The 57671-nt window shown below is 71.6% G+C and carries 49 protein-coding genes (1 of these 49 running past the window's edge); 34 read left to right on the forward strand and 15 right to left on the reverse strand.

Going from position 1 to position 57671, the window contains the following annotated elements:
- Positions 1-182 precede the first annotated feature (182 nt).
- The 5 genes from WMF34_RS47095 to WMF34_RS47115 form a co-directional block, all read right to left on the reverse strand.
- The gene (locus WMF34_RS47095) at positions 183-1589 is read right to left on the reverse strand and encodes a sigma-54-dependent transcriptional regulator (RefSeq protein WP_012241830.1); all 1407 of its coding nucleotides are present in this window, start codon (positions 1587-1589) and stop codon (positions 183-185) included.
- Between the two features lie 131 nt (positions 1590-1720).
- Positions 1721-2287: an isochorismatase family protein gene (locus tag WMF34_RS47100; RefSeq protein ID WP_437991920.1), complete on the reverse strand. Its 567-nt coding sequence runs from the start codon at positions 2285-2287 to the stop codon at positions 1721-1723.
- A gap of 5 nt (positions 2288-2292) precedes the next feature.
- On the reverse strand, positions 2293-2736 hold the full coding sequence (locus WMF34_RS47105) for a hypothetical protein (RefSeq protein ID WP_012241832.1): 444 nt from the start codon (positions 2734-2736) through the stop codon (positions 2293-2295).
- A 14-nt stretch (positions 2737-2750) separates the two neighbouring features.
- Positions 2751-3134 (reverse strand): (2Fe-2S) ferredoxin domain-containing protein, encoded by a 384-nt coding sequence (locus WMF34_RS47110; protein WP_012241833.1) that lies wholly within the window; start codon positions 3132-3134, stop codon positions 2751-2753.
- 636 nt (positions 3135-3770) lie between these two features.
- Positions 3771-4406 (reverse strand): hypothetical protein, encoded by a 636-nt coding sequence (locus WMF34_RS47115; protein WP_437991921.1) that lies wholly within the window; start codon positions 4404-4406, stop codon positions 3771-3773.
- A gap of 129 nt (positions 4407-4535) precedes the next feature.
- Between WMF34_RS47115 and WMF34_RS47120 the strand changes: the two genes are divergently transcribed.
- Positions 4536-5231 carry a TetR/AcrR family transcriptional regulator gene (locus WMF34_RS47120; protein ID WP_157907403.1) on the forward strand — a complete coding sequence of 232 codons (696 nt, stop codon included), beginning with the start codon at positions 4536-4538 and terminating at the stop codon, positions 5229-5231.
- 28 nt (positions 5232-5259) lie between these two features.
- On the opposite strand, the gene hisN is transcribed toward WMF34_RS47120, so the two are convergent.
- The 3 genes from hisN to WMF34_RS47135 form a co-directional block, all read right to left on the reverse strand.
- Positions 5260-6057 carry a histidinol-phosphatase gene (gene hisN / locus WMF34_RS47125; RefSeq protein WP_012241836.1) on the reverse strand — a complete coding sequence of 266 codons (798 nt, stop codon included), beginning with the start codon at positions 6055-6057 and terminating at the stop codon, positions 5260-5262.
- A gap of 107 nt (positions 6058-6164) precedes the next feature.
- The gene (locus tag WMF34_RS47130; protein WP_437991922.1) at positions 6165-7163 is read right to left on the reverse strand and encodes an alpha/beta hydrolase; all 999 of its coding nucleotides are present in this window, start codon (positions 7161-7163) and stop codon (positions 6165-6167) included.
- 123 nt (positions 7164-7286) lie between these two features.
- Complete coding sequence (locus WMF34_RS47135; RefSeq protein WP_231864619.1) at positions 7287-8309, reverse strand: hypothetical protein; 1023 nt, start codon at positions 8307-8309, stop codon at positions 7287-7289.
- A gap of 460 nt (positions 8310-8769) precedes the next feature.
- Here WMF34_RS47135 and htpG point away from each other — a divergent pair, with 460 nt between their 5' ends.
- Together htpG and WMF34_RS47145 are read left to right on the forward strand one after the other, a co-directional pair.
- On the forward strand, positions 8770-10758 hold the full coding sequence (gene htpG / locus WMF34_RS47140; RefSeq protein ID WP_437991923.1) for a molecular chaperone HtpG: 1989 nt from the start codon (positions 8770-8772) through the stop codon (positions 10756-10758).
- Positions 10759-10850: 92 nt separating this feature from the next.
- Complete coding sequence (locus tag WMF34_RS47145) at positions 10851-11873, forward strand: hypothetical protein (protein ID WP_012241840.1); 1023 nt, start codon at positions 10851-10853, stop codon at positions 11871-11873.
- A gap of 59 nt (positions 11874-11932) precedes the next feature.
- On the opposite strand, the gene WMF34_RS47150 is transcribed toward WMF34_RS47145, so the two are convergent.
- Positions 11933-12793 carry a tetratricopeptide repeat protein gene (locus WMF34_RS47150; protein ID WP_012241841.1) on the reverse strand — a complete coding sequence of 287 codons (861 nt, stop codon included), beginning with the start codon at positions 12791-12793 and terminating at the stop codon, positions 11933-11935.
- 221 nt (positions 12794-13014) lie between these two features.
- On the opposite strand from WMF34_RS47150, the gene efp reads away from it, so the two are divergent.
- A complete protein-coding gene (gene efp / locus WMF34_RS47155) occupies positions 13015-13575 on the forward strand; it encodes an elongation factor P (protein WP_012241842.1) in 561 nt (186 codons plus the stop codon).
- 38 nt (positions 13576-13613) lie between these two features.
- Here efp and WMF34_RS47160 read toward each other — a convergent pair whose 3' ends face one another.
- Complete coding sequence (locus WMF34_RS47160; RefSeq protein ID WP_437991924.1) at positions 13614-15560, reverse strand: hypothetical protein; 1947 nt, start codon at positions 15558-15560, stop codon at positions 13614-13616.
- 151 nt (positions 15561-15711) lie between these two features.
- Between WMF34_RS47160 and WMF34_RS47165 the strand changes: the two genes are divergently transcribed.
- The 3 genes from WMF34_RS47165 to chrA all read left to right on the forward strand — a co-directional run bounded on the left by WMF34_RS47165 (position 15712) and on the right by chrA (position 19496).
- Entirely contained in the window at positions 15712-15906 is a 195-nt protein-coding gene (locus tag WMF34_RS47165; RefSeq protein ID WP_080599224.1) for a DUF5522 domain-containing protein, read from the forward strand.
- 155 nt (positions 15907-16061) lie between these two features.
- Positions 16062-18230 (forward strand): VWA domain-containing protein, encoded by a 2169-nt coding sequence (locus tag WMF34_RS47170; protein WP_012241844.1) that lies wholly within the window; start codon positions 16062-16064, stop codon positions 18228-18230.
- Between the two features lie 63 nt (positions 18231-18293).
- Entirely contained in the window at positions 18294-19496 is a 1203-nt protein-coding gene (gene chrA / locus WMF34_RS47175; protein ID WP_437991925.1) for a chromate efflux transporter, read from the forward strand.
- A gap of 78 nt (positions 19497-19574) precedes the next feature.
- Here the strand turns inward: chrA and WMF34_RS47180 are convergent, their stop codons facing one another.
- Positions 19575-20765: a glycosyltransferase gene (locus WMF34_RS47180; protein ID WP_012241846.1), complete on the reverse strand. Its 1191-nt coding sequence runs from the start codon at positions 20763-20765 to the stop codon at positions 19575-19577.
- Positions 20766-20967: 202 nt separating this feature from the next.
- Positions 20968-22110: an acyl-CoA dehydrogenase family protein gene (locus tag WMF34_RS47185; RefSeq protein WP_157907405.1), complete on the reverse strand. Its 1143-nt coding sequence runs from the start codon at positions 22108-22110 to the stop codon at positions 20968-20970.
- 116 nt (positions 22111-22226) lie between these two features.
- On the opposite strand from WMF34_RS47185, the gene WMF34_RS47190 reads away from it, so the two are divergent.
- Positions 22227-22406, forward strand: coding sequence for a hypothetical protein (locus WMF34_RS47190; RefSeq protein WP_012241848.1), 180 nt, complete (start codon positions 22227-22229; stop codon positions 22404-22406).
- Here WMF34_RS47190 and WMF34_RS47195 read toward each other — a convergent pair.
- Positions 22374-25766 carry a hypothetical protein gene (locus WMF34_RS47195; protein ID WP_437991926.1) on the reverse strand — a complete coding sequence of 1131 codons (3393 nt, stop codon included), beginning with the start codon at positions 25764-25766 and terminating at the stop codon, positions 22374-22376. The two genes, WMF34_RS47190 and WMF34_RS47195, sit on opposite strands and share 33 nt — an antisense overlap.
- Positions 25767-26138: 372 nt before the next feature.
- Between WMF34_RS47195 and WMF34_RS47200 the strand changes: the two genes are divergently transcribed.
- The 6 genes from WMF34_RS47200 to WMF34_RS47225 all read left to right on the forward strand — a co-directional run bounded on the left by WMF34_RS47200 (position 26139) and on the right by WMF34_RS47225 (position 30594).
- On the forward strand, positions 26139-26603 hold the full coding sequence (locus tag WMF34_RS47200) for an alanyl-tRNA editing protein (RefSeq protein ID WP_437991927.1): 465 nt from the start codon (positions 26139-26141) through the stop codon (positions 26601-26603).
- Between the two features lie 528 nt (positions 26604-27131).
- The gene (locus WMF34_RS47205; protein ID WP_231864621.1) at positions 27132-27656 is read left to right on the forward strand and encodes a hypothetical protein; all 525 of its coding nucleotides are present in this window, start codon (positions 27132-27134) and stop codon (positions 27654-27656) included.
- A 45-nt stretch (positions 27657-27701) separates the two neighbouring features.
- The gene (locus WMF34_RS47210) at positions 27702-28097 is read left to right on the forward strand and encodes a hypothetical protein (RefSeq protein ID WP_044967497.1); all 396 of its coding nucleotides are present in this window, start codon (positions 27702-27704) and stop codon (positions 28095-28097) included.
- Positions 28098-28164: 67 nt separating this feature from the next.
- Entirely contained in the window at positions 28165-28596 is a 432-nt protein-coding gene (locus WMF34_RS47215) for a hypothetical protein (protein ID WP_437991928.1), read from the forward strand.
- Positions 28597-28636: 40 nt separating this feature from the next.
- On the forward strand, positions 28637-29266 hold the full coding sequence (locus WMF34_RS47220) for a phosphoenolpyruvate--protein phosphotransferase (RefSeq protein ID WP_437991929.1): 630 nt from the start codon (positions 28637-28639) through the stop codon (positions 29264-29266).
- 290 nt (positions 29267-29556) lie between these two features.
- The gene (locus WMF34_RS47225) at positions 29557-30594 is read left to right on the forward strand and encodes a hypothetical protein (protein WP_437991930.1); all 1038 of its coding nucleotides are present in this window, start codon (positions 29557-29559) and stop codon (positions 30592-30594) included.
- A gap of 161 nt (positions 30595-30755) precedes the next feature.
- On the opposite strand, the gene WMF34_RS47230 is transcribed toward WMF34_RS47225, so the two are convergent.
- Positions 30756-31844, reverse strand: coding sequence for a hypothetical protein (locus WMF34_RS47230; protein WP_044967505.1), 1089 nt, complete (start codon positions 31842-31844; stop codon positions 30756-30758).
- Between the two features lie 472 nt (positions 31845-32316).
- Here WMF34_RS47230 and WMF34_RS47235 point away from each other — a divergent pair, with 472 nt between their 5' ends.
- The 9 genes from WMF34_RS47235 (at position 32317) to WMF34_RS47275 (ending at position 45212) form a co-directional block, all read left to right on the forward strand.
- On the forward strand, positions 32317-32970 hold the full coding sequence (locus WMF34_RS47235; protein ID WP_437991931.1) for a sigma-70 family RNA polymerase sigma factor: 654 nt from the start codon (positions 32317-32319) through the stop codon (positions 32968-32970).
- Between the two features lie 13 nt (positions 32971-32983).
- Positions 32984-34705, forward strand: a complete 1722-nt coding sequence (locus tag WMF34_RS47240) for a sigma-70 family RNA polymerase sigma factor (RefSeq protein WP_437991932.1) — start codon at positions 32984-32986, stop codon at positions 34703-34705.
- Between the two features lie 232 nt (positions 34706-34937).
- Complete coding sequence (locus WMF34_RS47245; protein WP_437906291.1) at positions 34938-35504, forward strand: cytochrome c maturation protein CcmE; 567 nt, start codon at positions 34938-34940, stop codon at positions 35502-35504.
- 84 nt (positions 35505-35588) lie between these two features.
- Positions 35589-36821, forward strand: a complete 1233-nt coding sequence (locus tag WMF34_RS47250) for a phospholipase D-like domain-containing protein (protein ID WP_437991933.1) — start codon at positions 35589-35591, stop codon at positions 36819-36821.
- A gap of 18 nt (positions 36822-36839) precedes the next feature.
- Positions 36840-37613 (forward strand): endonuclease/exonuclease/phosphatase family protein, encoded by a 774-nt coding sequence (locus WMF34_RS47255; RefSeq protein WP_044967507.1) that lies wholly within the window; start codon positions 36840-36842, stop codon positions 37611-37613.
- 102 nt (positions 37614-37715) lie between these two features.
- Positions 37716-38357 carry an NAD(P)-dependent oxidoreductase gene (locus WMF34_RS47260; RefSeq protein ID WP_437991934.1) on the forward strand — a complete coding sequence of 214 codons (642 nt, stop codon included), beginning with the start codon at positions 37716-37718 and terminating at the stop codon, positions 38355-38357.
- Between the two features lie 159 nt (positions 38358-38516).
- Positions 38517-42059: a DVUA0089 family protein gene (locus WMF34_RS47265; RefSeq protein WP_437991935.1), complete on the forward strand. Its 3543-nt coding sequence runs from the start codon at positions 38517-38519 to the stop codon at positions 42057-42059.
- Positions 42060-42873: 814 nt separating this feature from the next.
- Complete coding sequence (locus WMF34_RS47270; RefSeq protein WP_437991936.1) at positions 42874-43377, forward strand: hypothetical protein; 504 nt, start codon at positions 42874-42876, stop codon at positions 43375-43377.
- A gap of 248 nt (positions 43378-43625) precedes the next feature.
- The gene (locus WMF34_RS47275) at positions 43626-45212 is read left to right on the forward strand and encodes an MSCRAMM family protein (RefSeq protein WP_437991937.1); all 1587 of its coding nucleotides are present in this window, start codon (positions 43626-43628) and stop codon (positions 45210-45212) included.
- Between the two features lie 74 nt (positions 45213-45286).
- On the opposite strand, the gene WMF34_RS47280 is transcribed toward WMF34_RS47275, so the two are convergent.
- Positions 45287-46729 carry a hypothetical protein gene (locus WMF34_RS47280; protein WP_437991938.1) on the reverse strand — a complete coding sequence of 481 codons (1443 nt, stop codon included), beginning with the start codon at positions 46727-46729 and terminating at the stop codon, positions 45287-45289.
- Positions 46730-47194: 465 nt separating this feature from the next.
- On the opposite strand from WMF34_RS47280, the gene WMF34_RS47285 reads away from it, so the two are divergent.
- The 11 genes from WMF34_RS47285 to WMF34_RS47335 all read left to right on the forward strand — a co-directional run.
- Entirely contained in the window at positions 47195-48460 is a 1266-nt protein-coding gene (locus WMF34_RS47285) for a YkgJ family cysteine cluster protein (protein WP_437991939.1), read from the forward strand.
- Positions 48461-48599: 139 nt separating this feature from the next.
- On the forward strand, positions 48600-49931 hold the full coding sequence (locus tag WMF34_RS47290) for an aspartate kinase (protein WP_012241869.1): 1332 nt from the start codon (positions 48600-48602) through the stop codon (positions 49929-49931).
- A 254-nt stretch (positions 49932-50185) separates the two neighbouring features.
- A complete protein-coding gene (locus tag WMF34_RS47295) occupies positions 50186-50989 on the forward strand; it encodes an HAD family hydrolase (protein WP_437991940.1) in 804 nt (267 codons plus the stop codon).
- A 9-nt stretch (positions 50990-50998) separates the two neighbouring features.
- Positions 50999-52108: an ABC transporter ATP-binding protein gene (locus WMF34_RS47300; protein WP_012241871.1), complete on the forward strand. Its 1110-nt coding sequence runs from the start codon at positions 50999-51001 to the stop codon at positions 52106-52108.
- Positions 52105-53433 (forward strand): ABC transporter substrate-binding protein, encoded by a 1329-nt coding sequence (locus tag WMF34_RS47305; RefSeq protein ID WP_437991941.1) that lies wholly within the window; start codon positions 52105-52107, stop codon positions 53431-53433. The genes WMF34_RS47300 and WMF34_RS47305 overlap by 4 nt, the downstream gene beginning before the upstream one ends.
- On the forward strand, positions 53430-54311 hold the full coding sequence (locus WMF34_RS47310) for a carbohydrate ABC transporter permease (RefSeq protein WP_437991942.1): 882 nt from the start codon (positions 53430-53432) through the stop codon (positions 54309-54311). The genes WMF34_RS47305 and WMF34_RS47310 overlap by 4 nt, the downstream gene beginning before the upstream one ends.
- Positions 54308-55174 carry a carbohydrate ABC transporter permease gene (locus WMF34_RS47315; RefSeq protein WP_437991943.1) on the forward strand — a complete coding sequence of 289 codons (867 nt, stop codon included), beginning with the start codon at positions 54308-54310 and terminating at the stop codon, positions 55172-55174. Before WMF34_RS47310 ends, WMF34_RS47315 begins: the two co-directional genes overlap by 4 nt.
- Positions 55175-55497: 323 nt before the next feature.
- Positions 55498-55773 carry a hypothetical protein gene (locus tag WMF34_RS47320; RefSeq protein ID WP_437991944.1) on the forward strand — a complete coding sequence of 92 codons (276 nt, stop codon included), beginning with the start codon at positions 55498-55500 and terminating at the stop codon, positions 55771-55773.
- 530 nt (positions 55774-56303) lie between these two features.
- A complete protein-coding gene (locus WMF34_RS47325; protein ID WP_437991945.1) occupies positions 56304-56843 on the forward strand; it encodes a hypothetical protein in 540 nt (179 codons plus the stop codon).
- Positions 56840-57550 (forward strand): hypothetical protein, encoded by a 711-nt coding sequence (locus WMF34_RS47330; RefSeq protein ID WP_437991946.1) that lies wholly within the window; start codon positions 56840-56842, stop codon positions 57548-57550. The genes WMF34_RS47325 and WMF34_RS47330 overlap by 4 nt, the downstream gene beginning before the upstream one ends.
- Positions 57547-57671 carry the 5' portion of a hypothetical protein gene (locus WMF34_RS47335; protein WP_437991947.1) on the forward strand. It continues 997 nt past the right edge of the window, so only the first 125 of its 1122 coding nucleotides appear in the window; its start codon is at positions 57547-57549; its stop codon lies off the right edge, out of view. The genes WMF34_RS47330 and WMF34_RS47335 overlap by 4 nt, the downstream gene beginning before the upstream one ends.

The following is a 57671-nucleotide window of genomic DNA, read 5'->3' on the forward strand; positions in this document are numbered from 1 at the left end:
TTTCATGCCAGCGGTCAATCGCCGGTGGTTTCCCGCGTCTTCACGAAATTTCGGGAGCTGTCCCGCCAAGGTGACGCACCCCAGCCGCGTCGGACGGCCTTCGTTGCCAAAGTGACAAATGAATTTTCGCGGGGCGCCGGCGCACGGGAGCGCGCCGTGTCCGCGGGACGGCGCGCGCGGCGTCACTCCAGCTCGCCGAGCTTTCGGTAGATGGTGCGCGTGGAGATGCCGAGCAACTGCGCGGCCACGGATTTGTCCCCGCGGGCGTGGCGGAGCGTCTCGCGGATGAGCCTGCGCTCGACCTCGTCGAGGGGCGTGCCGACCGAGAAGGTGAGCGAGCTCGGCTCGGCGGGGGCGGCCTCGCGGATGAAGTCGGGCAGGTCGTCGACGGAGAGCTGGTCGCCGCGGCAGAGGACCACGGCGCGCTCGATGACGTTCTCGAGCTCGCGGACGTTGCCCGGCCACGTGTAGTCGGTCAGGCGCGCGAGCACGTCGCGCGGCGCCTCCAGGCGGGGGCGGTTGTTCTTCGTGCAGTAGACGCCGAGGAAGTGGTCGACGAGGAGCGGGATGTCCTCGCGGCGGGTCCGGAGCGGGGGCGCCGTGATCGCGATCACGTTGAGCCGGTAGAACAGGTCCTCGCGGAAGCGGCCGGCGGCGACCTCGGCGCGCAGGTCCTTGTTGGTGGCCGCGACCAGGCGCACGTCGGCGCGCACCGTGTCGCCGCCGACGGGCTCGTACTCGCCCTCCTGCAGCACGCGGAGGAGCTTCACCTGAACGGCGGGCGAGAGCTCGCCGATCTCGTCGAGGAACAGCGTGCCGCCGGCCGCCTTGGCGAAGCGGCCGTCGCGCTTCGCGAGGGCGCCGGTGAACGCGCCGCGCTCGTGGCCGAAGAGCTCGGCCTCGAGGATGGTCTCCGGGATGGCCGCGCAGTTGACCGCGACGAACGGCCCCCGCGATCGCGCGCTGCGCTCGTGGATGAAGCGCGCGAGCAGCTCCTTGCCGGTGCCGCTCTCCCCGAGCACGAGCACCGTGGCGCTCGAGGGCGCCGCCTGGGTCGCGATGTCGAGCACGCGGCGGAGCGTCGGGCTCGATCCGACGATCTCGCGCTTCGTGAGCAGCTTGATCTCCTGCCGGAGCGAGCGGTTCTCGGCGACGAGCGACTGGCGCTCGGCCGCCTTGCGCACGCTCTTGATGATCGTCATCCGCTTGAGCGGCTTCTCCACGAAGTCGTAGGCGCCCTCGCGCATGGCCTGGACCGCGGTCTCGACGGTCCCGTAGGCGGTCATCATCACGACCTCGGTGTCGGGCGCGAGCTGCTTCAGCGCGCGGAGCAGCTCGAGGCCGCTGACGCCCGGCATCATCAGGTCGGTCAGGACGACCTCGACGCGGCGGCTGCGCACGATCTCCAGCGCCGCCTTCGCGCTGTCCGCGGTGATGACGCGCATGCCGTCGCGCTGGAAGATCTTCTCGATGGAGGCGACGTTCGACGGCTCGTCGTCGACCACGAGGACCGTCGGCGCGCCGGGCGGCGGCGCAGCGGGGCCAGCGGGCGGCGCGCTCGGGGGGACTTGTGCCAGATCGTCAGCCATGCGCCACTGTGTCACAGGCGCCAGCGGCGTGTCCAGGAGAGCACGGGTCTGACAAAGTCCGATCCGGCGCCTGACAAACTGACACGCCGACCTGGGCCGCGCGCGCCGCCCGGCGAAGACCGCGGGACCGGTCAGCGGATGAGCTTCGACAGCTGCTTGAAGTCGTCCGTCCCGGCGATCCTGAGCCAGTCGAAGACGACGGTCTCCGCGGTGGTGATGGTGGCGCCTGCGGCGCGGCAGAGATCGAGGCCGGCGAGCCGGTGGTCGTCGCGCCGGGAGGCGACGCCGTCGAGCGGCACCTGGACGAGGACGCCGCGCGCGGCGAGGTCGCGCACGGTCTGGAAGACGCAGACGTGCGCCTCCACGCCGACGACGATGGCGGCGCGGGGCGCGCGCCCGGTCGACGTGCGCAAGGCGCGCTCGAACTCGGCGGAGCCGCAGGCGGAGAACTCCATCTTGGGGAGGACGGGCGCGCCCGCCTGGGCGAGCCGCTCGGCGATGGGCGCGACGGTCGGGCCGAGGCCCGCGGGGTACTGCTCGGTGGCGATGACCGCCGCGCCGAGCCGCCGCGCCGCCTCGATCAGCACCGTGGCCGCGCGGGTGAGCGCGTCCATCTGGGGCGCCGGCATCGCGCCGGCGAGCTTCTCCTGGACGTCGACGACGATGACCGCGCTGTCTGCGGGCTCGATCCTTTGCATGGTGGCTACCTCGTGGCGCGGAAGCTCCTCAGGAACCGGAGCAGGTCGCTCCGCAGGTCGAAGCGGAGGAGCGCCTCGCCGATCAGCGCGCCGCCGTCGCCGACGAGGACGCCGGGCAAGACGGTCATCGACGTCATGAGATCGCCGGGGCGCACGGTCTTCCGGCCGGCGAACGCGCAGCGGCGGCCGTCGTTGGCGGTGAACTCGAAGGAGTAGGGCAGGGTGCCGGTGCGCACGACGTCGAGGCCGAGCCGCCCGGAGAGGTAGCGGTGGTCGGCGAAGCCCTCGGCGTCGATCTCGCCTTCGATCTCGACCTCGGGCTTGCGCAGGAAGTCGAGGAGGCCGCGCGAGCGCGCGCGGATCGTGAACGACATGGGCCGCTCGTCGGACGGCGAGTCGACCAGGTGGAAGCTCCCGGCCATGGTCTCGCAGAACTCGAAGCCGCGCATCACGCCTCCGCCCATCACGCCTGCGGGGGCGCGCCCCGGGGCGGCGCCGGCAGCGGCGGGGCGGCCGTCGCCTCCGTGAAGTCCTCGGGCGGGAGCACGAGCCGCTCGACGCGGCGGCCCGACGCGAGGGCGTCGACGATCTCCGGGACGTCGGCGGGGGTCACGCGGCCGTAGAAGTAGCCGTCCGGCTCCACGGCGATGACGGGGCCCGCCCAGCAGACGTCGAGGCAGCTCGCGGAGCAGGCGCGCGCCTCGACCTTCGCGAGGCCCCGCTCGGCGAGCGCGGCTTTGAGCTGCACGTGGATGCCCTCGGCGCCGCGCTGAGCGCAGGAGCCCTTGGGGACGCCGTCCGGGCGGCGGTTGACGCAGACGAAGAGGTAGCGCTTTCGCTGGGGCACGAGGCGGATCCTCGTGCGTCGCGGGGGCCAGGTCAAGCTGGGGGAGGGGAGGCGGGGGAGGGGCGGGGTGCGCCGGGGGGCGCGTCGAGCTTCGTCAGGGGGCGGGCCGGCGGCCGGACGGGCGCACAGAGGCTGTGCGCGAGGCATTCTTGGGCCCGGTGGCGTACCGTACTCGGAGTTGGTCGACGATGTTGGCGGTTCAGACTTCTTCGGAACCCCATTCGTAAAGGTTATCGAGACGGCGTCTCGACAGGAGTTCACCGTGCGACACCCCAGGGGTTGTGATGGCCACAGATGACTACAGCCTCATTCCAATGGTGGCAAGCCACCTTGGGTTGAGCCCAGTTTCAGCGCAGTGGAGAGGAATCGATGCGGTCCTCCCGATCTTGGAGCGCATGCGCAGCGACGGGGCGATCGTCCTCATCAAGCTTGATGGTGGCAGAGGTCCGTCCGATAACGGCCCGTATACTGTCCTTGCTTCCGGTGGGCCTCTCAAGGGCGATTTTGTTCGCGTGGATGTGTCATCGATTGAGCATGGTCTCGCAAAGGTGGTCGTGGAGTATGCGAGAAGGTGCTGGGGGTTCGTTGAGCCCTCGTGATCTGCTCGGGGGTTGAACGCCGGCAGGCTCCTCGCGCTCAGGCCCCCGCTTCCGCGGCGCCGCGCGCGCGGTGCCGGCGCAGCGCCAGGTTCACGATCCCGATCGGCGCCACGAAGAGCACGGTCGCGAACCCGAGGACGCCGACCACCATCCCCGCGAGGCTCGCGAGCGCGAGCCAGAGCACGTCGAGCGCCGCCGGCCTGGAACCGGTAGTAGAAGAGCGCTCATCGACGCGCATCTCCCTGCGCAGCTCGCCGACCTCCCGATCGAGCAGCTCCTCGAACGGGCGGCCGTACAGGCTCTCGCTGCGGCGGCCGCGGAAGAACGCGCGGACCGTCCGGCGCGGGGCCGAGAGCAGCCCCGCGAAGAGGCCGCCCAGGTTGAGCTGCCAGGCCGCCACGAAGCCCTTGCAGCCGGCGCCGAGCTCCCAGGCCGCGATCTCGAACTCGCCGATCGCGTTCGTGTCGTAGCCCGTCAGCACGTGGTGCAGGTCGTGGTAACGCACGGCGCGCACGCGCGCCCGGGTGTTCGGGAACGGGACGGGGAGCGGACCGAGCTTGAAGTCGACCCACGCGTCGCCGTACCCGCCGTCCGCGCCGAAGCGGTTCACCTCGAAGTAGAGCGCGCGCGCCTCCCGCATCGTGAGGCCTTCGTCGTAATGCACCAGAGCCATGGCACCACCCTCGTTCGATGACTTCAGTCACTGACCATGGTCATTCTTCGCGTTCGTTCTGTCAAGGAGAACGCCGCTGTAGATCGCCGCTTGACGGGGAGGCGTCCGCGGCAACAGATTGCCCGGTCGATGAGCAAGGTCATTCCAGGCGCGACGAAACGCCGGAAGCGAGCCGCGGCGCCGCGAGCTCCGGTCGCGTCCGCGCCGATCGCGCCGGCGCCCGAGCGCGGCGGGCGCGCCCAGCAGAAGCTCGATACCCGCCGGCGGATCCGGGACGCCGCGTGGGCGCTCTTCACGGAGCTCGGGTACGACGACACGACGACCAAGGCGGTGGCGGAGCGCGCGGAGGTCGCGACCGGGACGGTGTTCGTCCACGCGCGCGACAAGCCCGACCTGCTCATGATGGTGATGCACGACCGGCTCGCGGCCGCTGTCGACGCGGCGTTCGAGGCGCTGCCGCGCAAAGAGCCCCTGCTCGCTCAGCTGCTCCATGTGTTCCAGCGGCTGTTCGCGATGTACGGCGAGCAGCCGCTCGTGTCGCAGGCGTTCGTGAAGGCGTTTCCCGGCGCGTCGGGTCCGAACGGAGAGCGGCTGAACGCGCTCACGTTCGCGTTCCTGCACCGCATCGCGGGCCTCGTGCGCGACGCGCAGGCGCGCGGCGAGGTCGCGGGCGACATCGACCCGCTCGCCGCGGCGCACAACGTGTTCGCTCTCTACTTCGCGGCGCTCCTGTCCTGGCTCAGCGGCTTCGTGACGCTCGGCGCGGCGCTGGATCCCGTGCTGAAGAGCTCCCTCACCCTCCAGTTCCGAGGGCTCCGGGCGTGAGGCGCCGGCGCTCCGACGTCGGCGCGCGTCAGCGCGCGCCGTGCCGGGGATCGCCGGCGCGGAGCGCGGCGAGCACCTCGGCGTGGGTGCGCGGGTCGCCGGCGGCCACCACGTCACCGGCGCTCGCGGCGTCGAGCGGGCGCCCTTCCCAGTCCGTCATGACCCCTCCGGCGCCCGTGATCACCGGGACGAGCGCCGCGAAATCGTGGAGCTTGAGGCCGTACTCGACGACCACGTCGATGCTGCCGCTCGCCACGAGGCCATACTGGTAGCAATCCCCGCCGTAGCTCACGAGCTTGGCCCGGGACGCGACCTCCCCGAAGGCGCGGGCCTTCGCCGGCGGGAAGTACTGCGGGCCCGTCGTGGAGAGGCGCGCGAGCGGCAGCCCCGCGCACGCGCGGACGCGCGCCGGCGCGCCGTTCCAGAGCGTCGGGCGGCCCAGGACGCCGAGCCAGCGATCGCCGAGGACGGGCTGATCGATGACGCCGAGCACCGGCCGGCCCCGGTGCAGCAGCGCGATGAGCGTGCCGAAGAGCGGCTTGCCCGTGATGAACGCCTTCGTCCCGTCGATGGGATCGAGCACCCACACGAGCTCCGCCCCCTCGTTCTGGCGGCCGAACTCCTCTCCCACGATCCCATGGCCCGGGGCGTGCGCGGCGAGGAGCTCGCGTATCGCCGCCTCGGCCTCGCGGTCGGCGACCGTGACAGGGCTCGCGTCCGCCTTGTCGTCGGCCTCGATGCCCTTGCGAAAATAGCGCCGGATCACGGCGCCGCTGGCGTCCGCGAGCCGCTCTGCCAGCTCGACCAGGTCCTGGGAAGGGGTCATCGTCTCCTCCGTGGGCCCTCGAGGCGAGCCTCACGGCGCGATCCCCTACGCGCGCCGCCCGCTCACGGCAACCACCTCGCCTCGCAGCGCCCGGAGCGAGCTCCGCGTCAGGCCGCGTCGCCCACGCGGGCGCCCGGCGACAGGCTCGCTCGGAGATACGAGCCCAGCGTGTCCGCGCCCCGCGCGCCCTCCGGGTGGAAGTCGGCCAGCACCGGCCCGTTGTGGGGCATGTCCCGCAGCACGTCGAGCGTGACGTCGACGCCCGCCTCGCGGGCGCGCCGCGCGAGCTCCTGGCCCTCGTCGTGGAGGCGCTCGGCGTCGCCGACCTGGATGAACAGCGAGGCCAGCCCGGCGAGGCGCGCGTGGAGCGGTGAGAGCCGGGGATCGTCGAGCGGGGTCTCGCCCGCGAAATCGCGCGCCTGGCGCAAGAGACCCTCCCGGGTACCGTAATCGGTCGCGTCGTTCGCGCGCGCCGAGGCGCTGCTCGAGGTGAGGTCGAGCCAGGGAGAGATGAGCGCGGCGCAGCGCGCCTGCGCGCCGCGGTCGCGCAGCGCGAGCTGCGTGACGAGCGCGAGGTTGCCGCCCGCGGAGTCGCCGGCGAGCGCGATCTCCCCCGGCGCATGGCCGCGCTCGACCAGCGCGTCGACGGCCGCGAGCGCGTCCTCGAGCTGCGCGGGGTAGCGGTGCTCCGGCGCGAGCCGGTAGTCGATGCCCACGACGCGGGCGCCGCTCGCCAGCGCCAGCCGCGCCATGAGGTCCGCGTGCGTCTTCGTGGAGCCGTACAGGTACGAGCCGCCGTGGAGGTAGAGGACGACGCCGCGCGACGCCGCGCCCGGAGGCTCGAACCAGACCGCGGGGACGCCGTTCAACGTGTCGACCGTGCGCTTCACGCGCCGGACGGCCTTCTGGGAGTACGGGCGCGCGTCGAGCTCGGCCCTGACCTCCGGGTAGGGCCGGTCGAGGAGCTGGATGAAATCGCGCCGGAGAAAGCGGACCACGCACTCGAAGCCGAAGCCCCAGCTCGGGCGCGCGGGCCCCCGGCGGGCGCGTTCGGTCGTGGTCTCCACGAACGCGAGGCCGAACATCTTCATCAGGCGGAGCATCATGGCGGGCATCGTAGCGGACGCTCCCCGCGATCGCGGCGGCCTGTGCCCGCGCCGGTCCGAGCGCCGCGCCATCGCCCTCTCGGCGAGGTGCGCCGCGGCGCGCGTCAGCGCTCGCGGCGCGCGTCAGCGCTTCTTCCGAGGATCGCCCCGGAGGATGGGATACGCCATCAGCAGGCTCAGCCAGACCACCAGGAACTTCGGGTCGGTCAGGGTCTCGAACGGGATCTCGAAGCGCTCGTTCGCGGTCGCGGCCTCCACCTTGCGCTGCTGCGCCTGCGCCACCGCGGGGCTCACGACCTCGATCCGCCTCCCGCCGCTCACGGCGCCCGTGCCGCCGGCCGCGGGCATCTTCGGCAGCAGGGTCCCCTCGGCGATCGCCTTCTCCTCGGGCGTCCGCTCCGTCCTGAGATCCGGGTCGATGAGCACCGCCGCCGGCTCGAGCCCCTCGGGGTGCTCGGCGCCGCCCGGCTCCGCGGTCGCGACCCGCGCGTCGTCGTTCTCCGGTCGATCCACCGGGACGAAGCGCGGCGCGACCTCGCCGGGCTTCCGATCGCGGAGCTCGACGGTCACCAGGGTCGGGATGTACAGGCGCCGCGTCTCCTCGAGCGGGACCACGGTGTCCTTGGCGGAGGCCGGCGGCCCGCCCGCGAGCTCGGGCACCTTCGCGCGCGCCGCGTCGATCGCCGCCTGCTCCGCGGCCATCGCGGCCTTGCAGCTCGGAAGGGACGGATCGAAGTCGAGGCCCACGGCGCTGGCGCCCCCCTTCCTCCGCTCCTGGGGCGGCGTGCACTCCTCGTGGATGCGCTCCGCGGCGTCGTCGTCCTCCCGGTGCAGGAGCGCGAGCGGGAGCTCCTTGCGATCGTCGATGCCGTTCGCGACCTCCGGCCGGGCCACGAAGCGGTACCGCACGCGGAGCGCGAGGGTGCGGCGCCCCGCGGCATCGACGACGGTCACGGCCTCCTTGGCGAAGCTGTCCGTGGTCGCGCCCTGGACCTCGCGCCGGCTCACCATCACCCGGGACTTCCGCAGCCCCGTGAACACCGATCGCGTCTGCGTCCGCACGCGCTCGAGGATCTTGAAATCGCTCGTCCCGGTCGGGACGTAGACATAGCCGTCGAACTGGAGCACGGCAGGCGGACGCTTCACGTCCCGATCCGCCGTCTTGCCCCGATCGCCGCACCCCGCGAGCGCCAGCACCCCGGCCAGCACGCCGATTGCCGGGAGAACACGGAGTACTGCACGGAGAAGTGCTACCACAACAGATCTCCACGACGGCGAGGGTGCAACGCCGGTGAATCTAGCTCCGGCGACCTGATGAAGAAACCCTTACCCACTGGAAAAGCCGGGCAAGGATGCGGGGATCGCGCACAGCGACCTGAACGTGACGACCCGGCGCGCAGATCCCGACCTCGACGCAGGCTTCGCCCCGCGGCCTGGTGAGCCCCTCACCTCGGCAGGGGGCGCCGCGGCGGCGGGGCCGCGAGCTGGCCGCGGAGCGCGCCCGGAGCGAGGCGACACACCGCGGCGCGTCTTGGGGGCGCCCCGTGGCGCTCCGCGCGCGCCGGGGGATTGCCCTTTCGAAAATCGGATCCATTTGGTCGCCGACATGAACACGGAAAGCCCGAACCCCGAAACCAGCGGTTCCACGCCCTCTGCCGAGCCTTCGGGTGCGGCTCCGGGCCCGGAGACGCCCGCGTCGACCCCGTCCGAGGAGGCCAAGGCCGCCGGCGCGGTCGAGCTCCCCTTCCAGGCCGAGGTGCAGCAGGTCCTCGCGCTGGTCATCAACTCGCTCTACGCAAACCAGGAGGTCTTCCTCCGCGAGCTCATCTCGAACGCGTCGGACGCGCTCGACAAAGCCCGCTTCCTGGCCCTCACGCGCGAAGGCGTCGCTGAACAAGCCGGCGAGCCCGCGATCCTCATCACGCTCGACGACGCCGCCCGGACCCTCACCATCGAGGACAACGGCATCGGGATGACCCGGGACGAGGTGGTGCAGAACCTCGGCACCATCGCCCGCTCGGGGTCGCTGGAGTTCCTGAAGGCCAACGCCGAGGCCGCCAAGCAGAAGAAGGACGGCGGCAAGCTCCAGCTCATCGGCCAGTTCGGCGTCGGCTTCTACGCCGCGTTCATGGTCGCCTCGCGCGTCGACGTGCAGACCCGCTCCATGCTGCCGGGCGCGGAGCCCGTCCTGTGGCGCTCGTCCGGCGCGGGCTCCTTCACCGTGGCCCCCGGCGATCGCGAGCACCCGGGCACGAAGATCGTCCTCCACCTCAAGGACGACGCGCGCGAGTACACGAAGGTGTGGCGGATCAAGGAGATCATCCGCAAGTACTCGGATTTCGTTCATTTCCCCATCAAGGTGAACGACGAGGTCGCGAACCGCTCGGCCGCGCTCTGGACGCTGCCCAAGTCGCAGATCACCGAGGAGCAGCACGCGGAGTTCTTCCGGCACGTGACCGGCGGCTACGAGGGGGAGAAGCCGCTGCTCACCGTGCACCTGTCGATCGACGCGCCCGTGCAGTTCCACGCCCTGCTCTACGTGCCCGAGAAGGCGCCGGCGGACATGTTCCACAAGGACCGCAGGGGCGTGCGCCTCTACGCGAAGCGGGTCCTCATCGTCGAGGACTGCGACAAGCTGACGCCGATGTACCTGCGCTTCCTGCGCGGCGTCGTCGACTCCGAGGACCTCTCGCTGAACGTCTCTCGCGAGATGCTCCAGGAGAACCGCACGCTCTCCCAGATCGAGCAGCAGATCGTCAAGCAGGTGCTCAAGTCGCTCAGGGACCTCTCCGAGTCGGAGCCCGAGCGCTACGCGGCCTTCTGGAAGGAGTTCGGCCGGGTCATCAAGGAGGGGGTCACCAACGACTGGAAGAACAAGGACGCGATCGCCGAGCTCTGCCGGTTCGAGTCGATGAACACGGAGGCCGGCAAGGTCATCTCGCTCCGCGACTACGTGGCGAAGATGCCGGAGGCGCAGAAGGAGATCTATTACGTGACGGGGCTCGGCCGCCACGCGGTCGAGCAGAGCCCGCACCTCGAGGCGTTCCGGAAGCGCGGCTACGACGTGCTGTTCCTCGTGGATCCGGTCGACGAGTGGTTCGTGCAGTCGCTGAACGAGTTCGACAAGCGCCGCCTCAAGAGCGTGATGCACGGCGACGTCGACCTCGGCGCCGAGCCGGAGAAGAAGGACGAGCCGGAGGCGTCGGTGGACGCGGCCGTGGCGGCGGTCAAGGCGGCGCTGGGCGAGCGGGTGAAGGACGTGCGCGTCTCACGGCGCCTGACCGACAGCGCGAGCTGCCTCGTCGCCGCCGAGGGGGACCCAGGGGCGAACTTCGAGCGGATCATGAAGCTCATCGACCAGAATACCGGGGAATCCAAGCGGATCCTGGAGCTCAACCCGGGCCACCCGGTGGTGAAGAACCTCAACATCCTGGCGGGGCGCGAGCCCGGCTCGGAGCGGGTGAAGCAGTGGTCCGAGCTGCTCCTGGACCAGGCCCTCCTCGTCGAGGGCGTGGTCCAGGAGCCGGCGAAGCTCGTCCGGCGCATCCAGGACCTGCTCGCGCAGGTGAGCTCCGCCGCCGTAAGTCAAAGCTGAGCAGCGGGTGACCGCCGCTCGGCGGCGGTTCGGTGGTTCGGTTTTTTTGCCGGGGTCGAGCGCCGGTGATAGGCGCGGGACGAGGTCGCCAGATGTCCCGAATCGCAACGCCGGCGCTCGGCCGCCGGGCCTTTCTTCGTGCGCTCGGCGTGGCGGGCGGCGCCCTGGCCGCGCCGGGGCTCTGGGCGCCGGCGCCGGCGCTCGCCAGGGCGGCCTCCAGGGTGAGGGCCGTCGAGGCGTCGGACATCGGCGTGACGCTCAAGATCGAGCTGTCGAACGCGCCGTTTCCCTGCGACGGGGCGCCCTACCAGGACGCCACGGCGATGGTCTTCGTGCCGGCCCATTACCGCGCGCCGGAGAGCGATGAGCTCGACCTCGTGATCCACTTCCACGGCCACGTCACGACCGCGGAGCGGGCCATCGCGGCGCACAAGCTCCGCGAGCAGCTCCACGAGAGCAAGCAGAACGCGGTGCTCGTGGTGCCGCAGTGCGCGGTGAACGCGGCGGAGTCGCCCCCGGGCAAGCTGGGGCAGAAGGGCGGCCTCCGGCGGCTGTGCGGCGAGCTCGCGTCGGTGCTCGCGAGCCCCTCGGCGCGGCGGGCGCTCGGCGATCGCGCCATCCCGCGGAAGGCGAGGCTCGGGAGGCTCTGCCTGTCGGCGCACTCGGGCGGATACCGCGTCGCGGCCGCGTGCCTGCGCCACGGCGGCTGCGAGGTGAACGAGGTGTACCTGTTCGACGCGCTGTACGGCGAGGTCGACGCGTTCCGCGACTGGGTGCTCGAGCGGAAGGGCCGAACGGGGCGGGACAGGCACAAGCTCATCAGCCACTTCGTCGCGGGCGACGTGCGGCGGCTCAACCTCGAGCTCGAGCGCGCGCTCGAGGCGCAGGGCGTCGCCTGCCTGCACGAGCGCCGCCCGGGCGAGCTCACGCGCAAGCAGCTCCTGGACGGCCGCGCCATCTTCATCCAGGTCCCGCTCGCGCACAGCGCGGTGACCTTCGAGCAGAACGCGTTCCGCGACTGCCTGTTCGCGTCAGGCTTCCGCCGGCAGCTCCGATCCAGCTGGTTCAAGAAGAAGGACGAGCCGCGCCGGATCGACGTGCGGCGCGGGTCCTGACGTCGTCCCGCCGCCGCGGCGCCGCGTGAGGGGGCGCTGGCCGGTCGTGGCGGCGCGCGTCAGTGCCGGAGCGAGACGTCGGCCAGCGCGAGGCGCGCGTCGTTGATGTACGCGCTGTCCGGGAAGCGGCGGATGAACGACCGCAGCGTCGTCTTCGCGTCGTTCCAGGCCTGGATGTCGAGGAGGCACTCGGCGAGGAGGAAGGTCGCGTCATCCATGACCTCCCGATCGGGCGACGCCTCGGAGAGCGTCATGAGCAGCGGAATCGCGTCGCGCTGCCGGTTCAGCCTGCGGTAGGCGCGCGCCAGGTTGAGGCGGGCCGACGGGGTGTGCGACGCCGTCTCCTTCTGCCGGATGGCGTCCTCGAAGGCGACAGCGGCCTCGTGCCAGCGGCCCGTCCGCATGTGATCGAGGCCCGTCTGGTACGATTTGATCGAGAGCTCCGAGCGCGACTTGTCGACCGAGTCCGAGAAGAACGCGAGCTCGGCCCGGGTGAGCGGCGCCTTGCGCAGCGCCTCGAAGCCCTCGATCACCTCCTGTCGCCGCTCGGCACGGATGAGCTCGTAGAACGCCGCGGCGTCGCTCTCGGCCTTGGCGCGCGCGTCGCTCCGCTGCTGCATCTCCTTGAGATCCGCCTCGTGCTTCGCGATGCGGTCGCGCGCGCCCTTGGTCTCGGCCTGGACGGCGTCCACGCGTGCGTCCCAGGCGAGCTTGACCACGCCGATCACCACGATCACGAAGAGCAGGTTCGCGCTCGCGCTGTTCCAGAAGGCGCGCCGCTCGTACGCCATCTGGCGCTTGGAGATGCTCTTCAGATCCGCGGCGAGGGCGTTCGTGAGGTTGTTCGTCTTGATGATGAGCCCACGGGATTCCACGATCTCACGCTTGATCTCCCTGAGCTCGTCGTCGAAGTCGTGCATTTTCAGGTCCTGAAACCGTGGCCTGTGCAGGAGGCCGTGCTCGTGCTAAGGGGGCCGCGAACGCGAACCCCCGACCTGTAGTAGACGGAGGCCGCGTTCGCGGACCCCCGACCCGTGGAAGGGGCCGCGAGCGCGGACCCCCGAGCCGCGCCAGGGTGCCGCGGACGCGGATCCCCGGCCTCGCCGACAGGCCGCCCTTACGCTACCAGGAAGCTCTCCCCATGGACACAAGCGACATCCGAAAAGGCCTCAAGTTTATGGTCGACGGCCAGCCCTACTCGGTCATCGACTTCCAGTTCGTCAAGCCGGGAAAGGGGCAGGCGTTCACCCGCGTCAAGATCCGGAACATGGCGACGGGCGCGGTGCTCGAGCGCACGTACAAATCGGGCGAGAAGCTGGAGCCAGCGGACGTGGAGGAGCGCAGCCTCCAGTACATCTATCCGGAGGGCACCGACTTCGTTTTCATGGACCCGGCGACCGGCGAGCAGCTCACGGTCCCGGGCGACAAGATCGGCGATGACTCCAAGTGGCTGAGCGACGGGATGTCGATCGACGTGACCCTGTTCAACGGGCTGCCGATCGGCGTCAGCATGCCCCCGCACGTGGTGCTCCAGATCGTGAGCAGCGAGCCGGGCGTCAAGGGCGACACGGCGAGCGGCGCCACCAAGCCCGCCACGGTGTCGACCGGCGCGACCGTCAACGTCCCGCTCTTCGTGAAGGAGGGCGAGTGGATCAAGATCGACACGACCGACGGCAAGTACCTGGAGCGCGTCAACAGGTGATCCCCGGCTGACCTCCGGGGTCCGAGCGCCGGCGGAGGTCACTTCGCCTCGAAGATCACGGCGGCCGCGCCGGCGACGCACGCGACGCGGGCGCCTCCGTTGGCCGGCGCGCACGCCGTCGCCTGCGCGAGGTCGCCGCCCGTCCAGAGGCGCGCGGCGCCGCCCGCGGTCGCCACGAGGAGCCCGCCGGCGGCGGGGATCGCCAGCGTGGCGCCGTCCGGCGACCGCGCCGCGCCCTGAGGCGCGGGCGTCGTGAGCGGGAACGACAGCGCGGACGAGGCCGGCGCGGCCGCCCGCAGGTCGATCGAGATCAGCGCGGCGCCGAGGGCGATGTCGAAGCCGCGCTCGGACGCGGCGAGCGGAACGAACGGCAGGCGCTCCGTCCCGGCGCAGCGCTCGGGCGCGGCCGCGCCGGGCCGGGCGCGAGGCCCCTGGCCGCGGAGCAGCGGGAGCGGGACCTCCATCTCGCCGACGGCATCGGGCGAGCTGCGGAAGAGCGCGAGCAAGGTGGGCGCGTCGCAGCGCCGCTCGACGGCGACGAGCTCCGCGGGCCCGGCGTGGACGGCGGCGGGCCAGGGGGGGATGTCCGTCGCGGACTCGGTGGACGTGGCCGGGTCGACGCGGACCACGCCCTGCGCGGTCCTGACGAGCAGGGCGCCGCTCGCCTCGAACGCGAGCGGGCCGAAGCCGCCGGTCCTGGTCGGCTGCGGGGCAGCGGCGGTGCGGTACACGGCGGCGGCGGTCGCCGGCGGCGCGAGCTTCGCGAGGAGCTTGCCGTCCTCCTTGGTGCGCGCCTCGGCGCCGCCCCGGTCGAGCGCCGCGATGGCCGCGATCGGCGCGCCCCGCGTGGACGCCGCGACCGCCTCCGCGTGGCCGATGGCGGCCGCGAGCCCCGGCTCGCCGCAGCGCACCGGGCCAGCGCCCGTCCAGACGAGCGCCTCGCCGGCGCGCGCGGCGTCGCGGCCTGTGGTCGCTCCGGCGCCGCTTTCGGCGTCGGCGCAGAGGGCGGCGTGGAGCCGGCGCAGCCGCTGGGCGGAGGCGGCCACGGCCGGCGCCGTCGACTTGCCACGCGCGTCCCGGAGCAGGGAGGCGGCGAGGGCGCGCAGCGCCTCGCCGGGCTGGGCCGCGTCGCGCGAGAGGCCGGCGGGGCGATCCAGGAAGACGAGCGGGGCGCGGACCTCGGACGCGGCGCCCGCCGGGGCAGGGAACGGGCGCAGGGCGCCCGAGAGGCCGACCGAGACGATGAGGTCGTCGCGGCCGTCCGCGTCGCGGTCGGCGACCTCGAGGGAGGCGGAGAGCGCTTCCTCCGCGGGCGGCGCGCGGAGGCGGAGCTCCAGGGCGAGCTCCGGCGGCGCGCCCGCGGCGGGCCCGGGGAGGCGGATCACGGCGATCCAGCGCGTCGGGCCCGTACCCGCGGCGCCGCGGTGAGCGCCGCCGCACTGCGGGGCGAAATCGAAGGCGAGCGCGGAGGGGCCGATCTGGCTGAGGCCGACGCGCGGGGTGCACCCCTGCGCGTCGAGATCGCCGGGGAGCGCGGCGAGCGTGCGCAGCGCCTGCGGCCGCGCGGCGGGCGCGAGCAGGAGCTCGCCGCGCAGGCCGTCGGGCGACCGCGCCCAGGCGACGAGATCGCGCGCGCCGTCCCCGTCGGCGTCGAGGAGTAGCCCGGTCTCGAACGTGCGCCCGGTCGGCGCCGCGGCCACGGCGCCGCCCTCGAGGGGCCACTGCTTGCCGCCCTCGGGCGCCGGGACGCTCGGCACGACCGCGAACCGAGGCGCGGCGGCGTCCGGAGCGCCGGCGTCGGCCTCGGGGACGGCGGTCGCCGCGCCAGGGCCGACCCCGCTCAGCGGGGGCGGGGAGCCGGAGGGCGCCGCCGAGCCGAGCGTGTAGGGCGTGTAGGGCCTGGAGCTCGGGCAGCCATCGCAGCCGGCGGCGGCGAGGAGCGGGAGCAGGGCGCGGAGGAGCTTCGAGCAGGATCGATCGGGCATCGCGGGCGGACCCGGCGGCGCACCGGTGTGCGGCGGGCGGCGCAGGCGTAGCACGGGCGGCAGGCGGGCGTCGTGGAGCCGGCGCGCCATCCAGCCGCCCGCGCGCCGGATGGCGCCGGTGCGCCTTTCGGAGTAGCTTGATCGAGGGTAGATGAGCGGGCCGAAGCCTCCCAGGGCCGTCGAAGGCGAAGACTATTACCTCGAGGGAGGCCGGGTGGTTTTTACAGAGGCGTATCACCTGAAGCGGGGATACTGCTGTAACTCCAAGTGCCGCCACTGCCCTTACCGGGAGAGGGCGCCGGCAGAGTCGATCCCCGTCGCGCTGCCTCGGCTGAAGCTCCCCTGACCCGGCGCAGCGGTCGAGCCTCCGCGGCGGCCGCGCGCGACAATCCGTCTGCGGTCGATGACGGGCGGAGAGCCCCGGCGCATCATGGAATGTCGGTTGATCCGGATTGCGTGGAGCGTCTAGGATTTCGCGCCCACATCCGCGCGGGAGCTCCTATGCGTCGCAGCCTTCACCCTCTGCTCTGCTGCCTCTTGCTCTCCGTGCCGATCGGCTGCGACGCCACGTCGGCGAACAGGCCGCCGTCCCACGATAAGCCGGCGGAGCTGCCGAGCGTGGACACGGATGGTGATGGGATCAGCGATGCGGTCGAAGGGCGCGACGAGGGGGTCGACACGGATCGCGACGGTCAGCCGGATTTCGAGGACACCGACTCCGACGGCGACGGGCTGTCCGACAAGCTCGAGGGCGCTCCCTTCCCAGGGGAAGCGGAGCCGCGTGACAGCGACGGCGACGGCGTGCCGGATTACCGCGACGAGGACTCCGACAACAACGGGCTACCCGACGAGGACGACGGCGACGGCGACCGCGATCGCGATGGCGTCGCCGATTACGTGGATCCCGACGATGACGGCGATGGCCTGCTGGATGTGGTCGAGCTCGGGCCGGACCCGCTCGATCCGGTGAACACCGACGGCGACAGGTGGCCTGATTTCCGTGACAGGGACTCCGACGGCGACGGGATCCTGGATCGGTTCGAGAGAGAGTTCGACGCCGACGGCGACGGGATCCCGGCGTTTCGAGATCTCGACTCGGACGGTGACTGCCGGCCCGATTCGATCGAGCGCGGCGACGGCGATCCCGAGGAGCCGCCCAGGGACAGCGACATGGACGGCGGGGGCGATTTCCTCGATCTGGACAGCGACAACGACAGCCTGCTCGACGAGCTCGAGGACCTCAATTGCGACGGCGTGCTCGACCCGGGCGAGTCCAGCACCGCGAGCGAGGACACGGACGAGGACGGCGTGAACGATCTCATCGAGCAGGCCGCCGGCACGGACCCGAACGACGACCTGGACAACCCGCGGGCCAGCGGGGATTTCGTGTTCATCGTGCCTTATCAGAGCCGCCCGGATCCCGCGCAGGACACGCTGGATTTCTCGACCAACATCTCGCAGGCCGACGTGGTGTTCGCGATGGATACCACCGCGACCATGAGCGGCCAGATCAATCATCTGAAGGGCGCGCTCCAGGAGATGATCAATCAGCTCGCCAAGGAGATCCCGAACATCGGCATCGGGGTGACTCAGTACAAGGACTTCCCGATCGACGCCTACGGGGGCCCCAACGACCAGCCGTTCTACCTGGAGCACCGGGTGATGAGCGTCCTCACGCCGGCGGGGCGCGAGTCGGTGCAGGACGCGGTGAACTACCTCAAGGCCGAGGCCGGCGGCGATCCCCCGGAGAGCGGCTGGGAGGCTCTTTATCAGGTCGCGACCGGGGCGGGCACGAGCAAGGGCGGCGCCGACGTGCCCAGTTTCGATCCGCTGAGCGCTCCGCCGGGCAGGATTCCGGCGGGCGAGACGGTCGGGACCATCGGTGGCGTGGGCTTCCGCTTCGGCTCGCTGCCCATCGTGGTGATGATCACCGACACGCCGAGCCACAACGGGACGTTCGTGCAGCACAACTACACAAGGTCCAGGGTGGAGTCGCCGACCCATTCGCAGGCCCTGCAGGCGGTGACCCGCGTGGGAGGCCGGCTCATCGGCATGGTCGCCTCCAGCTCGGCCGAGGCGCAAGCCGACCTGACGGCCGGCGCCGTGGCGACGGGCTCGGTGGTCCCGCCGGCGGCGTGGGGGCCGGAGGGCATGCGCCCGCCGCGGTGCGCGGTGGGACAGTGCTGCGTCGGCGAGAACGGGAGCGGCGTGACGATGGAGAGCGGCAAGTGCCCGCTCGTGTTCCGGGTCGCCAGCAGCGGAGACGGGCTGAACCTGGCCGTCGTGCAGGCGATCAAGGTGCTCACGACCTATGTCACGCTCGACGTCTCGGCGGCGGCGGTGGCGGACGAGACCGACGCGGTCGACGCCGCGAGCGCGTTCATCGACAGGATCATCGCGAACAACAGCGCTCCTGAGCCCTGCGCCGCCGGCTTCAGGGTCATCGACAAGAACGTCGATGGCGTCGCGGATACCTATACCAACGTGTTCCCCGGGCCCACGCTCTGCTTCGACGTGATCCCGAAGACCAACGTCTCGGTGCCTCCGACGACGGAGCCGCAGGTGTTCACGGCGAACATCGTCGTCACCGGCGACAGCGTGACCACGCTCAGCACCCGCAAGGTCTTCTTCCTCGTCCCGCCGGAGATCCCGGTGCCCCCCATCGACTGATGAGCCTCCGGCGCTCGCGGCTCCCTGGAGGCCCGGCGAGCGCTGGTTCACGCGGCACGTATCATGAGCAAAGACTCTGGCATCGAGAGGGCGCCGACGTCCGGGGAGACCCCCGGCGCGGCGCTCTGGGAGCTCGCGCGGCTCTTCTTCCGGCTGGGCGCCACGGCCTTCGGCGGCCCCGCGGCCCATGTCGCCATGATGGAGGACGAGGTGGTCCGCCGGCGCGGCTGGATGACGCGCGAGGACTTCCTCGATCTCTATGGCGCCACGAACCTCATCCCGGGACCCAGCTCGACCGAGCTCGCGATCCACATCGGGCATCGCCGGGCCGGCTGGGCGGGCCTGCTGGTGGCCGGGGGGTGCTTCATCGTGCCGGCGGCGCTCATCACGCTCGGGTTCGCGTGGGCCTATGTCCGGTTCGGCGCGGTGCCGGAGATGTCGGCGCTCCTCTACGGGGTGAAGCCGGTGATCATCGCGGTCGTGGCCCAGGCGCTCTGGGGTCTCGGCCGCGCCGGGCTGCGCTCGCGGCGCTCGCTCGGCCTCGCGGCGCTCTGCGCGGGCGCGAGCCTCTTCGGCATCCACGAACTCGCGGTCCTGGCCGGCGCGGGCGTGCTCGCCGTGTCGCACCGGCTCGCGGCCGGGCGCCCCGCGGGTCCGCCTCCCGGCGCGGCCGCCGTCGCCGTCCCGCTGGCCGTCCCGCTCGCCAGCGGCGCCGCCGCGACGGCCGCGGCGGTGGGCGTGCCGTTCGGGCTCCTGCCGCTGTTCCTGTTCTTCGTCAAGGTGGGCTCGGTCCTCTTCGGGAGTGGTTATGTGCTGCTCGCGTTCCTCCGCGCGGATCTGGTCGAGCGATACCGGTGGATGACGGAGGCCCAGCTGCTCGACGCGGTGGCGGTCGGCCAGGTGACGCCCGGCCCCGTCTTCACGGCGGCCACCTTCATCGGTTATCTCCTGGGCCGCGTCCCGGGCGCGCTGGTCGCCACGGCGGGCATCTTCGTTCCTGCGTTCTTCTTCGTCGCGCTGAGCGGACCCCTGATCCCCCGCGTCCGCCGTTCCCCCGTGGCCTCGGCCTTCCTCGACGGCGTGAACGCGGCGTCGCTCGCCCTGATGGCGGTCGTCTCGTTCCACCTCGCCCGCGCGGCGGTGGTCGATTGGCTCACGGGCGCTCTGGCCATCGCGGCAGCGCTCCTGCTGATCCGGTACCGCGTGAGCTCGCTCTGGCTCATCCTGGCCGGCGCCGTCATCGGCGTCGCCTCGGTCCACGTCTGAGAGCCGGCGCTCCTCGCTGCTCCGGCCCCGCCTCGCCGCGCGCGCGCCCGGGGAGCAGCCCGGGACCCCGCGCCCCCGCTACCTGGCGGGCGATCGCAAGGACGACGGCTCCTCCGCGGCCACCAGCGCCGTCCCGGGCCCGATGTGGAACGCGTTGCCTCGCCAGGAGACCCGCCGGTTCGAATAGGCGTTCAGCCAGCAGAAGAACCAGCACAGCGTCCGGAGCGGCTCCGCCGCCACCAGCGCCAGGTTGGAGCGCGCCGGGCGCAGCATCTTCAGGGCCAGGAAGGTCCCCAGGCTCTGGAGCGTCCAGGCGAACAGCCACATCTCCAGCGCGAGGCCCGTCGGGCTGAGCAGCAACGTGAGCCACGCGATGAGCAGCGGCGAGTTGAACGGCTCCGCCGCGAAGCAGCGCGGAACGAGCGTGCGCCGCATCTTCGCCCAGCGGGTGTGCCGATCCAGCATGCGCGTGAGAGAGCAGCTCGTGTTGCGGTTCTCGATCGGATCCAGGCAGAGATCGACGACGAACCCGCACGCGCTGAAGCGCTGTCCGAGCATGTCGTCCTCCGCCAGCACGTGGGCCACGCTCTCGAACCCTCCCACCCGCGCGAGATCGACCCGCCGCATCGCCATCGATTTGCCCACGCTGATCGACCGCCCCGCGAGCTCGGCGGCGGCGACGACCCCGGGCGCGATGAACGCCCCGAGCTGCGCGTTCTCGACCACCGCGCCGAGCGTCCGCTCCCCCGTGCCCACGACGACGCTCGAGACGAGCCCCACGCCCGGCCGCATCAAGATCGACAGCAGCGAGCGGAGGTAGTCTGGGCGGACACACACGTTCGCGTCCGAGATGACGAGGACGCTGCCCTCGGCCCTGCGCTCGAGCTCGAGGAGCTGCGCCACCTTCGGGTTCAACGCCTCGCTCGGATCCGTCAGGCAGAGCCGCGCCTTCAGCTCGGGGTGCGCCGCGATGAAGGCCTGGATCACCGGCACCGCGCGGTCTTCTCGCGAGGCCACGCCGAAGACGATCTCGTAACAGGGGTAATCGAGCCGGGCGAAGGATTCGAGGTTGTCGGCGAGCCCGTCGTCGACGCCCGCGACGGGCTTGAGGATGCTGACGAACGGGGTCGCCCCGCACGGTCGCGACGCTTGGACCGGCGCAACGAGCCGGTGCCGCGCGATCCTCCAGAGGAAGGAGGTTTGGATCGTCGCGTAGATGATGGATGACAGCGCCGTCGGCGCGACCGTCGCCAGATCTCCCCAATCCATGGATGGCCATGCTGATCGAATCGCGTGGCGTATCGATGGCCGGACCGCAAACCCAGCGCTGACTTTTCGCGACCGAGGCGTGACAGCCCCTCACCGCCACGACACACCGTGATGGCCGGTGCGAGCTCGGGTGTACCGTGAGATCCGTCGCCGACACACCCGCGCCGGGATCAAGCGAGCCTATCGGCGCGGCCGGGCAGCGTCAGCTGATGCGGCCGATGAGCTCGCGCGTGATGTTCTTCTGGTGCGACTCGAGCGTGCCGCCGCCGATCTCGAGCAGCTTGGCGTCGCGGAAGAACCGCTCCACCTTGTACTCGGTGCAGTAGCCCCAGCCGCCGAGCACCTGCATGGCGTTGTCGGCCACCTCCTTGCCCACCGGCGCCGCGAAGAGCTTCGCCGCGTCGGTCCCGAGCCGGTTTCTCCGCTCGGGGCTGACGTTGCGCGCGACCGCGTAGATGAGGGCGCGCGCCGCCTCGGTCTTGGCGTAGCTCTCCGCGATGTAGCGCTGGATCTGCCCGTGCTCGGCGATGGGCTTGCCGAAGCTCCTCCGCTCTCCGGCGTACTGGATCATGATCTCCAGACAGCGGTCCGCGATACCCAGGCTCATGGCCGCGAGCGTGAGGCGCTCCAGCTCCAGGTTTCTCATCATGTTGCGGATGCCGCCCCCCTCCTGGCCGAGGACGTTCCAGGCGGGCACGACGCAGTCGTCGAAGAGGAGCTCGCTCATCGTGCTCCCCCGCATTCCCATCTTCGGGGTCTTCTCGTCGGTCGAGAACCCGGGGAACCCCCGCTCCACCACGAAGGTCGTGACCCGGCCCTCGATGGTCGCGTAGACCAGGAAGATCTGGGCCTCCGGGGCGTTCGTGATGAGCGCCTTGCGCCCCTTCAGGATGTACCGATCCCCGTCGCGCCGGGCGAACGTCTTCATGCCGAGGACGTCTGTCCCGCTCGTCGGCTCGGTCATGCCCATCGCGCCGATCCACTCGCCGGACAGCACCTTCGGCAGGTACCGCGCGCGCTGCTCGTCATTGCCGGCGTGGAAGAAGTTGTTCACGAACAACATCGCGTGGGCGAGATACGCGAGCGTGAACCCGGGATCGCTCTTCGCGAGCTCGTGGTGGACGATCACCGCGGCGACCGCGTCCATGCCCGCGCCCCCGTGCTCCGAGGGCACGGTCACGCCGAGCAGGCCGAGCTCGCCGAGCCGCCGCATCAGGGGAACGTTCAGGGTGGCGCTCCGGTCGTGCTCGTCGGCCTGCGGCTCGACGACCTCACGGGCGAAATCCCGCACCATCTGCCGCAGCATCCGGTGCTCTTCCGTCGGGTTTTCCAGATCGCTTTCCATTGCGGAGGATGACGCGCTCATCGCGGCCCAACGTAGCACGCGCGGCCGCGCATCAGCGATGGGGTGGCACGCCGTTCGCCTCGTCCCCGGACGGACCGTCACCGAAAGGGGCACGAATGAGAAGCTGGACCGATGTGGTGCTCTGGAGCGTGGTGCTGGTCTCGCTGCTGACCTGGCTGCTCGCCATGGTCGGTGTGCTGGCCGTGCACCCGTGGACCCCCGTGCTCCTCGTGATCGCCGCCGCCTTCGCCGTGACCGGGATGTTACGGCAGATGCCCGGGCGGCCGCGGCTCTGAGCCGCCGGGAGCGGCCGGGGCGCCCGGCGGCGCGTCCGTCGCCGGGGGCGAGGGCCCGTCCTGGCAGCACCGCACGCCGGTCGAGTAATCGAGGTAGCTCCTCGGGTGGGCCGTGATCAGCGCCTCGCAGCCCGCGCGGGTCGAGCGCGCGTAGAAGCCGCCGGCGAACGCTCCGCCCGGCTCGTTCACCCACTCATCGAGGTTGCCCACGAGATCGTAGACCGCGTCGCTGCCCCAGCGGCTCCTGCACCGCGGGCTCCCGCCCGTCTCCCGGAGCAGCGGCTCGCGGGCGCTGCGCACGCGGTTCAGCCGGGGATCCAGGTGGCCAATCGACGCATTGCCGTGGAGTAGCGCGGCGGGGTGCGCCGGCCGGTAGACGTTGCACGCGCCCTCCTCGAACGTGTCGCCGTACGGGTACAGCGTGTCGTCCTCGCCGCGGCACGCCGTGACGAACTCCTCGACCGAGCAGAGCCGCTTGCCGGCCGCGGCGCAGGCGCTCTCGGCCACGAGGCCGGTCACGTAGCCGCTCGGCCGCACCCCGGACCGCGAGCGGGCCAGGGCGGCGATCGCCCGGCCGCGCTGCCATGGGGCGAGCAGGGGCAGGGGGAACGCGCGCGCGTGGACGTCGCCGATCCGCCGCAGGCCGGTCGACCAGTCGGCGAGGGTGAGCTCGAGCAGGTTCGGCGTTGACGGGTAGTCGGGCGAGAGCGCCTGTCCGGTGGCGCCGTCGACGAGCATCGCCTCGAAGCGATCGACGCAGAAGCGGCCACCGTCGATGGCCACCATGTCCGCCGGGCACGCGGGCGCGCCCGGCAGCGCGGCGGCGGGCGCCTCCGCGGGCTCTCCTGCGGCCGGGCGCGCCGCGCCCGCGCTCGCGGGCAGCGCGGGGCGAGCGACGCCGGCTTCGGCCTGCGCGTCGAGGCCGCTCACGGCGCTCCCGAACCACCGCAGGCTGCCGTCGGAGGCCCAGACCGCATCGCCCACCACGCACGCGCCGGGCGCCGCGAGCTCCGGGACGGTCACGAAGGCGCCGGGCGCCGGGGCCGGGACCGCGCGCCGCGCGGGCTGCCCGTCGACGCAGAGCGCGCCGGTGTCGTCGGCTGGCCAGGGCTGCGACGCGAGCTCGGCGCCTTCGTCGTCCAGCCACACCACGTGGCGCCGGGCCGCGTCGCTGAGCAGCGCGCCCCCCTCGGGCAGGGCGACGAGCCGCACCGCGAGGTCGCCCTCGGCGATCGGCAGCGACGTCACGCGCGCCGCGCCGGGCCGGCCGAGCGCGTCGATCGAGAGCGCCACGACCTTGCGCGGATCCGCGGCGCTCACGCCGGCGACGATGGCCCCGCCGCCGCGGCGCTCGCATGCGTCGAACCCCGCGCGCACCGGCGACGCGATGGCGAGGGCGGGCGGCGCGCGGCCTCCTGCGTCGGGGTCGGGCGCGCCGGGCGCGACGGGCGCGAGCCCGCCCTGGGCGCCGGGCCCGGTGAGCGCGCCCGAGGCGTCGATCCCGGTGATCTGGAGCCTGTCGCCGAGCACCTCGAGGAAGAGCCCGCGCTCGCGGCCCCCGACGAGCGCCGTGCTGTCCTCGTGCGCGCGCCCCCGCAGCGCGGGCACCACGAGCGGCTCGGGCAGGAGCCGCCCCACGTCGGTCCTCGCGAGCCACCAGGACGACCCGATGCGCGCGGCGCGCCGCCTGTCGGTGGGGCGCTCCGGCTCGCCGATCGGCGTGGCCGGCGCGCCGCCGGCGGCGCCTGCCTGCGCTGCGCCGGGGCTCTCCGGCGCCGCCGCCGCGGTGACCAGGGCGCGCGCGTCGAGCCGGTGGAGCTGCCCCGCGGCGAAGGCGAGCCCCTCGCCGTCCGTCGCGAGCGCGCCCCACGCGATGCGCGCGCGCCGCGCCGGGAACGGGTCCGGCTCGCGGCGCGGCTGCCCGTCGGCGCGCGAGGCCGAGAAGAGCCCGCCGGAGATCGTCTGGAAGTACGCGCGATCTCCCGCCCACGCGGCGAGCCCCGGATCGTACCCCGGCTGCCCCGCGGCGCGCCGGGCGCCGCTCGCGGCGATGCGCTCGAGCGCGCCGATCTCGGCCGGCGTGACCGGGGTCGCGTCCGCGAGGCGCGCCGGATCCACGGCGCAGACCGCCCTGGGCGCGGCGCCTGCGACCAGCCGCTGGAGCGAGGGCGCGACGCGCGTCGCCTGGCAGGCCCCGTTGCGGCCGGTGACGTCGACGACCACGGCGCCTGCGCTCGCGGTCACGAGGCGCGGATCCTGGTGGCCGCGCAGCGCGCCGTACTCGAGGTCGCCCTCGACCACGACGGCGCGCCGGCCCGGACCGAGCTTGCCGTCCTCGCCGAGCGAGGCGAAGGCGATCTGCGCGCTCCCGAGCCATGACGTGCTCGTCTTCTTCGAGCTCGCCGCGTAAAATAAGAGATCGATCGCGCCTGGCCGCCCGCCTGCGTCGATCAGCCCCATGCCGTCGAGCGGCGGCCGGAAGCGCAGCCCGGTGGGGGACGACGTGGCCGCGATCCCTTCGGACGGCGAGACCCAGCGGAGCCGCACCTCGACCTCGGGCAGCGGGTCCGGCCGCTTCGGCCGGGGCGCGGGGCGCGCGGTCTTCGTGGGCCGGCCGTCGCGCCCGCGGTGCTCGCCGCGCTTCTTCCGCGTGGCCTTGCCGCTCGCGCCGGAGGCCTTTGCCGGCTGCTTCGGCTTCGCCACCGTCGCCTTGCGGCCGGGGGCCTTGCGCGCGGGCTTCGCCGCAGCGGAGCGCTCGCGCGCGCCGCGCTGCGCCGGCGTCGCGGAGCCGCCGCGCGGCGCGGCCTCGGCGAGCTCGAGCAGCGCGACGCGCTCGCCCACGGCGGCCATGGCGTGCGCGCGGATCGGGGCGCACGTGCGCGACGCGGCCGAGGCCTCGCCGGGGAGGATGGCCGTTACGCAGAGCTCGCTGCCCTGCGATGTGAGCAGCGTGGTGGTCCCGTCGGGGGACGAGAGGGCGCCGGCGAGGTCCTCGTCGAGGAGCAGGTGCGGCGGTCCGAGCTCGCCGGTGGCAGCGTCGAGCCGCCTGACCCAGCCGGCGCGATCGGACGACAGCTTGGAGAGGAGCAGCACCGAGCGGCGATCGAGCGACGGCTCGATCGTGAACGGGAGCGGCTGCACCGTCGCGGTGCCGAGCGGCGTGCGGCCGGGGGGAGCCACGCCCGCCAGGGCGGTCGCGGCGGCGCCGATCGAGGGCGCCCTCTCCGGGGCGGGGGCCGGGGCCGGGCTTGTGCCGGGCGCGTACGCCGCGGTGCCGGTCTGTGCGGGCGCGTCCCGCAGGGAGCCGCCGGAGCACGCGCCCGCGCCGCAGGCGAGCGGCACGAGCAGGGCAGGGAGCACGGATCGGGGGGAGAGGGGGGATCGGGGACGACGCATCCTTCGCTCGCGCTCGGGTCTCCTTGTCCGCGTGGCTGCCCGGGGCGGCGGCCGAGCCTAGCGCGGGTGCCGCCCGCACGCTCGCGGCTGGTCCGGAAATGGCGGAGAGGACGCCAAGAGGGGCGAGGTGCAGGGGAGATGGAGTCGGGTACAAAAAGGGTCTATCTAGATCGCGCCGATACGACAGGGAACGTTGTCGTGACAGAGCTCATCGCAGGTGAGAGCCCCGTCGTCCGAGTGGCTGAGACCTGGTTCCACCCTCAGGGAGGCGGTCAAAGGTCCGATCGAGGCGCCATGGGTCCGGCTCGCGTGCTGCACGTGGCTCACCATGGCGGCATGGTGGATCACTTCGTGGACTCGCTCGCGGGCCTGTCCGTCGGAGGGACCTACGGCTTTGCAGTCGACTCCGCCTGGCGGAAGCTGAATTCGGTCTACCATTCGTCCGGGCACCTGATCGCCGGGCTGGTGGAAAATCTTCAGCATGGGTTGACCGCCGTGGCCGGTCATCCGTGGCCAGGAGAAGCGCGTGTCGAGTTCGAGGGGCAGGCGGAAGCCTCCAGCTTTGATGGGCTTGCCATAGAGCTTTCGACACGCCTGGGAGAGCTCCTCTCGAAACCCATCGAGGTCAAGGTGACGGGTGATCCGTACAGCTCGCGAGCGATCCAGATCGGGGACTTCCCTCCGATACCTTGCGGTCGAACCCACGTGCGAGCGCTGTCCGAGATTTCCGCCATACGAGTCCTGAGCATCAAGAGGAAAGGGAACCGTGTTCGCGTCGCTTATGACGCGTTACCTCCCTGATCCCTGAACATGAGCCGCTCGACGGACCGAAGCTTGCACGATTCAGAAGATTGTGTGCAGTGCTCCTCCGTCGTTGGTCCTCCACGACATATGCAACCTGAGCTCCCATTCCGTCCGGGGGCAACCCTGCCTCCCGGTCTGAACCTTTCCCCACGCCACCGGTCCGTGCCCGACGCAGGTTGACGCCGCGCGATCGCTGCAGGTACCGTCGTAGCGTGCCGTGGGGGGGCGTCCTTGTTATGGGTGCGTCGGATGCTCGGCTCAGCGCCTTTTGCTGTCGACGCAGTCAAGGCGGCGGGCAGCCCGGCTGGCGCAATGGCGGAGGGCATCGACCCGCCTGGCCACGAGCGCAGCGCGTGCGACGCTCACCGATGGACCGACCTGCAAGGCCCACGAGGCGGGGCGTCCGATGCAGCCGCAAATTCCACAAGGACGGATCCTGGGCGCGCCGAGTCTGCCGGATTGCTCGGCCTCCAGAGGGGCGCGTGTGCGGTTGCGCCGGCTGGCTTCAGCGGGGTTGACGGGGATGTGGACGATCTGGCGCGTCTCTGGCGCCGGAGGTGCGTGATGCGACGATACGTCTCGTTGTTCCTGCTCGCTCTGCTGGTGTGCGTCCTCCCCGAGGACAGTGCGCCCGTTCGAGGACAAGCGTGGCCCGAGTCGGTCGGCCCAGATGCCGGGGTGATCGAGGCCCCTTACGCAGGGGAGATCGAGGGGGTGCCCGAGCGCGGGACATGGGAGGAGACCGAGCAACTCGATCGATGGTTCACTCGTGAATCGGTGGTCGTCATCAACGGCAAGGTCGTCGACCACGAGGAGATCGCGGCGCGTCGCCGCGCCGCACGCCGCGAAGCAGCCCGAAACGATCTCGCCGGACGGCTGTCCAGGGCCATCAGCGAGCAGATCAGGGGGGTGAATGTCCTGGCCTTCAAGATGAGGGTCTGGGCCGAGGGGGTGCGCTGCGACGACAAACGGTTCATGTCGCCGCCACCGGCGCCGGCGGGCCACTGTCCGGACGGCGCCGAGGACTGCAACGATGCTCCTCTGCGATGACCGGCATCCTCTCGCTGGCCGCAAGGCGTGGGCTGGGCTACGGGTATGAACGTTGAATGGACGAAAGACATCCTTCTCATCTGGCGCATAGCCCGCAAGACGCACTCTGGTGGCTTGTCGGTGGAGGAGCGGCGCGCTCTCGCCGAGGAGTTCGGCGTGAGCGAACAGGTGGTTCTGCGTTACGAACGCGCGAGGACCGCCTACGACTTGTCGATAGCCCAGAAGCGGTGGCGTCAGGCCAAGTGGGAAACGATTCTGCGGATGACGGAAGGCGGAAAGGCGTTCGAGGACGAGAAATTTCCAGACGAGTTGGAGGCGACGTTGGAGAGGTTGAGGGATGCGGAACCAGAGAATGAGCTCACCCGCGAGCTTCGTGACGCCAGGGACGCGATCCGGGTAGAACTCGGCTTACCCCCCGTCCCGACCGAAGACTACTCATGAGCCCCCGCTCGCGAACGCGCCCGAACGCTCGGCCTCGACCGGCTCATCCACGTAGGCGGGCCTCGGCGTGGGCATCACGTCGCTGGGCGAGCGTCGCGCCACGGGAGGGATGACCCTGCAGCCCAGCGTAGCGCTCGGCTGGCGGTTCGCCGAATGGGGCAGCCTTTATTACCGCAATGCGATCTCCTTCTTCAATTTGAAGGATTTGCGCTGGATCGGCGTCATCGACGTGAACGCCGCCGTGCTCGGGATCCACCACCGCGAGCTCACGCTGGAGCTCGGTCCGAGCCTCGACGTGTTCGCCGTGCCGCTCTGCGCCGACACGTGGTGCCAGCGTGAGCACGGCCTGGCGCCGGCCCTGCATCTGGGCGCGACGCTCTCCCCGGCACCGGAGAGCAGGCTTCGCGGCAGAGGCACCGTACATGTGGCGTATATCCCAGGTATCGCCTGGTCTGGGATCTCCATCAGCATCGCCGTCGAGGGCGTCTATCGCTTTTGATGGCAATCACAGCGCGCGTCGCCTTGCGGGCTCCGACGACGTGGGCTCACCTTGTGCAGGGGAGGAGGCGCTCGGGAGCCTCGACGCCACGATGGTGGAGATCGATCGCGGCACCGACCGGTGCATCGGAGGGTTCAGCTGCCAGCTCGCCAGCATCGAGCGCACGTTCGATCACGACGACATCCTGCCGCTGACCGATGACGAGGCGGCGCGCCGTCGCGATGCGCAGCTGGTGCGATCGGAGGTGCTGTCATCGGGCACCGACTTCCTCCGCCTCGTCTATTCCCAGCAGTGGGTGCGCATGAGCGCGATGATCAAGGCACTCGAGGGCAAGGACGTGAAGGCGGCGGTCGAGCGTCTCGGACTCTCGGCCGAGGTAGGCCGCCTCCAGCGCTGGACGGAGCTGTACGGCAAGAAGCTCGGCGTCACGGAGGCGAAGGCCGCGGATCCGGCCGTCAAGGCGGTCGAGGCGTGGCACGAGGCCTATGGCACGCTCCTGGTCCAGGTCCATGCCGAGTACGACGACGACAAGGACGAGACACACGCGCTCCTCCGCGACCGGCTGCTCTCGCCGTACGAGGACGCGGCGGAGGAAGAGCGGCGCGCCGACCAGCGGGCCCGCGCCGCCGCCAGGAAGAAGGCCGAGCCTGAGCCTGAGCCGATCGAATAGCGCTGCTTCCCGCATTGCCTGCCGGCAGGCGACCCGCCATGCCACCCATCGCGCGACGACGGCGCCGTTCGCCGGCCACCTCGCAACGCCGCTCCAGTCCCGATCCCAGGTGACATCTCCGTCAGGTTCGGGGGAAATGTCGCCGGGAGACCTCGTGCCTTCTTTTTCGGCGCCGGCTCACGATTTCGCAACAATCCAGGGGACCTTCCCGGAAATAGCACGGGATGACGACGGATGAGGGAGCTCCGCTTATCTCCGGCCGGCTCCTCGCCCGAGACCGGATCCGGAGGATGAACCGCGCCGCGCTGCCGCTCGCTGCATCGCTCTTCCTGGCGGCGCCCGTGGCGCTCGCGGAGGAGGCGCCGCGCGGCGCGCGCCTGTCCTACACGCGGGGGTCTGGCACCGAGGGGTGCCCCGAGGAGCCGAGCCTCCGGGAGATCGTCGCGAGCCAGCTCGGCGGGGTCGACCCGTTCGTGCGCGACGGCGCGTGGCGCGTCGAGGTGGTCGTCCAGCGCAGGGGACCGGCATTCCGGGGAGAGATCGCGCTTCACGACCGCGATGGCCGGGCGCTCGGCCGCCAGGAGCTCTCGAGCCCGATCTGTGGCGTGCTCGTGGGGGACATCGGCCTCGCCCTCAGCGCCGTCATGCGCCCGTTGCTGCCACCACGGCCTGCACCGGGGAGTGCTCCCACCTCGCCGCCCTCAGGGCCGCCACCCCCGCCGGCGCCGGGGGATGTCGCTCCGCCCGTCCCACCGGGCGCGCCGCCCAGGGGGCCGGCCTCGAAGCCGTCCGACCCGGTCGCGGCGCCAGCCCGACCCGTTCGGCGCCCGAGACCGCCGCCGGATCGCCCGCGCCTCCAGCTGGGCGCCGGGGTGCTGCTCGGCGCCGGCGTGGCGCCGTCGGTGGCGGTCGGGTTCTCGGGGGTTGCCGGCGCCCGCTGGGAGAGGTTCTCGCTCTCGCTGGAGGCCCGCGGGGATCTTCCGATCGATGCCGAGCCCTACCGCGGGCGGATCGTTGAGGTGTCGGGGCTGAGCGGCTCGCTCGTTCCCTGCGGCCACACGGATTGGTTCTTCGGCTGTGCCCTCGCCATGGCAGGCGGGGTGTGGCAGGTCAGGGCGAGCACCGGCAGAGAGTTCGCGCTGCCCTACGCAGCGCTCGGGCTTCGTGCGGGGCTGGAGGTGCCGCTTTCGGCCCGGCTGGCCGGGCAACTCACCGGCGACCTCTTGATCAACACGGTTCGACCGGTCCATCGATCGCCCTATGGAGCAGGGTGGAAGACGGCGCCTATCTCGCAGGCAGTGGCGCTCCGCCTGATAGCTCTTTTCTGAACCTGGGTGCGGTTTCGCAAAGCATCGGACGCGCCCGAGGGAGCTGTTCCCATGAGGCGATTGCGAGCGCGTGCAGCGCGTGGGGGTCGCGGGGGCGCCCCTGCGGCCCGTCACCCCCTGGAGCGGCCGCTGTTGCGCCCGATGCGGGACGAAGCACCGACTCAGGCCGGTACAGAACTGCGGTGACAGCAGAACGTCGCCGCCGCGGTCGGCGCGATGTTGCCGACCGGCTCGCCGCCGAACGGTTCGCATTGTCCGGGATGAAGGTTCACGACGCTCACCAACTTGCTTCCGAGCGCCGTGCCTGGCGTGATGGTACCGCAGAACGGTGCGTCGCCAGTGCCCACCACACCCGCCACGACGAGCTGCGAGCACCCTTCGTCACTGAACGCGGAGGCCAGAACTCTGCAGATCGCTCCGGTCGGCTCGGTGCAGCCGCAAGGCGCGCAGCCGCGGGTGTCCTCGGTGCCGTCGTAGAAGACGTGCCGGTCCGGGTACGTGGCAGGGCACTCATGCTCGCCCTCGTGGTGGATGCACGTGAGGAATCCCTCCGGCGGCGCGGCGTCGCCGATCGGCGGCGCCGGCGTGCAGGTCATGCCGGGATCTGCACACGGGGGGTACGCGTTTCCGGTACACGCCCGGGCGACGATCGTGAAGCTCCCAGTCGTGGCGGGCTCGTCGAGGTTCTCCGGCGCCTCCGCGATCCTCGGCGCGCAACCTGCGGAAATGACGCGAGGCGCCTGGATCGCGAGCGACTGCACGCATGGGGCGCCATCGCAGGTCCGTTCGGCCTCGACGGCATTCACCGAGGTGCAGGTCCCATCCCACCCATCCGTGGCAGCGAACGAGGTCGCCGGAGCCGCGGGGCCGCCGCAAGGGAAGCCGGCAGCGTAGGCCTTCCATTCCGTCGGCACGTCGCACGTCGCCTCTGGCGGGTCGCACGCGCAGACGGGGCACGTGTGCGGAGCCGGAGCCGCGAAATCTGCATAGCCCTCGTAGCCGACGATCGGCGCGGTCGCAGGGCAGCTCGGCACGCCGTCGGGGGAGCCGATCCAGAGCAGCGCGGGCTCGGACCACCCGAGCGGCTCCTTCGGTACGCACTGCCCTGCGCAGACCTCTGCTGGCGGGATCAGGTCGCCGAAATCGGACGCGATGGCGACGTCCGTGTCGTCCTCGGCCGCGCAGTCATCGCCGCCATCGTCGCCGCCGCCGCATCCGCCAGCGCCGCCGGCGTCGGGGGGCTCGTTCACCTCACAAGGCGTTCCCTTGGGTCCTTCATCCTCATCCCAGGGGCAAAAGTACGACGTTGGCGTCCCGCATCCGCCGGAAGCGACCCCGAGCCCGAGCGTGCTCGCACAGCAAACCGCCACGATCTCACGCTGCCAACGTCGCGCCCGCGCCGCCATCGCCGCTCCCCAATGCTCTGCGGCGCTGTTGACGGCGCGCCGCGGTAAGTGCGGCCACGTTACCAGAGGACCCAAGGGCGCCGCCAGACCAACCCCGGCGCACACCACCCCCATTCGATCGCATTACGAAGAGCGCGGACCTTTTCTCATCTTTCGCCCGGGGGGACAGCCCGCGTCGCTCTTCATGAGGGCCCGAGCTGTCGCCGTCGTGCGCCGGTTCCCCGCCTGCCGCCAGAACGAGCGCTCTGGCGCCCCACGGTTAGGCGGACCGGTCGATTGTGCAACGAGGAGCGGGGCAGTCCCGGACACCGCTCCCATGAAGACCTCGTTGCCCATCCCTCCCCGGCGGGAGGCCTGCCGCCCGTCCGCCGATGCGCCGGGATCCCGGACGCGCCGCCGCGCGCGCAGCGCGCCGAATGAGGCGCTCCACCCGGCGGTCTCGCCCTCGATCGAGGCCCTCTGGGCCGAGCGGCGGTTCGTCGCCCCCCTGCTCCGCGCCCTCCACGTTCCCGCTCGCGACTTGGAGGATCTCCTCCAGATGGTGCTCCTCGGCGCCTGGGAAGCCATCCGGGCGCGGAGGTACCGCCCGGACCCGCGACGGCACCCGCGCGCGGCGCTGCGCGGGTGGTTGCACGGCATCGTCTGGCGCCAGGTGTCCCATTGCCGGGACAGCGCCTGCATCCGCTGCGAGATCCTGCTCGACGCGCCCCTCTCGCCCGCCGGCCAGGCGCCTGTGGAGATCGAGGGAGCGCTCCTCGCCCGCGCCGCGCTCCGCGAGATCGTCGCGCTCCCTGCCGGCTATCGCGAGGTCCTCCTCGCAGGGGCCGGGCCCCTGAGCCTCGTCGCCTGGGCACGAAGGCGCCGCATGAACCCCAATTCCGCCGCCAGCCGGTTGCGTCGCGCCAGGAGGGCGCTGGCTGAAAGACTCGCCTCACCGAGGCGGCCGTTCGGTGAGGCGGCCGTTCGGTGACGCTGCTGCCGGGGTGAGGCCTCCGCTCGGCACCCGCTCGGCCGGTCGCACCAAGCCCGTGTACGATTTCGCAACGAGCCGGGCGGCGTCGCCGGACTACCTAGCCATGAAAGAGTCCCGAGCACGCCCAGCGCCCCCTCCTGCGCCCGACCCGGCGCTTGCGCCTGCACCCGCCCCGGAGGCGGCGCCTGCACCCGCCCCGGAGAGGACGCCTGCACCCGACCCAGCACCCGCTGCCGGACCCCATAGGGATCCTGCGCCCGCCACCGGTTCGTCCCCGCACCCCTCGTTCGAGGAGGTCTACCAGACCTTGCTCCCGTACGTCCTCGCGGTGCTCTGGCGGGTCGGCGTCGCATCTCGGGATCTCCACGATGTCGCTCACGAGGTGTTTCTCGTCGTTCACCGCCGCCTCAAGGACCAGGATCCTCGCCTGTCGCTCAAATCGTGGGTCGCGGGAATCAGCGCGCATGTCGCCCTTCGCCACCTGCAGCTCGCCCGGAACCAGCGGGAGCTGCTCGCGCTCGACGCTGGCGAGCCCATCGAGCTCGCGGACCCCGGGCTCGACGCGGAGCGCCGGGTCGCACAGGCCGAGACCCAGCGTATCGTCCGCGAGCTCATCCAGCGCATCGAGAGGGAACGACGAGCGGTGTTCGTGCTCTACGACCTCGAGGGAAGCGACATGCGCGACATCGCGCAGGCCCTCCGGATCCCCGTGAACACCGCATGGGATCGGCTGAGACGCGCTCGCAGCGAGTTCACGGCCGCGGTCAAACGACTCTCCGCGCGGGACCCGGACGCGCTCGGCCTTCGCCGCCTGCGCTTCGCCCTGGCGCCGTTCGCCCTGGCCGACAGACCCCTGCTGCTCGACGCAGGCGGGGTACGGCTCGGTCTCTCGCGGGACGTCGCCGGGCCGCTCTGGGCGCGGCTCCAGCGGTCGCTCGCTTCGACAGGAGGGCTGGCCCGCGGCGCGGACAGCCTCGCTGGCGCCCCTGCAACACGGCCCGATGCAGGCGCTACGTCGTCCCACCGGCGCCGCCCCGGGGACGCGGTGGAGGCCGCCGGTGCCACCGGGGAGAAGCGCACGCCGCCGGTCGTCACGATCGCGCGAGCCAGGCTCATCAAGGCGGGGGCGGCGCTGTTCCTCTGGGGCGTCGGGGCGGGCGCCGGCCTGGTCTATGCCATGCTCCCGCCGCCTGCTGCGGCGCCGGTGGTGCCTGTCCGCGCCGAGGCCGACGGCGCCGCGCCCGTCCGCGCCGAGGCCGACGGCGCCGCGCCCGGGCGAGCCGAGCGCGCCGCGCCCGAGCCAGCAGAGCGCGATCGCGATGGGGCCGGGCGCGGCGTGGGCGCCGCGGACGGGCGCGCCGTGGCCGCGACCGTCGGGAGCGCTGGATCCCCGGCGGCTGTCGAGATCGCGGCAGCAGGGCCGTCACGCGCCCCCTCCCGCAAGGCGGCTCCGCCCAGCGAGCGCGACACGACCGAGGAGAGCGCGTTGCTCAGCAGCGCCGGAATTGCGCTCAGCGAAGGGAAGGCGACAGAGGCGCTCGACGTGCTGGCTTCGCACGAGCGGAGTTACCCGCGCAGCCCGAGAGCCCAGCTGCGCGAGGCGCTGGCCATCCAGGCCCTCGTCCAGGCCGGGCGGCGCGCCGACGCCCGCGCGCGAGCCGGGCGGTTCCGCGCGGCGTTCCCTCACGCCGTGTTTCTCCCCGCCATCGAGGCGGTCGTGAGCAGCCCATGAGGGCCTCCGCGTGCTCTTCTGCGCCTCGCCTCCGAGCGGCGACACGGCCGGCGCGTCGACCCTCCGCGAGCGGGCGCGCGGGTTCGTCGGGTCCGCTCGCGAGGGAGATCTCCGGCCGGGCTGTCCGCCGCAGCGCCCAAACGGGAGGACGCCGCCGGGCGGGCCCGAGGCCGTGCAGGTGGTGCTCGACCGTCCGCGGGGCGCGGGCTAGCCTGTGCGTGAAGGACCCACGATGAGCAAGAAACTGGACGACGAGTTGGCCCAGGCGCTGTCTCTCGCAGAGCAGCAGGATACGCCCGCGGTGGTGAAGCCAGCCGCGGCGAGCCCGGCCCCGAAGGCGCGCCCGTCGCGCAGCCTCGGCCTGCTGGCGACGCTGCTCGTCATGGTGGGCGCGCTCGTCGCCCTGTTCCTCGTCGGCTTCAAGGAAGCGGCCGTCTACGCGACGCCCGTCGATCAGCTGCTCGCGTCGAAGGACAAGCTCGCCGGCCGCAAGGTCCGGGTCGAGGGCGAGCTCGTGCCCGGCACGCTGGTCAAGCGCGATTCGCCCTGCGAGTACCGCTTCCAGATCCACGGCACGCAGGCGCCGCTGCCCGTGCGCTACGCCCAGTGCGTCATCCCCGACACCTTCCGCGACGTCCCGAGCGGCGGCGTCCAGGTGACCGTCGAGGGCACGCTCTCGCAGGGCGGCGACTTCGAGGCGAGCCTCGTGATGGCCAAGTGCACCTCGAAGTACGATCCCAACTCGCACGAGATGAAGGGCGGCGCCCAGCCCGGCGAGGGCCCGCTCTCCCTCAAGTGAGCGAACGCGCCCGCCCGCGCGCGGCGCAGCGCCGGCGGGCCGCGTAGCGCTCGTCTTCCCCCGCGCATCCTCCACACTTCGGCGATGAGCTCCCGTGACCGCCGGTTGCTGAGCCCCGTCGGCGACGGACGCAGCCCGCCCTTGCCGGGTGATCCGCCCGCGGGCCGCTCCGGCGGCGGCGCGTCGAAGCCGATCGGCCCCATCCTGACGGCGCAGCACGCGCTCACCCTCCTGCCCGGCATGGAGGCGGTGCTGGGCTCGATCTTCCGCGACGTCGAGCGCGCAGAGCGGCGCGTCGACATCGAGACGTACATCTACCGCGACGACCTGCTCGGGAGCGCGTTCGCCGACGTCATGGGGCGGGCCGCGGCGCGCGGGGTGCGCGCGCGGCTCCTCTACGATCCGCTCGGCTCGCACGAGACCGACGCCCCGTTCTTCGACGCGCTCCGGCGCCGCGACATCGAGGTCCGCGCCTACCGCCCCATGGCGCCCGGGCTCGGCCACGGCGGGCTCCTGCCGCGGGATCACTCGCGCGTCATCGTGATCGACGATCAGGCCTACACCGGCGGCGCCGCGTGGGGAGACGAGTGGCTCCCGGAGCGGCGCGGGGGCAAGGGGTGGCACGACGTCTGTCTGCGCCTCGAGGGCCCCTGCGTCGAAGATTTCGCCTTCCTCTTCGAGCGGCGCTGGCGCGAGGCCGACGGCGGATCCGAGGGGGTGCGCGACTACGCGACGGGGCGCAAGTACCCGGATCTCGAGCTCGTCGCGGACACGCCGGACGACAACGCGCGCGTCTATGCCCGCTACCGCGAGGCGATCCGGCGAGCGCGGGAGCGCGTCTGGATCGAGAACGCCTATTTCTTCCCGCCCGCCGGGATGCTCAAGGATCTCGTCGACGCGGCCGCGCGCGGCGTCGACGTCCAGATCATCCTCCCCGGCGAGACCGATCTGCCGATCATCAAGCGCGCCGCGCGCGCCGAGCACGCCGCGTGGCTCGATCGCGGCTTCACGATCTTCGAGTACCAGCGGGACGTCCTGCACTCGAAGTTCGCGCTGGTCGACGGCGACTGGTGCACGATAGGCACGTTCAACGCGAACCCGAGCAGCCTGAGCGCCGTCAACGAGGTGAACCTCTTCGTGTTCGATCCGGCGTTCGTCGCGCAGGTGGCGGACATGTTCTCGCGGGACAGGGCAGACTCGCGGCCGGTGACCCGGGGCGCGCTCGCGGCGCGGTCGCTCCCGGGCAAGGCCGCCGACTGGCTCGCTCACGGGGCCTTGAGCCTCCTCGACAAGCTGGTTAAGACATCCCCGGACTGACGCCCGAGGAGGAGGCATTTGAGCCACGATCGCGATCTCGTCGTCCTGACGCAGAACATCTGGGGGGGAGTCGCCCTCTGGGAGCGGCGCCGGGCGATGCTTGCCAGGCTCATCGGCGATCTGCGCCCTTGCCTCCTCGGGCTCCAGGAGGTGCACGCGCCGGCGGCGAGCGGCGACCTCGGCCAGGCCGGGGAGCTCTCGCGGCTCGCCGGCGGATACCGGGCCTGGTTCGCGCCGGGCAGGGTCGCCGCGAGCGGCGAGTGCGAGGGGGTAGCGCTGCTCTGCCGGGAGGACATCGAGGTGCTCGATCACTCCGTGGAGGCGCTCACGCTCGATCGCGACGACCCGTTCGAGCGCGACAGCCAGCGCGTCGTCCTGCGCGCCGCGATCCGGCACGCCGGCGCGGTGGTCGACGTGCTCGTCACGCACCTCTCGCTGTCGAAGCGCGCGCGGGCGCGCACCGTGCGCGAACTCGTGAGCTTCGCCGCGCGCGAGCGCCAGAAGTCGGGGAGCCACGGCGCCGTGCTGATGGGCGACTTCAACGCGCTCCCCAGCGAGGAGGCGGTCTGTTATCTCCAGGCGAGCGCCGGAAACGGCTCCTGGCTCGACGCCTGGACGCAGGCGCACCCCGGCAAGGCGGGCGGCACCTGGCCCGCGGGCCTGCCGCTGCGCCGCATCGATTATGTCTTCGTTCAACCGGGCGAGGGGTGGGCGATCACGCGCTGCGAGCGGGCGCCTTTCTCCGGCTCGGATCATCTCGGCGTGGCCGCGTGGCTGCGGCTCGGCGCCTGAAGGGCGGGGCCCCGCTCGCCCGGATCTCCAGCGGATCTCGATGGAGCAGGCCCTCGCGCGCAAACTGTACCTGCTGCGGCGGACCGGGTAGGCTGGCGGCACATGAGCAGGCTGCTGATCTTGGGGGCGACCGGCGGCACGGGCGCCGCGTTGATCCGTCAGGCGCTGGAGGCTGGACACGAGGTCTCGGCATTCGCGCGCACGCCCGCCACCATCCCTGTCCCGCACCATGAGCGGCTGCGCGCGCTCCGCGGCGACATCATGGATGCCGAGCAGGTGTCGCGCGCCGTGTCCGGCCACGACGCCGTCCTCTCGGCCCTGGGGTCGCGCGGCCTGGGCCCGACGCGCGTCTACTCCGACGGCATCATCCACGTCCTGCGCGCGATGAAGGAGCACGGCGTCCGCCGCCTGATCGCCGTCACCGCCGCGGGCATCGGCGAGGAGCAGCAGCCTGCGCTCTGGTTCCGGCTCCTGGTCAAGCCGATGCTCCGCAACAGGTATTCCGACATGCTGCGCATGGAAGAGGCCCTCCGCCGGAGCGATGTGGACTGGACCGTCGTGCGCGTCCCCAAGCTCACCGACGGGCGGCTCACCAAGGAGTGCCGCGCCGAAGTCGACCCCTCGCCGCCGGAGGGCTACCTCTTTGGCGGCCCCGCGATCTCGCGCGAGGATCTGGCGTATTTCATGCTCTCCCAGCTGGAGAGCGAAGAGTACCTCCGCAAGGCGATCGTCGTGACGTACTGAGCGCGCGGCGCTGTCGTCATCTCTTGACGCAGCCGCGGAGCATCGGTCTGCTGCCGCCCCCGCCGTCGTGGCCAGCCCGCGGCGCGCCCGCGGTGATCGCCACGAATGCCGCGATCGCCGTGATCCTCGCGACGCTGCCGAGCAGAGGCCTCAGAATCCATGATTTTCTCCCCCAGGACCGCTCTCCCATGGTTCCTCGGTCTGGCGCTGATCGCCCTGAGCGGGTGCGAGCTGCTCGTCTCAGCCGACCGCAGCAAGATCGATGTGCCCGCGGTCGGGGGCAATGGCGGAGAGGGCGGCAGCGGCGGAGAAGGGGGTAGCGGCGGAGAGGGCGGCGGCGGCGGAGAAGGCGGCAGCGGCGGAGAGAGCGGTAACGGCGGAGAAGGCGGCAGCGGTGGGCAGGGCGGCGCGGCCGGCGCGGTGTGCGGCGATGGCGCGATCAGCGCTCCTGCCGAGGTGTGCGACGATGGGAATCGGACGGCCGGCGACGGGTGCGATCCGGGTTGCGCGATCGAGCCTGGGTTCGCGTGCGCCGGGGCGCCGAGCGTGTGTACGAGCGGGTGCGGCGACGGGGCGCTGGGCGGCGCGGAGACCTGCGACGACGGCGGCGACAAGGACGGCGATTGCTGCTCGCGCGCGTGCCAGGTCGAGCCCGGCTGTGAGGTCGAGCCGAACGACGGATTCGCCTCGGCCAACGACGCCTTCGCCATCGCGCCCGGCGGTCGGATCCGCGCGTTCATCGACCCCGAATCCGACGTGGACGTGTTCTCGGTGACCGTCCCCGAGGGGTCGGTAGGGCGCATCAAGGCAGAGACGCTCGATGGCCCGCTGGGCACGACGTGCAGCTCGCTCGGCGTCGATACCCATGTGACGATCTTCGACGCGAGCCTGGCGAGCATCGAGGACAACGACGATGTCGCCGACGACGATACCTGTTCTTTCCTGGCGCTGCGCAAGCTGAGCCCTGGCGAGTATTTCGTCCGCGTGCAGATCTCCCCTGGAGCGGAGCCCGCGACGTTCGACTACACGCTCTCCCTCACGCTGGATACCTCGGTGTGCGGCGACGGCGTGCTGGAGGATCCGGAGCTCTGCGACGACGGCGACACGACCGGCGGTGACGGCTGCAGCGCGGCGTGCGAGCTGGAGCTCCGCACCCCCGAGGTCGAGCCGAACAGCACCGCGGCGGAGGCGGGAGGGCGCGCCGCGCTCCGGCCGAACGTGCTCGTCTCGGCGGCGATCGAGCCCCTCGGCGATATCGACGTCTTCGCCTTCGAGGTGCCGAGCCTCGCGGACGTCCAGCTCGCGACGTTCAGCCCCGGGCGGCTGGACGAGTGCGCCGAGGGCGTCGACACCTTCCTCCAGCTGCTCGACGTGGACGGCGCGACGGTGCTGGCGAGCGACGACGACAGCGGCCTCGAGGCGTGCTCGCTCATCGACTCGAGCGTCGACGACAGGGCGACACGGCTCCAGCCGGGCACGTATTATGTGACCGTCGAGGAGTTCAACAACGACGCCTCCATCCCCGGGTACGACCTCCTCATCGCCTTCACCTCGCTCTGCGGCAACGGGGTGATCGAGGAGGGCGAGGCGTGCGACGGCGGGGAGCGGTGTTCCTCGGCGTGCGCGCGGATCGCGGTGTGCGGCGACGGAGCCATCGATGGCGGCGAGGCGTGCGACGACGGCGGGACCGAGGGCGGAGATGGCTGCAGCGCCGCGTGCCAGCTCGAGGGGACCCTCCCGGAGATCGAGCCGAACGACGCGCGAGGCCAGGCCACCGCGGGTCGGGCGACCGCGGCGGGGGCGCTGTTCACCGCGTCGATCTCTCCGCCGGGAGAGGTCGACTTCTTCGCCATAGACGTCCCCGGCCTGGCCGAGCTGGAGGTGGAGACATTCGATGCGACCGGTCCGACCTCGTGCCGCGGCGTCGACACCGTGGTGCGGCTCCTCGGGCCCGACGGCGCCGTGATCGCCGAGGACAACGACGGCGGCGAAGCCAGGTGCTCCCGTATCCGCGCCGCCGTCACCGCGCCGGGCGTCGATTACGTCCGCTATTACGTGCGGGTCCAGGACTATGGAGGAGACTCCATCGCTGGATATACGGTGCGCGCGCGGACGACGGCCGTCTGCGGCGACGGCGCGGTCGAGGGCCTGGAGGAGTGCGACGGCGGCGCCGCGTGCGGGGCGACGTGCCAGCGCGTCCCGGTGTGCGGAGATGGCTTCGTCGACGAGCCCGAGGTCTGCGATGACGGCAACACCGGAGGCGGGGATGGCTGCGACGCCGCATGTCGGATCGAGGGCGCGATCGCCGAGATCGAGCCCAACTCGACCCCTGCCGAGGCCGAGGCGAACGGCGCTGTGGCGCCGGGAGCGCTCGTGTCCGGCGCGATCGAGCCGGACAGCGATGTCGATCTCTTCGCCCTGCAGCTCACGAGCGTCTCCGATCTCCGGCTCGAGACCTTCGACTCGAGCGGCCCCGCGCGGTGCGCCGAGGGCGTCGACACGGTCCTCTCCCTCCTCTCGCCGGACGGGGCGACCGTGCTCGCCTCCGACGACGACGGCGGGATCGGCGCCTGCTCGCTCATCGACTCGAGGAGCCCCGGCGGGGCCGCGGCGCGCCGCCTGGGTCCCGGGACATACCATGTCCGGGTCAGCGGCTTCCCGGAGCAGCCGGGGGCCCGCTACACGCTGCGGGTCTCGCTCGACGCCTCGTGCGGCGACGGCGTGAGGGAGGGCGCGGAGGAGTGCGACGGCGGCGCGGGGTGCAGCGCCCGCTGCGAGAGGCTCCCGGTCTGCGGCGACGGCCTGCTCGACGCGCCGGAGGGGTGCGACGACGGCAATGCCGCGGGCGGAGACGGGTGCAGCTCCGCCTGCCAGCTCGAGGCGGTGACCGCCGAGATCGAGCCGAACGACACCCCCGCGCAGGCCGGGGCGAGCGATCTCGTGATCTCGGGCGACGCGCTCCTCGCGGCGAGCCTCGCCGCGGGCGGCGACAGGGACGTGTTCCGCCTGAGCTTGCCTGCCGCCTCGGTCGTGCGCCTCGAGGTCTTCGACGGCACCGCGGCGGGCTGCGAGGGAGGCCTCCTCACGACGCTCCGCGTGCTCGACGCGGCAGGCGGGACGGTCGCGACGGACGAGGGGCTCTCCGACACCGCGTACGCGGGGGGCATCGGCGGATGCTCGGCGCTCGTCGTGGCGTTGCCTTCCGGCGACCACGACGTCGAGGTCGCGGCGCGCGAGGGCGGCGCGGAATTTCCGCTCTACCTCCTCCAGGCCAAGATCCTCGCGCCAGCGGGCGCCGAGGAGGAGCCGAATGGCACCATCGCCACCGCGAGCGGATTCGCCGGCTCCGATGGGTTCATCGCCGGCGCGCGGGCGACCGACGATTTCGACTTCTACGCCGTGGATGTCCCGGAGGGCCGGTCGATCCGCGCGGAGATCATCGAGGGCGGCGAGGAGGCGTGCGAGTCGCTCGACATCGACAGCCGGCTGTCGCTGTTCGACGCCGGGGGCTCGCTCATCGCGGACGACGACGACGGCGGCCGGGGCAACTGCTCGATCCTCGACGGCACCGGGGACGCCCCGCGCCACCCCGGGGCTCATGCGCTACCGGCGGGGCGGTACTTCCTCCGCGTCCGCGCCGCGTCCGGCGCCTCGGGCACCGCGGCCCTCTTCGAGTACCGGCTGGCCGTCACGCTCCGCTGACGAGCGCGGACGCCGCCGGACGTCCGGGATCACCGTTGGCCCCGTCCGGCCGGGACGGGGCGTGTTCGCCGCCGCGCGTCCAGCGCCGCGCGCCGCCGCGCGCCGCCGGGAGGCCGGGACGCACCCGCCGCCGCGCGGCGACTCGATGTCTCGATATCCCATCATCGCGAGACTGCCGCGCTCCGTCGCGCCGCCGCGCGGTGTGGCTCCGCGGTGCTCATCGGAGCCGCATGCGGGGGCCATACCCACAAGCACCTTCGCGGGGTGTCTTCGGTAGCTAGGTAGGTAGGTAGGTAGATCGAGCGCCGGGGGCGGCACGGAGCTGCCTTGTGCCGCGCCCGCGCGCCCGCCCTGGCGTCGCCCGGCGATTCCCGCCCTCGGCCGCGCCTCGCGGCGCCGCCGTACACCGCCTCTCTCGGCGCGGGTGCGTGATACTTCGGCTGGATGTAGGAGCCCGCGGGGTGCGTTCAAGGCAGAGGACATGAGTTCTTTGTCGAGGAGTGCCGGTATTCTCCCTGGTTCTAACTCCGTCCTGTTTTTGACCGGAAAGATGCCAGTCAAAAGTGCTTGCGTGAGACCGCGGGGAGAATAGTCTCCTGTTGTTCGCGTCATGACCTCGGGGCGGGTTCCTCCGGGAGCGTGACCGTGACGGGACGACGACGACGTGCGTCGCTCCCGTCTGGGCACCGCTCTCCTGGCGCAGGCCCCGGGGGATTGCATCCCTTGGGTGACGATCTGGATAGGTATCTGCATCAAACTTCACCACAGATTCGATTCCTCGGAGGTATTTCTCATGAAGAATTTTGCTCGTTGGGTGCTCGCTTTCGCAACCATCACGTCGATCTCGGGCAGCGCCATGGCCATCCGGAACGACTGTTTCTACGACGTGTCCATGAAGACCGGCCTGAGGAAGGTGCCGGTAGGTCAGACCGTCTTCCAGCTGGCCGAGCAGGCGGGCACCCTGTGGAACGATGAGTGCGGCTACGTGGGCAAGTGGGGCGTCGTGGCGGGCCCGGGCGCCGCGGTGGCCGCCAACATCTTCCTTCGCCAGCAGACGACGATCGGGAACAACGACTGCGACTGGAACTCCTTCTACTTCACGGACGGGAGCATCTCGCTCCTGCCCACCGTGCCGATCCCGCCCAGCACCGTGTCGTTCCCGCCCAGCTCCGGCATCACCTCGCGGCTCCAGAAGGCGCCCATCTGCAACTTCGTGGGGATGGAGGACGACTACACCGGCACGATCAAGTCCACGATCCAGTTCTATTCCGCGCTGTCGATGCCCACGCCGGTCACGTTCGCCCCGCACTGCTACTGACGGCGTGCCTTTGAGACCGGTCTTCACTGGGCTCTGAGACGGCGCCCGGCGTCCGACCGATCGGCGAGAGCCTCCCTGCAGAAAGCCCATAGTAACGGCCCCGGGCAGGTCGGGGAGGCGCTCGTCGATCGCGTCGTGCGGATTGAGGAGGGGGCGCCGGCGGAACGCCGGCGGCCCCTTTCTCTTCTCCGCCTCTGCCGAGCTCCCGACTCGAGGGCTCTAGCCAGGTCAACTTGTCTGGAGGAACAATGATGCAACCGAGTTCGTCGCAACGGAACCCCTCGCGCCGGCCCCTGTGGATCGCCGCCGGCTTGCTCCTGGCCGCCCTCGCCGGCGTCGCCCTCTTCCTCGCCTTCCGCTCCGGGGACGAGCAGACCGCCGGGGCGAAAGGCCCGGCCGCCGGGGCCGAGAAGCACGTCCGTTACCGCAACAGGGCGCTCGTTCGCGGCCCGGCGCCGGCGGCGAAGGAGGAGGCGCGGCCCGCGATCAGCGGCCTCGTCTATGGCACGGACGGGAACACCCTCGCCGGCGCGACCGTCGTCGCCATGACCTTCGAGGTCGCCGGCAACGTGCTCTCGACCGCGGGCTCCGTGAAGAGCGACGATGGGGGGCGGTTCGAGCTCACGCTCCCGGACGGCACCTATCAGCTGAGCGCGAGCGTCGATGGATACGGGACCACGTCGATCACGGCGCGCCCCGGCGAGGCGGTGAGCCTCGTGCTGCCGAAGAGCGGCGTCATCGAGGGGCGCGTGCTGGACGAGCGGGGCGAGCCCGTGCGCCGCTTCTCGATCGACATCCTCTCGGCCGTGACGGCGGAGACGCCGGCGACGCCGCCCCTGTTCTCTCGCACGTTCGAGAGCCCGGACGGCTCGTTCCGCGTCGATCAGCTGCCCTCGTGGGACGTCGTCGTCAGGGCGACGGCGGCGGAGTTCGCGCCCGCGTTCTCCACGAACATCAATGTGCGCGCCGGAGACGTCGAGAAGATGGATCTGACCCTCTCGAAGGGATGTACCTTGACCGGGCAGGCGGTGGACTCGTCCGGCGCTCCGCTGCCCGGGGTGTACGTCGACGCCGAGTCGCTCTTCGCCGTCGGCGAGCTGAGCAGCCTGTCCATGGAGGCCGCCGCGCAGGCGCAGACCGAGGACGACGGCTCCTTCAGCCTGCCGCACGTGCCGAAGGGCACGATCGTCGTCCGCGGCTATGACGGCAGCAACGCCGTGAGCTCGACCGAGATCGAGGTCGCGGGCTGCGACGGCCTGAAGCCGGTGAAGCTCGTGATGTCGCCCGGCGGCAGCCTCTCCGGCGTGGCGCGAGACGCCGAGGGCAAGCCCGTCGCCGGCGCCCGGCTCACGCTCATGCACCGCCCGATCGGCTTCGTGAACACGGTGAGCGACGAGGACGGCACCTTCCACTTCGACCAGGTCCCGCCCGGCGAGCTCCGCGTCATGATGCGGCGAGGCGAGGAGGTGATGCTCGCGGCGGTCGGCATCGAGGACGGGAAGACCACGCAGCACGACATCGCCTTTGCGCCCCGGGGCACCGGGGAGATCCGCGGCCGCGTCACCGTGGCCGGCAAGCCGCTCCCGGGGGCTCGCCTCATGATGGCCACCCAGATCGGGGACGACGGCGCGATCGGCATGTTCTACCCCGTCACCGCGGAGGACGGCTCGTTCCGCGCGTCCGGGCTCCCGACCGGCGGCTACATCATCAACGTCGAGTCGACGAGCATCGGGACCGGCGTGCACGTGAAGGCGGGCGAGGTCACGACGGCGGATCTCCAGGTGATCGACCTGCCCAGCATGAAGGGCCAGGAGGCCGCGCTCCCGCTGCGGTAGCGAGCTCCGCGCCAGCGCGATCTCCCGGCTGTCCGGAGGCGGAGCCTCCTGGACGGCCGGTCCGCGTTTTCAGGTCACTCCGCCGGGGTGATGGTCAGCGTGAACGGCCCCGAGGAGGCGGCGTTGTAGCTGTCGACGAAGATGTCGATCGGCTGGCCTGCAGTCGCCGTCACCGTGATCGACTCGGGCTGCCCGGAGTCGAAGGGATCATCCACGCAGGAGAGCTCGCTGCTCGGGTCTGCACAGTCGCTGCGCGCGTAGAGGACGACATCGGCGTGGCGCTCCGGCGTCGCGGTGATCGTCAGGTTGCCGCTCGCCTCCGGGGTATACCGGTACACGAGCTCCCCGCCTTCGCCGCCGCACGACGCCGTGACGCCCTGCGTGCCCTCGGAGGTGTCGCCCACCGTCGTTGCCTCCGTGAGCGTCGCCGTGGCCGCGCACAGCGGCTCCAGGTTCACCTTGCACTCGCCGCTGCACACGTTGTCATCCACGGCGTCTCCGTCGTCGCACTCCTCCGCGCCGACGCGCGCTCCGTCCCCGCAGATCTCCTCCGCGAAGGACACGTCGAGCGTATACGACGCGTCCATCCCGTTCTTGCCCTCGATGAAGATGAAATAGGTCTGACCGGGCTCGGTGAGCAGCTCCAGCGGGGCGTCTTCCGGTCCGAACGCAGGGACGCAGCCGAGCAGCGTCGCCTCGTCGTCGCAGCTCTCCCGGATGTACCAGTCGAAGTCGCCCTCCGGCGCCGTCGCCGTCGCGGCGATCTGGACTGCGCCCTTCGCCGGCGCGACGAACCCGAACACCCGCTCTCGCATGCCCGTGCCCGTGACGGACGTGGGGATACCAGGGCAGAGCGCGGCGAACAGGTTGGTGCCGGCCTCCGTCGTGCCGGTGAACCTCCCGCCCTCCGAGACGTCGGTGGCCTCCGCGCACGCCGCGGCGACGCTCTCGACGCACGCTGCCTTCGTCGAGCAGTCGCGCTCCTCGCAGTCCTGCAGGCCGTCCTTGTCCTCGTCCTCGGCGCTGTCGCAGATCTCACCCGACGAGACGCAGAACGCGGAGTCCTCGTCGCAGGCGCCCTTGCACTGCGCGTCGTCGTCGCAGCCGCCAAAGCACATCGTCCACCCGTCGTCGGTCACGTCGACGCACGTATGCCCCGCCCTCCCGCAGTCGGACGTCTCTTCACAGGACTTGAGACAGAGCGAGAAGCTGCCCTGTGGCAGGCACTCGGAGCCCTCACCGCACGGCAAGAGCGCCGTGTCGCAGAGCCTCGTGCAGTAGCCGCCCGCCCAGCCGAAGTCCTCCTCGGTCAAGCAGAGCCCGCCGAGGCAATCCTCGTTGACCGCGCAGGCCTCGCCGTCCGCCTTCCCGTCCGGCGCGATGCCCTCGCCGCCGTCGCCGCCCTGGCCGCCTGCGCTGGACGCCGCTCCCAACGGTGAGATCTCGTCGTCGTCGCCGCAGGCGGCGAGCGCGAGAGACATCGCTGTGACCGCTGACAGGGGAAGAGCAAGTCGCATGTTGTTCTCCTGAAAGAGAGGTACAGCGCTCGACCACGGAACGCAGCAAAACTTGCGACAACAGCAAAAAGAGCCTGGACTGACTGGAATTGTTACGTCCGGAGCGAAATGTGGTGGTAAGAAAAGAACCCTTACAATCGTTCAATGCTGAGACCGTGGCGTTTCAAAAACGAAACCCGTAGGGGATGTCCCTGACGCATGGCCGCAATTCGGGGTGCTGCCTAGGGGTCGTCCGGATGGCACGGTCAGTGCTTCATGGGAGGCAGCGTCGCCGGCGTGGCCTTCGCCCCCCTGAGGCCCCGGCGGCGCTGTCTTTTTGTCGGTCGCCGTCTCGCCGATCGCCGTCGCCACGCCTGAGCCCACTGGCTCGCTGCGCCGCGCCGGGCGCGATGGACGCGCGGCACGCGGGGATCGAGCGCCGGATCGAGCGCCGATCTCCGGGGCGTTGTATGGTCCCGCCGCCCCATGGCGACGAAGCTCATCGCTCCCTCGAGTCACCCCCCGAATCAGAAGTTCGAGTGCCGCGACTGCCCCGCTCGGTGCTGCCGGATGCCGTGGAACATCCGCTTCAGCAGCGACGAAGCCAGGCGGTACCTCGCCGAGCCCTGGGTGCGGGAGCGCGTCGGGGAAGAGGGGGCCCTCGTCATCGGGCGCGGCGTGTTGCCCGTGCGGGAGCGGGATCGCCAGCTCCAGTGCGTCTTCCTCGACGACGACATGCTCTGCAGCATGCAGAAGCGGTTCGGCCACGAGTACATCCCGAAGTCGTGCCAGGCGTTCCCGTTCGGGTTCGTCCGAGACGAGAAGGATGCCGTCGTCGCGCAGCTCTCCCAGCTGTGCCCGTCGATTCGCGACAACTACGGCAAGCCCGTGGATCGCCAGCTCAAGGCGAAGCTCCAGCAGCGAGGCGATACGGAGCGGATGTCGACGGCGCTGGCGACGCTGAGCGGCGTGATCCTCACGCAGCCGCTTTATCTGCGCGCCGCGAGGCACTGGGAAGAGCAGCTCGCGACCGGCGCGTCGCCGGCGTCGACGCTGGCCCGGCTCTACGACTGGACGGCGGCCTTCGAGCGCGCGCTCCCCCAGGGCCAAGGGCGCGCGACGGACGCCTCGGTCGACGCCGCCCTCGGGCAGGCCGGCAAGGAGGAGCCCGAGCCGCTCGCGCCCCGCAAGAAGCCCTCTTTCTATGCGCGGGTGCTGTTCGCCTATCTCCTCGGCAACCTCTGTTATCCGTCGCGGGTCCGCGAGCCCCACCGGGTCGAGAAGGCCTCGTGGACGGAGCTCCAGGCGCTGCGCAGCTTCGGGAACAAGGCCGCCTGGATGCTCGGGCGAGGCACCGTCGATATGATGTTCGTCCCCAGGCCGTTCAAGCTCCAGCGGGTGAGGACGGTCGATCGCTTCCTCGCCGGCGACGAGGGGGCCGCCGTGAAGGACTACCTGCGCCTCGTGCTCCAGCGCCGGCACATCTTCTCGGCGCCGAGGCACCTCCTGGCGGCCGTGCTCGACCTCTCGCTGGCCACCGTCGTGATCTCGCGCTTCGCCCGCTGCCGCGCCGCGGCGGACGGCAGGGTCAAGGTCTCCCTGGAGGACGTGCGGGAGGGGATCAGCGTCGCCGAGCTCGTCCTCCTGAGCCACGCGGCCCTCTCGGAGCAAGGCACGCTCATGAAGAACCTGCGCTGGCTCCTGCTCACGAAGCGCGAGAGCTTCCGGGCCCTCCTGGCGACCGAGGCATAAGCCCCTCGCGCGCCTGGTTGGGTCGGCTACCGGGACAGGCTCTTAGCACCTCGCGTCAACGTCAGGCCGGGCTCGCTTCACCGCCGGCCGCGACTATTCTCGCGCCCACCGGGCCCAGCTGGCCCATGGAGGCACGCGCATGATCGTCATGAAGTTCGGCGGCAGCTCGGTCGAGAGCCGCGCGCAGATCGAGAAGGTTCTTCACATCGTCAGAGCTCGCCTGGCCCGCCGCCCCGTCGTGGTGAGCTCCGCGCACAAGGGCATGACCGACGCGCTGATCAACGCCGCCAAGGCCGCCGCCACGGGGCGGTTCGATCCCTCCGTCCCGGTGAACAAGCAGCGCGCGGTCGCCGAGTCGCTCGGCTGCGCGCCCGACCTCCTCGCGCCCTTCTACGAGGAGATCGCCGATCTCCTGCGCGGCATCAGCCTCGTCAAGGAGCTCAGCCCGAGGAGCCTCGACTACATCGCAAGCTTCGGAGAGCGCATGGCCGTGCGGTGCATCGCGGACTTCTTCGCGAGGAGCGGCGTGCCGGCTCGCGCCTACGACGTCTGGGACCTCGGCTTCATCACCGACGCGAACTTCGGCCGCGCGCGCCCGCTGCCCGGCTTCGACGCCCGGATCAAGGCCATGTTCGCCGAGCGCGTCCCCGAGGGGATCGTGCCGATCGTCACCGGCTTCGTCGGCCGCAACGAGGCCGGCGAGATCACGACCGTCGGCCGCAACGGGAGCGACCTCACGGCCACGCTCGTCGCAGCGGGGCTCGGCGCCGAGGAGGCGCAGATCTGGAGCGACACCGACGGCGTGATGACCGCCGACCCGAGCGTCGTGAAGACGGCCCGGAACATCCCCACGATGCGCTTCGAAGAGGCCGCGGAGCTCGCGTTCTTCGGCTCCCGCGTCCTGCACCCCTCCACGCTCCTGCCCGCCATGGAGAAGGGCATCCCGGTGCGGGTGCTCAACACGAACCGGCCGGATCACCCCGGCACGGTCATCGATTTCGACACCGACGCCGCGTCCCCGGCCGTGACCTGCATCGCCTACCGCGAGCGGCAGGTCGTGCTCAAGATCAGCTCGACCCGGATGTTCGGCGAGGTCGGCTTCCTCGCGCAGGTGCTCGCGGTGCTGGCCCGGCACGAGGTCGTGATCGACGTGATCACGACGTCCGAAGTCTCGGTCTCGATGACCACCGACGACCTCGGGAAGCTCAGCCGCGCGCTCCCCGAGCTCGAGCAGTTCGGCGCCTGCGAGGTCCTGCCCAACCGGACGACCCTCGTGATCGTCGGCCAGGGCATGCCCAGGCAGAAGGGCGTCGCCGCGCAGGTGCTCGACGCGATGGCCCAGGCCGGCGTCAACGTCGAGATGCTCAGCTACGCCACGGGCAGCGTCAACCTGTCGATGGTCATCGAGGACGCGCACGTCGCCTCCGCGGTCGGCGTCCTGCACCACTCCCTCTTCGAGAAGGCGCGGTGACGCCTCGTGGCGCGCCGAACAGACTGAACCTCGAGAAACAGGAGAGATCTCACAGGGAGGCGAGGAGACGGGGAGATGTTCATTTTTCTTTCTCTTCCTCCTCGCCTCCCCGTCTCTCCCTGTTGTTTTCTCCCGGATCCTCGGCGTGATCGGCGTTCCTGCCGGATGACGCGACGTTGACAGGCGTGACGCGACGCGGGCGCCGCAGTAGGCGTAGGCCTCGGTCGGACCAGGCGTCCGGCCCCGGGGAGACCATGACGGCGGCACACCTCGACGGCGGCGCGACGATCCCGCGCGAGAGCACGACGGACATCCTGCGGCGGATCGAGGCCGCGCACGACACGTACGCCACGCGCCCCGCGCTCGCGTTCGACGCGGACGGCACCCTCTGGGAAGGGGACGTGGGCGTCGACCTCTTCGAGGCGTTCCTCGCGGGGCGCTGCGCGCGGCTCGAGGCGGAGGCGGCGCTGCGCCGCGAGGCCGAGGCGTTCGGCGTCGCCGCGGAGGGCGGCGCGCACGAGATCGCGAGCGCGCTCTACGCGGCGTTCAACGCCGAGCGCTACCCGGAGGACAGGGCCTTCGCGATGATGGCCTGGGCCTTCGCGGGGTGGCGCGAGGACGAGCTCGCGGCGCTCGTCGACCGCGTGCTCGAGGAGAAGGGCCACGCCGGGCGGATCCGGCCCGCGCTGCTGCCGATCCTTGGCTGGGCGCGCTCGCGCGGCGTCCCGGTGTACGTTGTCTCGGCGTCGCCGCGCGCCGTGATCGAGCGCGCCGTCGCGCGCCTCGGCGTCGCGCCCGAGCGCATCGCCGCGATGACCCCGGCCGTCCACGAGGGCCGGCTCGCCCCCGAGCTCGGCGCGCCCGCGACCTACGGCGAGGGGAAGACCCGCGCCCTCGAGCGCATCTTCCCCGAGCTCGCGGTGCTCGCGGCCTTCGGCGACAGCGCCTACGACGCCGCCCTGCTCCGGACCGCCCGGGTGCCCGTCGCGGTCTCACCGAGCCCCAAGCTGCTCGCGGTCGCCGAGACGATCCCCGGGCTCGTCCTGCTCGCCACCTGAGCTTTTGCCATGGCCACCCTCTCGCTCCGAGGCCTGACCCGAAGGTTCCCGAGCGCCGAGCGCCCCGCGCTCGCCGGCCTGGATCTCGACGTCGACGACGGCGAGCTGCTCGTCCTCGTCGGCCCCTCGGGCTGCGGCAAATCGACGGCGCTCCGGCTGATCGCGGGCCTCGACAGCCCCGACGGCGGCACGGTGTCGATCGGCGGGCGCGACGTGAGCCGCGTCGCGCCGGAGGACCGCGACGTGGCGATGGTCTTCCAGGGCTACGCGCTCTACCCGCACATGACCGCGCGCGACATCATGGGCTTCCCGCTCAGGATGCGCGGGGTCGCGCGGGAGGAGCGGGCGCGCCGCGTCGAGGAGGCGGCGGCGCTGCTCGCCATCGGCCACTTGTTGGAGCGGCGCCCCGGCGAGCTCTCCGGAGGCGAGCGCCAGCGCGTCGCCATGGGGCGCGCGATCGTGCGCGCCCCCGCGGCGTTCCTCTTCGACGAGCCGCTCTCGAACCTCGACGCCGCGCTGCGCGCCGAGCTCCGGGTCGAGCTCGCGGCGCTCGTGCGCCGCCTCGGCACGACGTCGGTCTACGTGACCCACGATCAGGTCGAGGCCATGACCATGGGCGACCGCATCGCCGTGCTCCGCGCCGGCGAGCTCCAGCAGGTCGGCCCGCCGCGGGCCATCTACGAGGCGCCGGCGAACACCTTCGTGGCCGGGTTCCTGGGCACGCCGGCGATCAACCTCCTCCCGCTCGAGCGCTCCGGCGAGCGGTACGTGGGCGCGGCGCTCTCGCTGCCCGCCCCGCCGGGGGTGGCGCTCCCCGACCGGGCCATCGCCGGCGTGCGGCCCGAGCACCTGCGCGTCGCGCCGGGGCGCGGATCGCACGGCGACGCGGGGGCGCAGGGCGAGGTGGAGGTCGAGGCGCGCGTCGTCGTGGCCGAGCCGCTCGGCGCCGAGACGTTCCTGTACCTCGACGCGGGCGGGACACGGCTGCGCGCGCGGGCGCACGGCTTCGCGACGCCCGCGCCGGGCGAGGCGGTGCGCGCGCGGCTCGATCCGCGCGACGTGCTCTGGTTCGACGCGGGCTCCGGCGCGCGGATCGCCGCGCCGCGGGCGGCGTCGTGAGCGGGGGAGGCCGCGCCGCGCGCTCGCGGCGCGACGCGCTCCGGGCGCTCGCCGCGTCGCTCGCCGCGGCCGCGGCGGGATCGATCGGCTGCGCGCGGCGCGCGCGCGTCGTCGACGCACGTATCGAGGGCTCGCTGTGGTTCGCCTACGGCGGCAAGAACCGCGAGGTGCTCCTGTCGCTGGTCGATCAGTTCCACCGCGAGCAGGGCCGCTACCGCATCGAGGCCGTGTACCAGGGCGACTACTTCGAGGCGCTCGCCAAGCTGCGGACCGCGCTCGCGGCGGGCGCGGCGCCCGCCCTGACGCACGTGGTCGGCGAGGTGGTGCCCTACCTGGCCGAGGCGGGCGTGCTCGAGCCGCTCGATCGGTTCCTCGCCGGCGCGCCGGGCGGCGACCTCGATGTGGTCGAGGCCCTCGGCCAGTCGGGGACGTTCGTGGGAGGCGGCGAGCGCCCGCTCGTGTGCCTGCCGTTCAACCGATCGACGCCGATCGCCTACTACAACCGGAACGTGTTTCGCGAGCTCGGGCTGTCGCCGCCGACGACCTGGGAGGAGCTCCGCGCGACGGCCGCGCGGCTCGTCGTGCGCGACGGCGAGAGCACGCGGCGGTGGGGCTTCGAGTGCCCGGTCGACTGGTGGTTCTGGGCCGCGCTCGTCGGGCAAGCGGGCGGCGACGTCGTGGCCCCGGACGGCACGCCCACGCTCGGCGGGGAGGCGGGCGTGCGCGCCCTCCGGTTCTGGCAGACCCTCGTGCACGAGGACCGCACGATGAAGCCGCCGCCGGGGCGCGATTACAACGCGTGGCAGGTGACGAACACCGACTTCCTGGCAGGCCGGGTCGCGATGATCTGGACGTCGACCGCGTTCCTTCGATACCTGGAGGACAACGCGGGCCAGGCGGGCGCGGGGAAGTTCGAGGTCGGCGCCGCCCCGCTGCCGCGCGACGTGCGCGCCTCGGTGCCCACGGGCGGGACGATGTTCGTGATGCCGCGCGGCGCCGCGCCGGCGGCGCAGGAGGCGGCGTTCGCGTTCCTGCGCTGGATGATGCAGCCGGAGCAGGCGAACTCGTTCGCGACGCGGACGGGCTACATCCCCGTCTCGCGCCGCGGCCTCGAGGTGCTCCGGCAGGGCGGCTACTACGCCGCGCACCCGAACGACCGCGTCGCGGTGGACCAGCTCGCGCACGCCGCGCCCTGGCCCTGGTCACCGGACCTGTTCCGCGTCCAGCGCGAGGCGGTGCAGCCCCGGCTCGAAGAGGCGGTGCTCGCCCCGCGCGACGCCGCCGAGACCCTCTCCGAGGCCGTCCGCGCGGCGCGCGAGCGATGAAGCCCAAACACCCCCTCTCGCCCTACCTGCTCCTCCTGCCCACCGCGGCCTTCCTGGCGGTGTTCTTCCTGGTCCCGCTCCTGCTCGCGGCCAAGAACAGCTTCTTTGCGTGGGACCTGCTCACGCCCCCGCGGTACGTCGGGCTCCGGAACTACCAGGTCCTCGTCGAGAGCGGCGAGCTCGCCGGCACGCTGCTCCGCACGCTCGGCTACAGCGCCGTCGTGGTGGCGCTCTCCGGCGCCCTGGGGCTCGCGCTGGCGGTGGCGCTCGATCGCCCTGGGCCGGTCTATGCCTTCGTGCGGGGCGCTGTGTTCAGCGCCTATGTCGTGTCGTGGGTCGCGGTGGCGCTCCTCTGGATGTGGATCCTCGACGCCGAGGGGCTCTTCACCGTCGCGCTCCGCTGGCTCGGCCTGCCGACGAGGAGCTGGCTCGGCGATCCCCGCTCGGCGCTGCTCGCGCTGGCCGCGGTGAGCGTCTGGAAGATCACCGGCTATGCCATGGTCATCTTCCTGGCCGGCCTCCAGGACATCCCCCGCGCGCTCCACGAGGCGGCCGCGCTCGACGGCGCCGGCCCGTGGCGGCGGTTCCGCCACGTGACATGGCCGCTGCTCCGCCCGAGCGCCGCCTTCGTGGCGACGACGAGCCTCATCCTCTCCTTTCAGGCGTTCGACGTGATCCGCGTGATGACGCAGGGAGGGCCGGTCAAATCGACGACCCTCTTCGTCTACGCGATCTACGAGCACGTCTTCATGAACCTGCGGGTCGGCCGGGCCAGCGCTATGATCGTGATCTTCTTCGGCTTTTTGCTCCTGTTGACGGTCCTGCAGCTCTGGGCGCTCCGCGCGGGCGCGCCGCGCGAGGGGAGGCGGCCGTCGTGACGGCGGGGCAGAGCGGCGGCGCCGGCGCGGGGCTCTTCAACTCGCACACGTACGCGCGCTCGCGCCGCCTCGTCTCGGACGCCGTGCTCGTCGTGGTGGCCATCGTGTGGCTCGGGCCGTATGCGTGGATGACGATCACCTCGCTGAAGACGCTGCCCGAGATCACCCGCGCTCCGGCTTACCCCTTGCCGCAGGCCTTCCAGCTCGGCGCGTACCGCGAAGTGCTCCAGGCGGTGCCGGTGATGCGGTATTTCGCCAACACCGTGCTCATGGCGACGGCCATCGCGCTCTTGCAGATCGCCCTCGCGCTCCCGGCCGGTTATGCGCTCGCGAAGCTCAGGTTCGTGGGGCGGAGCGCCGCATTCGTCATCGTGCTCTCGTGCCTCCTCATCCCGGCGCAGGTGACGTTCGTGCCGGTCTTCACGATGCTCGGCTCGGTCGGCCTCGTGAACACGTTCGGGGCGCTGATCCTGCCCTTCGGGGTGAGCGCGCTCGGCACGTTCCTCGTGCGCCAGGCGCTGCTCTCGGTCCCTGACGAGATCATCGAGGCGGCGAGGATGGATGGGGCCGGCGAGCTCAGGATCGTCTACCTGATCCTCGGCCCGATGCTGCGGCCGACGCTCTCGGCGCTGTTCCTGTTCAGCTTCGTCTTTCACTACAACGATTACTTCTGGCCGCTCGTCATGACGACCGACGACCAGGTGCGCACGCTGCCGCTCGCGATCGCCCTCCTCCGGGAGCAGGGGACAGGGGTCCGCTGGCACCTCGTGATGGCCGGCAACGTGATCCTGAGCCTGCCTGTGCTCCTCGTGTTCGCGGCGGCGCAGCGGCAGATCCTGCGCGCGGTGACGGCGCGGATCTGAGCGGCGCGGGCGCCCGGGCAGGCCCGGCGCCGGAGGCCGGCGATCGAGCGGTCGACCAGCCGGCGTGTGCATCGACGTGGCAGTTAGCGTCGGTCGCGATCGAGCCCTGCCATCGTGGCTGTCGAGGCCGCCCTGCGCCTTGCGTGGACGGCAATCGCCCAGAGGCACAGCGCGCCGCGGTGCCGGCAACAGGAGCGATCGCTGCGCGGTTTGTTCTCGTCCGGACGCCCTCATTTCTGGCCCGGTCGTCGCACCGGCTCGCGGCGGCCAGGGCAGTGCTGGCCAGGGCAGCGCCGGCCAGGCGCTGCGGAAGGAGATCGACGATGACCACGACCGAGCCAATGGTGCAGAAGCAGATGGTCCAGAAGGAAGAGGGCAGGATCACGACGAAGATCGAGGAGAGGACCGGCAGGATTCCGTCCGGCACTTATCTCGGGCTGGCGATCGGCTCGATGGTGATCTCGGCCGGCTGCATGCTGGCCGGCAAGAAGCAGATCGCGAACTTCATCGGCCAGTGGGCGCCGTCTCTGCTCGTGATTGGCCTGTACAACAAGCTGGTCAAGATCGAGCACGAGCTGGGATACGGCGCTTACCGCTGACCGCGCCCTGCTGCGGACGGCGGCTCATCGCGATCTCGTTCCGCGAGCGCGTGACGAAGCCGCGCTCGTCGCGCTCGAACCTGGCACGGTCCAGGAGCCGCGGTCCGTCCGGCAGGATCGTCTCCACCGCGCCTCGCCCACCCAGTCCAGACCAAGTGGAGGGGCTCGGCTTGGCCGATGGACGCCGAGCTCGAGCCGCGGCGGCCCCATTGCACCGTCAACCGCGGTGGCGGCCTGCCCAGGCTGTCGTGGTGGCTCGTGGCCGTGGCACGCGAGCGACGTCGTGCCTCGCAGAGCGCAGCGCCGTCCGTGCGCTCTCATGGCAGCGTGGACAGGCAGCTGGCGCCAGCTGGTCGATACGCGCCGGAGCCGCGCAGGTAGCTGCGCGCTGGTGTGCGCTCTGGACGGTACGACCCTCGGTCCGTGGAGTGCGCTCGTCTGGATTCTGTTTGACGTCGGATCCCTGTTATCAGAAGAATCGCCCGCGTCGCCACGTTGCTCGTCCGTTGCGGAAAGGGGAGAGGGGGACGATGGGCACAGGAAGCCGGCGGATCCCGTGGGTGGTCCTGGTCGTCCCCTCGCTCGTCGTCCTACCGACGCAAGGAGAGGCGTCCGAGCTCAGCGCCGGTGTGAGCCTCGGGTGGCTCCAGGCCGGCACCATTCCGCGCCTCGCGGTGGGGCCGCACGCGGGCATATCGTGGCCCATCCAGCGAGACATCCTGTTCGCGGTGCACGACCTGTGCACGATCCTACCCCCGATCCAGGAGGATGGGCTCGGGATCTACAACCAGACCTCGGTTGATATCGGGTACGCGTGGAAGGATGGCAACGTCAGCGCGGGGCCGTCTATCGCGTTCTACCTCATGCCGGCGTGCGGCGTCACCTTGTGCGGCCGCGTCGGTGGCTTGGCCGTGGGCGGCCATGCGCAGACCAACGCGTACGTCGCCGGACCGCTGGGGGTGTCGGTGAGCGTCAACGTGGATTGGGTCGGTCGGGGCAGTTTGGTGCTCCCGGGCTATGTGTCCGTCGTATTCGTTGCTGGTCCCGTGCTTCGATGGAGTGAGAAATGAACGCGAGAAGAGCTCTATTGTTGATCTTGGCCATCGCGGTTTGGGCGCTGGCGGCGTGCAACTGGACGTTCGGCGACTGCTATCCTGTCGAGGAAAGGACTTCGGGGGCAGGGGCCGGTCCAGGCTCGGAGCCCCGCCCCGTCTTCACCTCCGCCGCATCCGGTGACTTCGGGGCCGACCCGCAGGGGGGCGGCGAGCGCAAGATCGCGTGCAACGAGTCGGACCTCGAAGAAGAGGAAGAAGAGGAGCCCCCTAGCGACAGCGACAGCACGGAGAAGCCGACAGCTAGCCCGACGAGCCCGCCAGATCCCTGCCAGCAGAGCGGCGCTCCGACCATGGGGTGCGCAAGTAAGCGGTTCGGCCCGTCTGATTTCAAGTTTGTCACGATCGTCGCCGACGATGGGGCTGATGTGGCAGGTGGTTGGCAGGAGGCAAAGTCAGGATTGATCATCTACCTAGAAGATGGCGTAGCAGCGTGTTTTCTTCGCATTGGAATGCCTATAAGAAATCACCTTTGGGGGGTTATATCGGCTGACGATGCGGCAATGTACAGCGCCGAAGTGACAAATATGGTCGCAGGTGAGATGGAGAGGACGGGTCGTTTTGCGCTGCCACCTGGCATATTCTGCTCAGAGTTTTTCACGAACGTAAAGAATATGTTCGCGGAACAATACAAGAAACTTGGTGTGGTGGTCAACAAGTCATGAAGCACACGGTCGGTCAACTACTGGAAGTCGTCTACCGGTATTTCCCGCGTGGGATCGGCCGTCCCGACCCGAACCAATTTTGGCAGGACGACTCCCAGCGCGAACAGACTGAAGAACACGC

Source organism: Sorangium sp. So ce145 (genome assembly GCF_051525985.1).
Classification (GTDB): Bacteria; Myxococcota_A; Polyangia; order Polyangiales; family Polyangiaceae; genus Sorangium; species Sorangium cellulosum_B.

Coding starts and splice junctions, on each gene's coding strand:
- WMF34_RS47095 (WP_012241830.1), bottom strand. CDS start 1,589: ATGGCTGACGATCTGGCACAAGTCCCCCCGAGCGCGCCGCCCGCTGGC.
- WMF34_RS47100 (WP_437991920.1), bottom strand. CDS start 2,287: ATGCAAAGGATCGAGCCCGCAGACAGCGCGGTCATCGTCGTCGACGTC.
- WMF34_RS47105 (WP_012241832.1), bottom strand. CDS start 2,736: ATGCGCGGCTTCGAGTTCTGCGAGACCATGGCCGGGAGCTTCCACCTG.
- WMF34_RS47115 (WP_437991921.1), bottom strand. CDS start 4,406: ATGGCTCTGGTGCATTACGACGAAGGCCTCACGATGCGGGAGGCGCGC.
- WMF34_RS47120 (WP_157907403.1), top strand. CDS start 4,536: ATGAGCAAGGTCATTCCAGGCGCGACGAAACGCCGGAAGCGAGCCGCG.
- hisN (WP_012241836.1), bottom strand. CDS start 6,057: ATGACCCCTTCCCAGGACCTGGTCGAGCTGGCAGAGCGGCTCGCGGAC.
- WMF34_RS47130 (WP_437991922.1), bottom strand. CDS start 7,163: ATGATGCTCCGCCTGATGAAGATGTTCGGCCTCGCGTTCGTGGAGACC.
- htpG (WP_437991923.1), top strand. CDS start 8,770: ATGAACACGGAAAGCCCGAACCCCGAAACCAGCGGTTCCACGCCCTCT.
- WMF34_RS47145 (WP_012241840.1), top strand. CDS start 10,851: ATGTCCCGAATCGCAACGCCGGCGCTCGGCCGCCGGGCCTTTCTTCGT.
- WMF34_RS47150 (WP_012241841.1), bottom strand. CDS start 12,793: ATGCACGACTTCGACGACGAGCTCAGGGAGATCAAGCGTGAGATCGTG.
- efp (WP_012241842.1), top strand. CDS start 13,015: ATGGACACAAGCGACATCCGAAAAGGCCTCAAGTTTATGGTCGACGGC.
- WMF34_RS47160 (WP_437991924.1), bottom strand. CDS start 15,560: ATGCCCGATCGATCCTGCTCGAAGCTCCTCCGCGCCCTGCTCCCGCTC.
- WMF34_RS47165 (WP_080599224.1), top strand. CDS start 15,712: ATGAGCGGGCCGAAGCCTCCCAGGGCCGTCGAAGGCGAAGACTATTAC.
- WMF34_RS47170 (WP_012241844.1), top strand. CDS start 16,062: ATGCGTCGCAGCCTTCACCCTCTGCTCTGCTGCCTCTTGCTCTCCGTG.
- chrA (WP_437991925.1), top strand. CDS start 18,294: ATGAGCAAAGACTCTGGCATCGAGAGGGCGCCGACGTCCGGGGAGACC.
- WMF34_RS47180 (WP_012241846.1), bottom strand. CDS start 20,765: ATGGATTGGGGAGATCTGGCGACGGTCGCGCCGACGGCGCTGTCATCC.
- WMF34_RS47185 (WP_157907405.1), bottom strand. CDS start 22,110: ATGGAAAGCGATCTGGAAAACCCGACGGAAGAGCACCGGATGCTGCGG.
- WMF34_RS47190 (WP_012241848.1), top strand. CDS start 22,227: ATGAGAAGCTGGACCGATGTGGTGCTCTGGAGCGTGGTGCTGGTCTCG.
- WMF34_RS47200 (WP_437991927.1), top strand. CDS start 26,139: ATGGTGGATCACTTCGTGGACTCGCTCGCGGGCCTGTCCGTCGGAGGG.
- WMF34_RS47210 (WP_044967497.1), top strand. CDS start 27,702: ATGAACGTTGAATGGACGAAAGACATCCTTCTCATCTGGCGCATAGCC.
- WMF34_RS47225 (WP_437991930.1), top strand. CDS start 29,557: ATGAACCGCGCCGCGCTGCCGCTCGCTGCATCGCTCTTCCTGGCGGCG.
- WMF34_RS47235 (WP_437991931.1), top strand. CDS start 32,317: ATGAAGACCTCGTTGCCCATCCCTCCCCGGCGGGAGGCCTGCCGCCCG.
- WMF34_RS47245 (WP_437906291.1), top strand. CDS start 34,938: ATGAGCAAGAAACTGGACGACGAGTTGGCCCAGGCGCTGTCTCTCGCA.
- WMF34_RS47250 (WP_437991933.1), top strand. CDS start 35,589: ATGAGCTCCCGTGACCGCCGGTTGCTGAGCCCCGTCGGCGACGGACGC.
- WMF34_RS47260 (WP_437991934.1), top strand. CDS start 37,716: ATGAGCAGGCTGCTGATCTTGGGGGCGACCGGCGGCACGGGCGCCGCG.
- WMF34_RS47265 (WP_437991935.1), top strand. CDS start 38,517: ATGATTTTCTCCCCCAGGACCGCTCTCCCATGGTTCCTCGGTCTGGCG.
- WMF34_RS47275 (WP_437991937.1), top strand. CDS start 43,626: ATGATGCAACCGAGTTCGTCGCAACGGAACCCCTCGCGCCGGCCCCTG.
- WMF34_RS47280 (WP_437991938.1), bottom strand. CDS start 46,729: ATGCGACTTGCTCTTCCCCTGTCAGCGGTCACAGCGATGTCTCTCGCG.
- WMF34_RS47285 (WP_437991939.1), top strand. CDS start 47,195: ATGGCGACGAAGCTCATCGCTCCCTCGAGTCACCCCCCGAATCAGAAG.
- WMF34_RS47290 (WP_012241869.1), top strand. CDS start 48,600: ATGATCGTCATGAAGTTCGGCGGCAGCTCGGTCGAGAGCCGCGCGCAG.
- WMF34_RS47295 (WP_437991940.1), top strand. CDS start 50,186: ATGACGGCGGCACACCTCGACGGCGGCGCGACGATCCCGCGCGAGAGC.
- WMF34_RS47300 (WP_012241871.1), top strand. CDS start 50,999: ATGGCCACCCTCTCGCTCCGAGGCCTGACCCGAAGGTTCCCGAGCGCC.
- WMF34_RS47310 (WP_437991942.1), top strand. CDS start 53,430: ATGAAGCCCAAACACCCCCTCTCGCCCTACCTGCTCCTCCTGCCCACC.
- WMF34_RS47320 (WP_437991944.1), top strand. CDS start 55,498: ATGACCACGACCGAGCCAATGGTGCAGAAGCAGATGGTCCAGAAGGAA.
- WMF34_RS47325 (WP_437991945.1), top strand. CDS start 56,304: ATGGGCACAGGAAGCCGGCGGATCCCGTGGGTGGTCCTGGTCGTCCCC.
- WMF34_RS47330 (WP_437991946.1), top strand. CDS start 56,840: ATGAACGCGAGAAGAGCTCTATTGTTGATCTTGGCCATCGCGGTTTGG.